This is a genomic window from Devosia sp. Root635, from assembly GCF_001427605.1.
Taxonomy (GTDB): domain Bacteria; phylum Pseudomonadota; class Alphaproteobacteria; order Rhizobiales; family Devosiaceae; genus Devosia.
Genome location: NZ_LMGZ01000001.1, coordinates 168,168 through 223,236, shown reverse-complemented (window position 1 = coordinate 223,236; position 55,069 = coordinate 168,168). Strand labels below are relative to the sequence as shown.

61 protein-coding genes (2 of these 61 only partly in view) are annotated in these 55,069 nt (G+C 64.4%); 37 read left to right on the top strand and 24 right to left on the bottom strand.

The genetic code is table 11. The features are described 5' to 3' along the window. The 4 genes in view from ASD80_RS01100 to ASD80_RS01085 are tightly spaced (at most 16 nt apart) and all read left to right on the top strand, a layout consistent with a single transcriptional unit that may run on beyond the window. On the top strand, positions 1–829 hold the 3' portion of the coding sequence (locus ASD80_RS01100; protein ID WP_056227724.1) for a sugar phosphate isomerase/epimerase family protein. 86 nt of this gene lie to the left of the window's left edge; only the last 829 of its 915 coding nucleotides appear in the window; its start codon lies beyond the left edge, outside the window; its stop codon occupies positions 827–829. A gap of 3 nt (positions 830–832) precedes the next feature. Beyond that, complete coding sequence (gene hyi / locus ASD80_RS01095; RefSeq protein ID WP_056227721.1) at positions 833–1,618, top strand: hydroxypyruvate isomerase; 786 nt, start codon at positions 833–835, stop codon at positions 1,616–1,618. Beyond that, entirely contained in the window at positions 1,615–2,472 is an 858-nt protein-coding gene (locus ASD80_RS01090) for a 2-hydroxy-3-oxopropionate reductase (protein WP_056227718.1), read from the top strand. The genes hyi and ASD80_RS01090 overlap by 4 nt, the downstream gene beginning before the upstream one ends. Before the next feature lie 16 nt (positions 2,473–2,488). Then, the gene (locus ASD80_RS01085) at positions 2,489–3,496 is read left to right on the top strand and encodes a Gfo/Idh/MocA family protein (RefSeq protein ID WP_056227715.1); all 1,008 of its coding nucleotides are present in this window, start codon (positions 2,489–2,491) and stop codon (positions 3,494–3,496) included. 10 nt (positions 3,497–3,506) lie between these two features. Here ASD80_RS01085 and ASD80_RS01080 read toward each other — a convergent pair whose 3' ends face one another. The 3 genes from ASD80_RS01080 to ASD80_RS01070 all read right to left on the bottom strand — a co-directional run bounded on the left by ASD80_RS01080 (position 3,507) and on the right by ASD80_RS01070 (position 5,893). Further along, the gene (locus tag ASD80_RS01080) at positions 3,507–3,701 is read right to left on the bottom strand and encodes a hypothetical protein (protein WP_056227712.1); all 195 of its coding nucleotides are present in this window, start codon (positions 3,699–3,701) and stop codon (positions 3,507–3,509) included. 69 nt (positions 3,702–3,770) lie between these two features. Further along, positions 3,771–4,472: a response regulator transcription factor gene (locus ASD80_RS01075; protein ID WP_244488898.1), complete on the bottom strand. Its 702-nt coding sequence runs from the start codon at positions 4,470–4,472 to the stop codon at positions 3,771–3,773. 8 nt (positions 4,473–4,480) lie between these two features. Then, positions 4,481–5,893 carry an ATP-binding protein gene (locus ASD80_RS01070; protein ID WP_162247292.1) on the bottom strand — a complete coding sequence of 471 codons (1,413 nt, stop codon included), beginning with the start codon at positions 5,891–5,893 and terminating at the stop codon, positions 4,481–4,483. A 202-nt stretch (positions 5,894–6,095) separates the two neighbouring features. Here ASD80_RS01070 and ASD80_RS01065 point away from each other — a divergent pair, with 202 nt between their 5' ends. Continuing rightward, on the top strand, positions 6,096–6,536 hold the full coding sequence (locus ASD80_RS01065) for a pseudoazurin (protein WP_056227702.1): 441 nt from the start codon (positions 6,096–6,098) through the stop codon (positions 6,534–6,536). Between the two features lie 56 nt (positions 6,537–6,592). Here ASD80_RS01065 and ASD80_RS01060 read toward each other — a convergent pair whose 3' ends face one another. From ASD80_RS01060 to ASD80_RS01045, 4 genes are read right to left on the bottom strand one after another with little or no spacing between them, the layout of a single operon-like run. After that, complete coding sequence (locus ASD80_RS01060) at positions 6,593–7,405, bottom strand: ABC transporter permease (protein ID WP_200950188.1); 813 nt, start codon at positions 7,403–7,405, stop codon at positions 6,593–6,595. Then, the gene (locus ASD80_RS01055) at positions 7,396–8,562 is read right to left on the bottom strand and encodes an amino acid ABC transporter substrate-binding protein (protein ID WP_156460263.1); all 1,167 of its coding nucleotides are present in this window, start codon (positions 8,560–8,562) and stop codon (positions 7,396–7,398) included. The genes ASD80_RS01060 and ASD80_RS01055 overlap by 10 nt, the downstream gene beginning before the upstream one ends. After that, a complete protein-coding gene (locus ASD80_RS01050) occupies positions 8,555–9,535 on the bottom strand; it encodes a PQQ-dependent catabolism-associated beta-propeller protein (RefSeq protein ID WP_056227698.1) in 981 nt (326 codons plus the stop codon). Before ASD80_RS01050 ends, ASD80_RS01055 begins: the two co-directional genes overlap by 8 nt. A gap of 2 nt (positions 9,536–9,537) precedes the next feature. After that, entirely contained in the window at positions 9,538–9,963 is a 426-nt protein-coding gene (locus tag ASD80_RS01045) for a hypothetical protein (RefSeq protein ID WP_056227696.1), read from the bottom strand. A 198-nt stretch (positions 9,964–10,161) separates the two neighbouring features. On the opposite strand from ASD80_RS01045, the gene ASD80_RS01040 reads away from it, so the two are divergent. From ASD80_RS01040 to ASD80_RS01025, 4 genes are all read left to right on the top strand, one after another. Continuing rightward, on the top strand, positions 10,162–11,118 hold the full coding sequence (locus ASD80_RS01040; protein WP_162247291.1) for an ABC transporter substrate-binding protein: 957 nt from the start codon (positions 10,162–10,164) through the stop codon (positions 11,116–11,118). A 65-nt stretch (positions 11,119–11,183) separates the two neighbouring features. Beyond that, complete coding sequence (locus ASD80_RS01035) at positions 11,184–11,912, top strand: ABC transporter permease (RefSeq protein ID WP_200950186.1); 729 nt, start codon at positions 11,184–11,186, stop codon at positions 11,910–11,912. Then, the gene (locus ASD80_RS01030) at positions 11,891–12,622 is read left to right on the top strand and encodes an ABC transporter ATP-binding protein (protein WP_056227686.1); all 732 of its coding nucleotides are present in this window, start codon (positions 11,891–11,893) and stop codon (positions 12,620–12,622) included. Before ASD80_RS01035 ends, ASD80_RS01030 begins: the two co-directional genes overlap by 22 nt. Before the next feature lies 1 nt (position 12,623). Continuing rightward, complete coding sequence (locus tag ASD80_RS01025; RefSeq protein WP_056227683.1) at positions 12,624–13,394, top strand: ABC transporter ATP-binding protein; 771 nt, start codon at positions 12,624–12,626, stop codon at positions 13,392–13,394. A gap of 42 nt (positions 13,395–13,436) precedes the next feature. On the opposite strand, the gene ASD80_RS01020 is transcribed toward ASD80_RS01025, so the two are convergent. Then, entirely contained in the window at positions 13,437–13,940 is a 504-nt protein-coding gene (locus ASD80_RS01020) for a thermonuclease family protein (RefSeq protein WP_082554955.1), read from the bottom strand. An 80-nt stretch (positions 13,941–14,020) separates the two neighbouring features. On the opposite strand from ASD80_RS01020, the gene ASD80_RS01015 reads away from it, so the two are divergent. Further along, positions 14,021–14,779, top strand: coding sequence for a pentapeptide repeat-containing protein (locus ASD80_RS01015; RefSeq protein ID WP_056227678.1), 759 nt, complete (start codon positions 14,021–14,023; stop codon positions 14,777–14,779). Position 14,780: 1 nt separating this feature from the next. Here the strand turns inward: ASD80_RS01015 and ASD80_RS01010 are convergent, their stop codons facing one another. The 4 genes from ASD80_RS01010 to ASD80_RS00995 form a co-directional block, all read right to left on the bottom strand. After that, complete coding sequence (locus tag ASD80_RS01010; protein ID WP_156460262.1) at positions 14,781–15,533, bottom strand: hypothetical protein; 753 nt, start codon at positions 15,531–15,533, stop codon at positions 14,781–14,783. A 4-nt stretch (positions 15,534–15,537) separates the two neighbouring features. Then, on the bottom strand, positions 15,538–16,128 hold the full coding sequence (locus tag ASD80_RS01005; protein WP_056227672.1) for a c-type cytochrome: 591 nt from the start codon (positions 16,126–16,128) through the stop codon (positions 15,538–15,540). Positions 16,129–16,196: 68 nt separating this feature from the next. Further along, entirely contained in the window at positions 16,197–17,939 is a 1,743-nt protein-coding gene (locus tag ASD80_RS01000) for a pyrroloquinoline quinone-dependent dehydrogenase (protein WP_056227669.1), read from the bottom strand. A gap of 121 nt (positions 17,940–18,060) precedes the next feature. Then, a complete protein-coding gene (locus tag ASD80_RS00995; protein WP_274532310.1) occupies positions 18,061–19,032 on the bottom strand; it encodes a LysR family transcriptional regulator in 972 nt (323 codons plus the stop codon). A 165-nt stretch (positions 19,033–19,197) separates the two neighbouring features. Between ASD80_RS00995 and ASD80_RS00990 the strand changes: the two genes are divergently transcribed. The 9 genes from ASD80_RS00990 to phnN all read left to right on the top strand — a co-directional run bounded on the left by ASD80_RS00990 (position 19,198) and on the right by phnN (position 27,304). After that, positions 19,198–19,983 (top strand): biopolymer transporter ExbB, encoded by a 786-nt coding sequence (locus tag ASD80_RS00990; protein ID WP_156460260.1) that lies wholly within the window; start codon positions 19,198–19,200, stop codon positions 19,981–19,983. Continuing rightward, positions 19,970–20,590 carry a hypothetical protein gene (locus ASD80_RS00985; protein WP_056227659.1) on the top strand — a complete coding sequence of 207 codons (621 nt, stop codon included), beginning with the start codon at positions 19,970–19,972 and terminating at the stop codon, positions 20,588–20,590. The genes ASD80_RS00990 and ASD80_RS00985 overlap by 14 nt, the downstream gene beginning before the upstream one ends. Then, positions 20,587–21,198, top strand: coding sequence for a hypothetical protein (locus ASD80_RS00980; protein WP_056227656.1), 612 nt, complete (start codon positions 20,587–20,589; stop codon positions 21,196–21,198). The genes ASD80_RS00985 and ASD80_RS00980 overlap by 4 nt, the downstream gene beginning before the upstream one ends. Positions 21,199–21,302: 104 nt before the next feature. Further along, entirely contained in the window at positions 21,303–22,571 is a 1,269-nt protein-coding gene (locus ASD80_RS00975; RefSeq protein WP_056227654.1) for a DUF3422 family protein, read from the top strand. Between the two features lie 72 nt (positions 22,572–22,643). Beyond that, complete coding sequence (locus ASD80_RS00970; RefSeq protein WP_056227651.1) at positions 22,644–23,390, top strand: SDR family NAD(P)-dependent oxidoreductase; 747 nt, start codon at positions 22,644–22,646, stop codon at positions 23,388–23,390. 66 nt (positions 23,391–23,456) lie between these two features. Further along, positions 23,457–23,768: a hypothetical protein gene (locus ASD80_RS00965; RefSeq protein WP_156460259.1), complete on the top strand. Its 312-nt coding sequence runs from the start codon at positions 23,457–23,459 to the stop codon at positions 23,766–23,768. Positions 23,769–23,800: 32 nt separating this feature from the next. Continuing rightward, a complete protein-coding gene (locus ASD80_RS00960; RefSeq protein WP_056227646.1) occupies positions 23,801–25,525 on the top strand; it encodes an ABC transporter ATP-binding protein in 1,725 nt (574 codons plus the stop codon). 76 nt (positions 25,526–25,601) lie between these two features. Then, on the top strand, positions 25,602–26,750 hold the full coding sequence (locus tag ASD80_RS00955) for an alpha-D-ribose 1-methylphosphonate 5-triphosphate diphosphatase (RefSeq protein WP_056227643.1): 1,149 nt from the start codon (positions 25,602–25,604) through the stop codon (positions 26,748–26,750). Next, entirely contained in the window at positions 26,747–27,304 is a 558-nt protein-coding gene (phnN, locus tag ASD80_RS00950) for a phosphonate metabolism protein/1,5-bisphosphokinase (PRPP-forming) PhnN (RefSeq protein WP_056228209.1), read from the top strand. Before ASD80_RS00955 ends, phnN begins: the two co-directional genes overlap by 4 nt. A 132-nt stretch (positions 27,305–27,436) precedes the next feature. Here the strand turns inward: phnN and phnF are convergent, their stop codons facing one another. Then, a complete protein-coding gene (gene phnF / locus ASD80_RS00945; protein ID WP_056227641.1) occupies positions 27,437–28,162 on the bottom strand; it encodes a phosphonate metabolism transcriptional regulator PhnF in 726 nt (241 codons plus the stop codon). A 76-nt stretch (positions 28,163–28,238) separates the two neighbouring features. On the opposite strand from phnF, the gene phnG reads away from it, so the two are divergent. The 12 genes from phnG to ASD80_RS00885 all read left to right on the top strand — a co-directional run bounded on the left by phnG (position 28,239) and on the right by ASD80_RS00885 (position 40,933). Beyond that, positions 28,239–28,694 carry a phosphonate C-P lyase system protein PhnG gene (phnG, locus tag ASD80_RS00940; protein WP_056227638.1) on the top strand — a complete coding sequence of 152 codons (456 nt, stop codon included), beginning with the start codon at positions 28,239–28,241 and terminating at the stop codon, positions 28,692–28,694. A 1-nt stretch (position 28,695) separates the two neighbouring features. Continuing rightward, on the top strand, positions 28,696–29,295 hold the full coding sequence (phnH, locus tag ASD80_RS00935; protein WP_056227634.1) for a phosphonate C-P lyase system protein PhnH: 600 nt from the start codon (positions 28,696–28,698) through the stop codon (positions 29,293–29,295). Between the two features lies 1 nt (position 29,296). Beyond that, complete coding sequence (locus ASD80_RS00930; RefSeq protein ID WP_056227631.1) at positions 29,297–30,382, top strand: carbon-phosphorus lyase complex subunit PhnI; 1,086 nt, start codon at positions 29,297–29,299, stop codon at positions 30,380–30,382. Between the two features lie 148 nt (positions 30,383–30,530). Then, positions 30,531–31,403: an alpha-D-ribose 1-methylphosphonate 5-phosphate C-P-lyase PhnJ gene (locus ASD80_RS00925; RefSeq protein ID WP_056227628.1), complete on the top strand. Its 873-nt coding sequence runs from the start codon at positions 30,531–30,533 to the stop codon at positions 31,401–31,403. 138 nt (positions 31,404–31,541) lie between these two features. Further along, positions 31,542–32,318 (top strand): phosphonate C-P lyase system protein PhnK, encoded by a 777-nt coding sequence (gene phnK, locus ASD80_RS00920; RefSeq protein WP_056227625.1) that lies wholly within the window; start codon positions 31,542–31,544, stop codon positions 32,316–32,318. Between the two features lie 184 nt (positions 32,319–32,502). Beyond that, positions 32,503–33,204 (top strand): phosphonate C-P lyase system protein PhnL, encoded by a 702-nt coding sequence (gene phnL, locus ASD80_RS00915; RefSeq protein WP_056227622.1) that lies wholly within the window; start codon positions 32,503–32,505, stop codon positions 33,202–33,204. After that, positions 33,201–33,815, top strand: coding sequence for a DapH/DapD/GlmU-related protein (locus ASD80_RS00910; protein ID WP_056227619.1), 615 nt, complete (start codon positions 33,201–33,203; stop codon positions 33,813–33,815). Before phnL ends, ASD80_RS00910 begins: the two co-directional genes overlap by 4 nt. A 292-nt stretch (positions 33,816–34,107) precedes the next feature. Further along, a complete protein-coding gene (phnC, locus tag ASD80_RS00905; RefSeq protein WP_056227616.1) occupies positions 34,108–34,941 on the top strand; it encodes a phosphonate ABC transporter ATP-binding protein in 834 nt (277 codons plus the stop codon). A gap of 65 nt (positions 34,942–35,006) precedes the next feature. Next, positions 35,007–35,915 carry a phosphonate ABC transporter substrate-binding protein gene (phnD, locus tag ASD80_RS00900; RefSeq protein WP_056227613.1) on the top strand — a complete coding sequence of 303 codons (909 nt, stop codon included), beginning with the start codon at positions 35,007–35,009 and terminating at the stop codon, positions 35,913–35,915. 164 nt (positions 35,916–36,079) lie between these two features. Continuing rightward, the gene (gene phnE / locus ASD80_RS00895) at positions 36,080–37,051 is read left to right on the top strand and encodes a phosphonate ABC transporter, permease protein PhnE (RefSeq protein WP_056227610.1); all 972 of its coding nucleotides are present in this window, start codon (positions 36,080–36,082) and stop codon (positions 37,049–37,051) included. Next, positions 37,051–38,367, top strand: a complete 1,317-nt coding sequence (phnE, locus tag ASD80_RS00890; RefSeq protein ID WP_056228206.1) for a phosphonate ABC transporter, permease protein PhnE — start codon at positions 37,051–37,053, stop codon at positions 38,365–38,367. Before phnE (ASD80_RS00895) ends, phnE (ASD80_RS00890) begins: the two co-directional genes overlap by 1 nt. A gap of 127 nt (positions 38,368–38,494) precedes the next feature. Beyond that, on the top strand, positions 38,495–40,933 hold the full coding sequence (locus tag ASD80_RS00885; RefSeq protein ID WP_082554954.1) for an EAL domain-containing protein: 2,439 nt from the start codon (positions 38,495–38,497) through the stop codon (positions 40,931–40,933). Between the two features lie 40 nt (positions 40,934–40,973). Here ASD80_RS00885 and ASD80_RS00880 read toward each other — a convergent pair whose 3' ends face one another. Further along, positions 40,974–41,747 (bottom strand): SDR family NAD(P)-dependent oxidoreductase, encoded by a 774-nt coding sequence (locus ASD80_RS00880; RefSeq protein ID WP_056227606.1) that lies wholly within the window; start codon positions 41,745–41,747, stop codon positions 40,974–40,976. 69 nt (positions 41,748–41,816) lie between these two features. Between ASD80_RS00880 and ASD80_RS00875 the strand changes: the two genes are divergently transcribed. Next, the gene (locus ASD80_RS00875) at positions 41,817–42,854 is read left to right on the top strand and encodes a LacI family DNA-binding transcriptional regulator (protein ID WP_056227603.1); all 1,038 of its coding nucleotides are present in this window, start codon (positions 41,817–41,819) and stop codon (positions 42,852–42,854) included. Positions 42,855–42,861: 7 nt separating this feature from the next. Here the strand turns inward: ASD80_RS00875 and cobM are convergent, their stop codons facing one another. From cobM to cobF, 7 genes are all read right to left on the bottom strand, one after another. Further along, positions 42,862–43,620: a precorrin-4 C(11)-methyltransferase gene (gene cobM / locus ASD80_RS00870; RefSeq protein WP_056227600.1), complete on the bottom strand. Its 759-nt coding sequence runs from the start codon at positions 43,618–43,620 to the stop codon at positions 42,862–42,864. Positions 43,621–43,671: 51 nt separating this feature from the next. Then, positions 43,672–44,871, bottom strand: a complete 1,200-nt coding sequence (locus ASD80_RS00865; protein WP_056227597.1) for a bifunctional cobalt-precorrin-7 (C(5))-methyltransferase/cobalt-precorrin-6B (C(15))-methyltransferase — start codon at positions 44,869–44,871, stop codon at positions 43,672–43,674. After that, a complete protein-coding gene (locus ASD80_RS00860) occupies positions 44,868–45,629 on the bottom strand; it encodes a precorrin-3B C(17)-methyltransferase (RefSeq protein ID WP_056227595.1) in 762 nt (253 codons plus the stop codon). Before ASD80_RS00860 ends, ASD80_RS00865 begins: the two co-directional genes overlap by 4 nt. Continuing rightward, positions 45,626–46,348 carry a precorrin-2 C(20)-methyltransferase gene (locus ASD80_RS00855; RefSeq protein WP_056227592.1) on the bottom strand — a complete coding sequence of 241 codons (723 nt, stop codon included), beginning with the start codon at positions 46,346–46,348 and terminating at the stop codon, positions 45,626–45,628. Before ASD80_RS00855 ends, ASD80_RS00860 begins: the two co-directional genes overlap by 4 nt. Next, the gene (locus tag ASD80_RS00850) at positions 46,345–46,977 is read right to left on the bottom strand and encodes a precorrin-8X methylmutase (protein WP_056227589.1); all 633 of its coding nucleotides are present in this window, start codon (positions 46,975–46,977) and stop codon (positions 46,345–46,347) included. Before ASD80_RS00850 ends, ASD80_RS00855 begins: the two co-directional genes overlap by 4 nt. 2 nt (positions 46,978–46,979) lie before the next feature. After that, entirely contained in the window at positions 46,980–48,134 is a 1,155-nt protein-coding gene (cobG, locus tag ASD80_RS00845; protein ID WP_056227586.1) for a precorrin-3B synthase, read from the bottom strand. Positions 48,135–48,390: 256 nt separating this feature from the next. Beyond that, a complete protein-coding gene (gene cobF, locus ASD80_RS00840; RefSeq protein WP_056227582.1) occupies positions 48,391–49,122 on the bottom strand; it encodes a precorrin-6A synthase (deacetylating) in 732 nt (243 codons plus the stop codon). Between the two features lie 93 nt (positions 49,123–49,215). On the opposite strand from cobF, the gene ASD80_RS00835 reads away from it, so the two are divergent. Then, positions 49,216–49,557 carry an ArsR/SmtB family transcription factor gene (locus ASD80_RS00835; RefSeq protein WP_056228204.1) on the top strand — a complete coding sequence of 114 codons (342 nt, stop codon included), beginning with the start codon at positions 49,216–49,218 and terminating at the stop codon, positions 49,555–49,557. A gap of 11 nt (positions 49,558–49,568) precedes the next feature. Then, positions 49,569–50,069: an SRPBCC domain-containing protein gene (locus tag ASD80_RS00830; protein WP_056227579.1), complete on the top strand. Its 501-nt coding sequence runs from the start codon at positions 49,569–49,571 to the stop codon at positions 50,067–50,069. 149 nt (positions 50,070–50,218) lie between these two features. Here the strand turns inward: ASD80_RS00830 and ASD80_RS00825 are convergent, their stop codons facing one another. Both ASD80_RS00825 and ASD80_RS00820 read right to left on the bottom strand, forming a co-directional pair. Further along, positions 50,219–50,695, bottom strand: a complete 477-nt coding sequence (locus ASD80_RS00825) for an SRPBCC family protein (RefSeq protein WP_056227577.1) — start codon at positions 50,693–50,695, stop codon at positions 50,219–50,221. After that, positions 50,692–51,039: an ArsR/SmtB family transcription factor gene (locus ASD80_RS00820; protein ID WP_056227574.1), complete on the bottom strand. Its 348-nt coding sequence runs from the start codon at positions 51,037–51,039 to the stop codon at positions 50,692–50,694. Before ASD80_RS00820 ends, ASD80_RS00825 begins: the two co-directional genes overlap by 4 nt. Before the next feature lie 95 nt (positions 51,040–51,134). Between ASD80_RS00820 and ASD80_RS00815 the strand changes: the two genes are divergently transcribed. After that, positions 51,135–51,485 (top strand): DUF305 domain-containing protein, encoded by a 351-nt coding sequence (locus ASD80_RS00815; protein ID WP_056227571.1) that lies wholly within the window; start codon positions 51,135–51,137, stop codon positions 51,483–51,485. A 135-nt stretch (positions 51,486–51,620) separates the two neighbouring features. Here the strand turns inward: ASD80_RS00815 and ASD80_RS00810 are convergent, their stop codons facing one another. Next, positions 51,621–52,664, bottom strand: a complete 1,044-nt coding sequence (locus ASD80_RS00810; RefSeq protein ID WP_244488897.1) for a LacI family DNA-binding transcriptional regulator — start codon at positions 52,662–52,664, stop codon at positions 51,621–51,623. A 204-nt stretch (positions 52,665–52,868) separates the two neighbouring features. Between ASD80_RS00810 and ASD80_RS00805 the strand changes: the two genes are divergently transcribed. Then, on the top strand, positions 52,869–54,410 hold the full coding sequence (locus ASD80_RS00805) for a sugar ABC transporter ATP-binding protein (protein ID WP_056227565.1): 1,542 nt from the start codon (positions 52,869–52,871) through the stop codon (positions 54,408–54,410). After that, positions 54,391–55,069: the 5' portion of an ABC transporter permease gene (locus tag ASD80_RS00800; RefSeq protein ID WP_056228202.1), read on the top strand. The gene runs 326 nt beyond the window's last position; only the first 679 of its 1,005 coding nucleotides appear in the window; the start codon lies at positions 54,391–54,393; the stop codon falls past the right edge of the window. The genes ASD80_RS00805 and ASD80_RS00800 overlap by 20 nt, the downstream gene beginning before the upstream one ends.

The following is a 55,069-nucleotide window of genomic DNA, read 5'->3' as shown; positions in this document are numbered from 1 at the left end:
GCCGCATGGCTTCGAGAGCATCGAGCCCTATTTCTGGCAGATCGTGAACAAGGACCTGCCCGAACTGGCCAAGCGGCTCAAGGATGTGATCGGGGACCGCGACGTCACCATGTCGACGCTGGGCATGTTCGGCAATCCGCTGGAAGAACAGCCCAAGGACATCGACACCCTGCGCGGCTGGGAAGCCCTGATCGACAATGCGCACCACTTCGGCGCCACCTGTGTCGCCGGCTTCACCGGCCGCATCCGCAATCGGCCCATCGAGGAAAGCCTGCCCCAGTTCCGGAAGGTGTGGTCCGAGCTGTCGAAGCGTGCTGCCGACAAGGGCGTCAGGATCGCCTTCGAGAACTGCTCCATGCGCGGCAATTGGGAAAGCGGCGACTGGAACATCGCCCACAATCCCGATGCGTGGGAGCTGATGTTCAACGAGGTGCCCGAGGACAATCTGGGCCTCGAATGGGAGCCGTGCCACCAGATGGTCTATCTGATCGACCCGCTGCCGCAGATCCGCAAATGGGCCCACAAATTCTTCCACGTGCATGGCAAGGACGCGACCATTCGCTGGGACGTCATCAAGTCGCAGGGCTATGGTGGCAAGGAAAAGGCCGTGTGGATGCGGACGCCCGGCTTCGGCGACACCAACTGGACCGATGTGATCTCCGAGCTGCGCCTGGCCGGCTGGTCGGGTTCCATCGATATCGAGGGCTGGCACGATCCGGTCTATCGCGAGGAACTGGAAATGGTCGGCCAGGTCCACGCGCTCAACTATCTCAAGGTGTGCCGGGGCGGCGATTTCACGCGCTATCCTGGCCCGCTCAAGGGAGCCTGAGCGATGCCGCGCTTTTCCGCCAATATCTCCATGCTCTATCCGGACCTGCCGTTTCTCGACCGTTTCGCGGCGGCGGCGAAAGATGGGTTCGGCGCGGTGGAATATGTCGGCGCCTATGACCAGGACCCGGCCCATCTCAAGGCCGTGCTGGCCGAGAACGGGCTGGCCCAGGCCTTGTTCAACCTGCCGGCCGGCGACTGGGCGGCGGGAGAGCGCGGCATTGCCTGCCACCCACATCGGGTCGAGGCGTTTCGCCAGGGGATAGACACAGCCATTGCCTATGCCGAGGCCACCGGTTGCCAGCAGGTCAACTGCCTCGCCGGCATCGCTCCGGCGGGTCATGATCGCGCCGCGCTCGAGGCGGTGCTGATCGACAATCTGCGCTATGCCGCGCCGCGCCTGGCATCCGTCGGCATCAAGCTGCTGCTGGAGCCGATCAATACCCGCGATATTCCGGGTTTCCTCGTCAATTCCACCGACGACTACGAGCGTATCGCCGCCGCCGTCGGCCATGACAACCTCTACCTGCAATATGATTTCTACCACATGCAGGTGGTGCAGGGTGACCTGCTGCCGACCTTCAGGCGGCTGCAAGCGCGCATCGCCCATGTGCAGATTGCCGACAATCCCGGCCGCAACGAGCCGGGGACCGGTGAGATCAACTACGCCAATATCTTCAAGGCGCTGGACGAAGCCGGTTACACCGGCTGGGTGGGCGCCGAATATAAGCCCCTGGCCGGCACCAGCGCCGGGCTGGGCTGGTTCAAGGATTGGAGCATACGCGCATGAAGATCGGTTTCATCGGCCTGGGCGTCATGGGGCGCCCCATGGCGGGCCACCTGATCGCCGCCGGACACGAGGTCTATCTCCACCGGGTCAAGGATGTATCCCACCATCTCGTCGAAGCGGGGGGCAGGGCGCTGGATAGTGCGCGGGCCGTTGCCGAGGCGACGGATATCGTCATCCTCATGGTGCCCGATACGCCGGATGTGGAGGCAGTGCTGTTCGGCGCCGATGGCGTTGCCCAAGGTCTTTCGGCCGGCAAGCTGGTGATCGACATGAGTTCGATTTCGCCCGTGGCCACCAAGGGCTTCGCCGCCCGTATCGCCGAACGCGGCGCCGGCTATGTCGATGCTCCCGTCTCGGGGGGCGAGGTCGGCGCCAAGGCGGCGTCGCTCACCATCATGGTTGGCGCGTCGGAAGCCGATTTCGACCGTGCCCGGCCGCTGCTGGACCTGATGGGCAAGAACATCACCCGCATCGGCGAGGTCGGGGCCGGGCAGACGGCCAAGGTGGTCAACCAGGTCATCGTCGGGCTCACCATCGAGGCGGTGGCCGAGGGCCTGTCGCTGGCCAAGGCGGCCGGGGCCGATCCGGCCAAGGTGCGCGAGGCCCTGATGGGGGGCTTTGCCGCGTCGCGCATTCTCGAAGTCCATGGCGACCGCATGGTCAAGGGCACCTTCGATCCCGGCTTCCGCATCCGCCTGCATCGCAAGGATATCGGCCTCGCCATGGAGGCCGCCAAGGCGCTCGACCTCTACCTGCCGCATTCGGCCAGCCTGCAGCAGTTGATGAACAAGGCTTTGGCCGAAGGGCTGGGCGACGAGGATCACTCGGCCCTGATCAAGACCCTCGCACCCTGAACGGACGGAGAGACGCATGTCCGGCAAGGTGCGCTGGGGTATTCTGTCGACCGCCAATATCGGTTTGACCAAAGTCATTCCCGCCATCCGGAAATCTCCGCATTCAGAGGTCGTCGCCATCGCCTCGCGCGACCTGGGCAGGTCACGCGCCGCCGCCCAGGCGCTGGGGATCGGCAAGGCCTACGGATCCTATGAGGCGCTGCTGGCCGATCCGGAAATCGACGCCATATACAACCCGCTGCCCAACCACCTGCATGTCGAGCTGACCCTGGCCGCCAATGCCGCCGGCAAGCATGTGCTGTGCGAAAAGCCCATCGCCATCACTGCCGACGAGGCCGGCAAGCTGCGCGGCGCCAGGGCGGACCGCCTGATCATGGAAGGCTTCATGGTGCGCTTCCACGGCCAATGGCTGCGCATGCGCGAGATCGTGCGCTCGGGCGAACTCGGCACGGTCCGCGGGATCAGCGCCACCTTCAACTACCACAATGTCAAACCCGACAATATCCGCAACCGGCCCGACACCGGGGGCGGGGCCCTGCTGGACATCGGTGGCTATGCCGTAACCAGCGGCCGCTTCTTCTTCGAGGCCGAACCGTTGCGCGTCGTGGCGCTGGTCGACCGCGATCCCACCTTCGGAACCGACAGGCAGGCCAGCATCATTGCCGATTTCGGGGATGGCCGTCAGATGGTCTTCATGGTGTCCACCCAGTTGAGCCGCAACCAGTCGATACACATACTCGGCACCAGGGCTCGTGCGGAGATTTGCGTGCCGTTCACCCCGCGCCAGGGCGAGGCGACGGCACTCACCATCGATTCCGGCCACAGTGTCGATGGCCACCTGTCGCGCCGCGAAATCATCCCGCCCAGCGATCAATATGCCGACATGGCCGAGGCCTTCGCCTTGGCGGTTTTGGGTCGCCAGGCCTTGCCCTACGATGTCGAGGACGCGATCCGGTCCATGAGCGTACTCGACGCGATCATCGAGAGCGAACGGAGCGGCGGCTGGGTCCGGGTAGGAAGCTGACGTCGGGCGTCTAGGCCTGTTCTTCTGCGAGCTCGGGCGAGCGGAGGCGGTCGAGCAGGGCTTCCATTTCGTCGGCGACCTCGGCCGAATAGAGGCCACGTCGGAACTTGGTCACGATCTCCGTGACCTGCTCGACGCGCCGGCGGTAGCTCTCCAGGCGTTCGCCATCGAAGCGGGGGCAGCGAACCGGGGGCCATTCGTCCATAGCGTCACTCCATCGCTGCAGGCGACGGGCCTGCCACTGGGGAGCGATGCTACGCGTACCAGGTTAGCCTCAATTGAGGCCCTGGTTAGAATTTGGAGAGAAAGCCTCGTCCGGCCGCGACATCATATAGCCGACGCCCCGCACGGTCTGGATCAGCGAGGGGCCGTTGGGAAGGTCGATCTTCCTGCGCAGGTAGCGGATATAGACATCGACGATCTTGGTGCCGGGATCGTAGCCATAGTCCCAGACACTGTTCAGCAGCCGCTGTCGGCTGACGACCTTGTCGGCATTGGCCATGAGATAGGCCAGCAGTTCGAATTCGCGCAGGGTCAGTTGCAACGGCTCGCCGGCTTTGGTGACGCGATGGGCGGCGGGATCAAGCACGAGATCGCCGACCCGGATTTGTCGGGAGTGATCGTGGCCGAGATTGCGCCGGCGCAGGGCGACGATGCGCGCCAGCAGTTCGTCGAAGGCGAATGGCTTGGTGAGGTAATCGTCCGCGCCGCCTTTGAGGCCCTCGATCTTGTCCTGCAGGCTGTCCTTTGCGGTCAGCATCAGTACCGTGACCGGCAATTGCTCCTCGCGGATGACGCGGCACACTTCGAGCCCATCCACATAGGGCAGCATGCGGTCGAGGATAACCAGATCGAACTGGTCCGCACGAACGCGTTCGAGCCCGTCCCGCCCGTCCCGCTCCACGCTGACATGGTAGCCCTCGGCCGACAGCCCTCGCTCAAGGAAGGCGGCAATGCGCCGGTCGTCTTCGATCACCAGTATCTTCACGGCAATGGCCCGGCATGGAGTGGCAACACGATGGTCAGTGTGGCCCCGCCTTCATCGTCATTGGTCAATGTGATTGTTCCAGAATGTTGATCGACAATGCCTTTGGCGATGGCAAGCCCGATGCCCAGACCCGTGCTGCCGCTGCCACGATAGAACCGGTCGAACACCCGCTCCTCATCTTCGGCGGAAATACCCGAACCCTGGTCCGATATCCGGATTTCCGCGCCCGCCTCGGTGGCTGCAAGCGACGCCTTGACCGTGCTGCCCGGTGGCGAATGGTTGATGGCATTGTCGATGCCGATGATCAGCGCCTGCTTCAGCCGCCGGGCCTCCGCCGAAACCCACACGCCTCGGGCGGTCATTGAAAGGTCCAGCACCACCTCGCGCGGTTCGGCAAGGGCCTCCGCATCATCCACGGCCGCGGCCAGCAAGTCGCCGAGCAGCACCGGCGCCAGGTGCAGGGGAAGGGCCTCGCCTTCGAAACGCGCAAAGGCGATCAGGTCATCCAGGAGCTGCCCTAGCTCTTCTGCCTGGTCCTGGATGCGTTCAAGCGACCGGCGTTGTTCCTCCGGCCCGGCCCTGGGCAACAGCGCAACGTCGGCCTCGCCCCGCAGGATGGTCAAGGGCGTGCGCAGTTCGTGGCTGACATCGGCGAGGAATTGCCCTCGCCGAGCGTCGGTTTCACGCAGCCGCCGATTGCTGTCCCGCAACTCCTCGGCGCGGGCCTCGTAGGCCTGCGCCAAAGTGTCGGCGGCGGGTGAGGGCCTGCGCCACAACATAAGAGCGGTCAGCCCGAGCAGGATCGCGCCGCTTGCCGCGGCAAGGCTCCAGGCGATCAGCGCCTGCTGGCGGGCCACGGCAGCGGTTCGTCCGGCGGCGTCGATCCGCGTCTGGCCGCCGGTACGGGCATCGTCGAGCAAAGCGGCAAACTCGGTGGACAGGCGAAAGTCCACCTCGCCCTCATAGACCGTCATGGCCTGCGCCGGCTGGTGATCCCGATCGAGCACAATGGCGCGTGCGGTGGCCTGGTCGATGGCATGGTAAAGCTCGAGCATGCGGCGCGCATTCTCGACGTCGCGCAAGGCGTCCTGGGTTTCGTCCGCGTCGATCGCTATCGCAACCTGGGTCCGGGCCGTCTGGGCGAACGTGACGAAGGCGCGCTCGATCGCCAATCTGGCACTGCGCAGATCGGCCTGCTGATCCCGGCCCAGGAGGAAGAACCGGGCAAGCTGGGCCGCATAATTGGCGATGGCGGCGTCGACATCCTGAATGCTGGACATTTCCGCTGCCAGGCCATTCATGCGGGTGGCACGGCGTGCATCGTTCGACAGGGTCCAGCCCGCCAGGCCAAGCACGGCCAGCAGCCACACCACATTTGCAAGGATCAGAACAAGCCTGCGCCGCCTCACCTCAATCCATCCCCCTGATCTCATGGAACGACCCACCGCCCTGTGCGTTTTGGCACAGTCTTGGCTTTGCCAATAAGCTAAATAAGCCCTCTTTCCCCGCGCCGCTTGTAGTTTGACGATACGCGGGCGCGCCGATTGCGAACGCCCATTCAAAATGGCTGTGTGAGAATCCCGGTCGGCGGATCACGTAGCAAGGAGACGTATGTTGAAGTCCATCTTTACCGTGGCGGCTGTCGCGGCCTTCAGTCTTTTCAGCTTTTCGGCCGGCGCCGCAGAGTTCGAAGTTCATATGCTCAACAAGGGCGAAGCGGGGAACATGGTTTTCGAACCGGCATTCCTGCAGATCGCGCCCGGCGATACCGTGAAATTTGTGCCCGTCGACAAGGGGCACAACGCCGAAACGATCAAGGACATGATCCCCGAAGGGGCCGAGCCGTTCAAGGGCAAGATCAACGAAGAGTTCAGCGTAACCTTCGATGTCGAGGGCGCCTATGCCTATAAGTGCCTGCCGCATTTCGCCATGGGCATGGTTGGCATGATCGTGGTGGGCGAGGCCCCGGCCAATCTCGACGCTCTCAAGGCCGCGCGGGTGCCGCCCAAGGTGGCCGACAAGTTTGAGGAATTCTACAGCCAGATCCAGTAGCGCCCGTCGCTCAGGTTTGAACCGGCAGTGCCTCGCACTGCCGGTTTTGTTTTGCCTTAGTCACGCTTGACCTGGCGAATGGCGCCGGCCTGGGGATTGTAGCCATGGGCCGCCAGCAGGAATGCGACGATTGCAAAGCCCGCCACCACGGCCAGGGAAACCCAGTTGACCTGCCCATAGGCGGCATAGCGCATCAGCTCGACCGCGTGGGTGAAGGGGTTGGCGAGGGACAGGTAGTAGATGGGCTCGGCCCCCGCCTCGCGCAGCTTCCATAGCGGATAGAGCGCCGAGGACAGGAAGAACATCGGAAAGACCACGAAGTTCATCATGCCGGCGAAATTCTCGATCTTGGGCGTGTAGACCGATACCAGCAGCCCGATGGCGCCAAGCATAAGGCCCGACAGTATGATGGCCGGCAGCACGGCAAGCTCGCCCCAGGGCGGAAAATGGTAGCCGAACAGGCGCGCCAGGATCAGGAAGGCATAGACCTGCAGCACCGACAGGATGGTGGCGCCCATGATCTTGGCAAACAGCAGGAAACCCCGCGGGAGCGGCGAAACCAGCATGACCCGCATGACGCCGGCTTCCCGATCATAGACCATGGACAGCGCCGACTGCATGCACTGGAACAGCACCACAATGCCTGCCAGGCCCGGCAGAATATACTCCTGATAGGGCGTGTAGGTCCGGTAGGGCTCGACGATAGACACCCCCAGCAGGTCGTGCAGCCCGGTCGCAAAGACCACTAGCCACAGCGCCGGACGCACCAGTGCGGAGAGCAGGCGCTCGGTCTGGTGCAGGAACTTGGCCACTTCGCGCCAGGCGATGGCGTAAAGGCCCAGCCACATATGGGAGAGCGTTATTGGCATTGATGCTCGGGCTGGTCTGTTCCCAGTGTGTCGAGGGTCGTCGTTTGATGCAGGAACCCTTCGAGCGGCGCCTCGGCAATGACGGCGTTGTGGGTGGCCAGCACGATGGGCATGCGCATCTGTCCGTCCCATTCGCGGAAATTGAGCTGCACGCCCTTGGCGCCATCCATGCGCAGGCGACTGCTGCGCAGATAGGCGGCGATGTCGGCCGGGTCATCCGAGCGGGCCTTGGCATAGGCGGTGACGATGGACTTGGCTGCCATCCAGGTCGCCCAATCCTGCCCCGTCATGCGGCGCCCATCGGTCAATTCCTCGAACCGCACCGTGACCTGGGTCGAGCCGTCCCGGTCCCACGACCATTGCCATTCGCTAGCGACGAGGCCGGTCGATCCCACCACCGGGCGCGCCAACTGGGTATCATAGGGCAGATAGCGGGCATATTCGCCTTCGCTGTCGGCGATGTAGATGATGTCGTAGTCGGCGCCACCGGTAATCAACTGGGTGTTGTTGGCCTCCCGGTTGGCCGGGTCGGTGGAGAGGGTGAACTGACGTTCGTCGACGATATCGAGCCGCAGCCTCTCGGCGGAGGCGCGGAAGGACGCCGCCATTTCGGCGTCGCGCTCGTGTGGGCCCACCAGCATGAGAATGCGGGTCCAGTTCCGGGTGCGCAGCAACTGGACCATGGCATCGGCATTCATGCGGTCCGAGGCGGCAGTGTGCAGCAGGTTGGGGTAGCAGCGGGTCCGCAGATAATCCTGGGGCGCCGTGGCGTTGACCAGGGTGACCGGCAGGTCCGCGGCAGCGGCCGCCACCTGGTCCACCAGGTCCGCCGGCAGGTCGAGGATGACGAAATGTTCGCCCTTGCCGACCATGTCCTTGAGCGTGGCGATCAGCGCGGGCGCATCGGCCGCCTCGACGTGATCGAGCGAGACGGTTTGCCCCACCGCATCGGAGACGACCGCCAAGTCTGACACGCCCATGGTCGCGCCGTCGATGGGATTGCCCCCCGGCGCGATCTCGATGCGCGTATAGACGATATCGGGGTGATAGCGGGCATCATCGGTGAGGCCGAGATAGCCGATGGTCACCTCCGCCGCCGCAACGCTGCTGCTCAGCAATCCCAGCGTCAGTGCCGCCGCACCCATGAGCCTAGTCATCGATCACCACCGAATGCGGCACGCGCCCGACGGGAATGGACTGGATGGCCGACATGCTGGCCATGTCGATCACCGTGATATCGTCGGACAGGCCATTGGCCACATAGGCCCGCGTTTCATCGCTTGAGAGGTCAACCGACCAGGCGCGCTTGCCCACGAGGACATATTGCAGCACATCATGCGTCGCCGCATCGATGATGGCGACGTGGTTGGCGCGTCCCAGGCTCAGCAGCACCTTGCTGCCATCCTTGGTGATCGCCATTCCGACCGGCGTGACATCTTCCTCGCGAAAGCCCGGCGGGACGAAGATGAGGCTGTCGCCCTTGATCTCGTTGGTCGCGGTATCGATGATGTATATCTCGCTCGACAGCTCGCAACTGACCCAGAGCTCGCTGCCATCGGGGGTCAGGATAAACCGCCTGGGGCGCGTACCGACCAGGATATTCTTGGTCACGGCTCCGCTTGCAACGTCCACGACGTGGACCATGTCGGCGACCTCGGAGGTGACATAGGCGGTCTTGCCGTCGGGCATCACCAGCACGCCCTCCGGCTCCGCCCCGGTGGGGATGTCCATCACCGAGATCCGGCTAGCCATGTCGATCACTTCGAGACGCGAGTCTTCCTCGTTGGAGACGAAGAGCTGCGTTTCATCCGGCGAGAAGGCAAACACCTCCGGGCTCGGCCCCGTGGGAATATTGTCCACCACTTCCAGCGTCGCGACATCGATCACGTCGATGACGTCATCGTCGCCACAAGCCACATAGAGCAGGGTCTTGTCGGCGTTGAAATGCATGTCGCGAGGCCGGCGCGATGTCTCGATCCGCTTGACGATGCTGTAGTCGGCATCGAGCACCACGACCTCGTGGCTTTTTTCGTTGGAGACGAAGATCAGGCCCGTGCCGGCGGCTGCGGCCACCGTGACGGACATGCACAAAGTGACCAGCGCCAGGGCGCCTGCGATGATGCGTTTCATGGTCATTTCACCACGAACGTTCCAGCAAGGCCGCGGTTTTCATAGCCATCGGCCCAGAACTTGTACTCACCGGGACGAATGGGCACGAACCAGATATCGATCGTGCCTTCATCGTCGAACTCGACGCTGTAGAGGCCATAGGGCGTGATTTCGAGGTCATTGATGATCACCTGGTTGATCCAGGAGTTGCGGAACAGCTCGGGCGCGACGACAGCGAGCTCCTCGCCACCATCATGCACGATGCGCAGCCGGTAGTATTTGCCGGTTTCGAGTTCGAAGTTGGTTTCCGAAAAGGTCAGGTTGGCACTGTCGATCATCAGGTCGGGCAGGCGCGTCGCATTCGCGGCCAGGTTGCCCTCGGCGAAGGAGGGCGTTGCCAACGCCGCCAAAATCAATACTCCCGCCCACACGCGCTTGAGACCCAACATGCAACCCTCCTTGTCCCGGTACTCCGGCTTACACCCAAAATAAACCTCGGCACTGTGTTGGCTCGCTCAACGCCCTGCAATCGTTGAGCCTCAATATCTTACATTGTGTTCGCCGATGAGCCGGGGTGCTAGCGGTACGAGTCAATCGGAATGGAGGGAGGGCAGATGCGCCTTTTTACAAAATTGTGTCTCGCGGCTATGGCGACACTTACGGCGGCGCCGGCCTGGGCCCAGCATGGCGGGGCAAATACACTTGTCGTCGGTGTGCAGGAATCGGGCACCGTGCAGTGGGAAATCGAGACCATCATGGCCAATGGCCTGGCGAGCAAGCATGGGCTCGAGCTGGAAATACGGCCCCTGGCCGATAGCCGTGCCGGCCAGATCGCCCTGCAGGCGGGCGAGGTGGACGTCATCCTCTCCGACTTTGTCTGGGTGACCATCCAGCGCAGCCAGGGCAACAAGGTGACCATGGTGCCGCACTCGCTCGCCGTTGGCGGCTTGATGGTCAATCCCGACAGCGGCATTACCAAGGTCGAAGACCTCAAGGGCAAGAGGATTGCCGTTGCAGGCGGCCCGGTGGACAAGAGCTGGGTGACCTTGCAGGCCTATTATAACAGCGTCACCGGCACCAAGCTGGTGGATGACGTTTCGGCCAATTATGGCGCCCCTCCGCTGGTCAACGAACTGCTGGCCAATGGCGGTACCGATGCGGCGCTGAACTTCTGGCAGTGGAACGCGCGGGCCAAGGTTGCCGGCGCCACCGAACTGCTGTCGGTGGCCGACATGCTGTCGGCGCTGGGCGTTTCCGAACAGCCGCCGCTGCTGGGCTGGACCTTCACCGATGAAACCGCCAAGGACAAGAAGGCAGCCATCGTGGCCTTCCTTGATGCCTCGTTCGACGCCAAGGACTTGCTGCTCAATGACGACAGCGCCTGGACGCCGCTTCAGACCCTGATGGGGGCCGACGGCGACGATGCGCTGTTTGCCCAGTTGCGTGACGACTATCGCGCCGGGATCGTCACGAGCTACAATCCCACCAAGATGGGCGCGGCCAAGGAGGCGTTCGCCCTGATGGCCGAATATGGTGGTTCCGAACTGGTTGGCGAAGACACCAAGCTGGATCCGGGCACCTTCTGGCGGGGATACCGCAAATAGCCTCGAATAACGGTTCAGAACATCGCATTTCAAGCGCGTGGCGGCCTCGTGCCGGCGCGCTTGAAGTGTTGTCCCTGCCTTTGCTGCTGGTCATCTGGCAGGTGCTGTCCATGATCATCGTCAATCGCCTGTTCCCGTCGCCGATCATGGTGGCGCAGGTGATGTGGGAGGCCGCCACCGAGGGGCGCCTGCTGGGCGACCTGGGCAAGACACTGTGGCGCGCCGCCATGTCCTTTGTCATCGCCATGGCCCTGGGCACCGCCATCGGCATCGCCTTCGGCCGGGTGCGCTGGGTCGATCGGCTGTTCTCGGGCTGGCTGCTGGTGGGGTTGAACCTGCCGGCCATCGTTATCGCCATCGTCCTCTATATCTGGCTGGGGCTGAACGAGCTGTCGCTCATCCTTGCCGTCATTATGAACAAGGTCCCGCTGGTCATTGCCACGGTGCGCGAAGGCGTCCGCAGCTTCTCCGACGATCTGGACGAGCTGGGCACGGTGTTCCGCATGTCGGCGCTGCGGCGTCTGCGGCTGATCTTCATACCACAACTGACCCCCTTCGTGCTGGCAGCAGCGCGCACCGGGCTCTCCCTCATCTGGAAGATCGTGCTGGTTTTCGAAGTGCTGGGCAGCGATGGCGGCATCGGCTACCGGATCAGCATCATGTTCCAGTTCTTCAACATTTCGGGCATCCTGGCCTATACGACGGCCTTCATCCTGGTCGTCCTGGCCTTTGAATACGGCGTCATGCGGCCGCTCGAGCGACGGATATTGAGATGGCGACCGGTCCGGAACTGAAGATCGACATCGCCGAGAAGCGTTTTCCGGCCGCGCCCGGCGCGCTGTTCGAGGGGCTGCAACTGGATATTGCGCCCTCGAGCGTGGTGGCGCTTGTCGGCCCATCGGGCATCGGTAAATCGACCTTGCTGCGCATGATTGCCGGCATCGACACAGAATTTTCGGGCGGTGTCGAGATTGGCGGCCAGCCGGCCAGAGCCGCGCCCACGCCCGGTTTCGTCTTCCAGGATCCCCGCCTGCTCCCCTGGCTGACGGCTATCGACAATATTCGCGCCGCCGACCCTGCCTGCACGCAGGACAAGGCAGCGGAGGTTCTGGAGCGGGTGGGGCTGGCCGGAGCCGGGACGCTTTATCCCTACCAATTGTCGGGTGGCATGCAGCGTCGCGTGGCGCTGGCGCGGGCGCTGGTGGTCAATGCAAGTCTGCTGTTGCTGGATGAACCCTTCGTATCGCTCGATCGGACGCTCGTGGGTGAAATCCACGCGCTCTTCGCGCGGCTGGTATCGGAAAGCCGACCCACCGTGGTTTTCGTTTCCCACCTCACCGAAGACGCCGCGGCGCTGGCGGATCGCGCCATCCTGCTCGGCCATCGCCCGGCCCGCATCGTGGGTGATGTGACGCTGCCCATTCCTGGCGCGAAACGTGACCAGGCCACCCTTGAGCACTACCGGGCCATGCTGGACGGCGCCCTGGAAAGCGATGGAGATTAGGATGCTGGCAACTAACCCCGTCATTTCGTTCGATGCCGTCAGCAAATCCTATGGCGCGCTGAAAGCGCTCGACGCCGTCAGCTTCTCGGTGGAGGAGGGCGCAATTGTCGGCCTGCTTGGCCCCAATGGCGCGGGCAAGTCGACGCTGTTCCAGGTGGCGGCAGGGCTGTTTGCCCCCGATGGCGGCTCGGTTGCGGTGCTGGGGAAAGACTACGGTGATGCGAGCTCCGATATCCTGCGGCAGCTCGGCGTGGTGTTTCAGGCCAGGTCGGTCGATCTCGACATGACCACGCGCGCCAATCTGAAATTTCACGGGCAGCTCTTCGGGCTATCGGGCAAGCTCCTGGCCGGGAGGATCGACGCGGTGGCACGCTTTCTCGATATCGGCGACCTGCTCGATCGGCTGGTTCGCACGCTCTCGGGCGGCAACCAGCGGCGGGTGGAAATCGCCCGGGCGCTGATCAACCAGCCAAAGCTGCTGCTGATGGACGAGCCGAGCGTGGGGCTGGACACCACGGCGCGCCTCGCTCTGGTGGAGCATTTGCGCCGCGAACGGGACGCGCACGGCACCTCGATCCTGTGGTCGACCCATCTGGTCGACGAGGTGGAGGCAGCTGACTGGATCGTGCTGCTCGCCAAGGGACGCGTGGTCCTGGCCGGCACGCCGGCCGAGGTCATCGCGTCGGCCGGAACCGAAACCTTGGCCGAAGCCTATGTCGCCCTGACGGGCGGCAGCCGCCCGCCGACGGAACCCGACGACAGCCGGCCCTAAAGCCAGAGCGCTTGGAGCGAATCTGAAAGATCGCGGCGCGCCTTAGCGGAAACCGCCCGGATTGCGCTTACGCCAGGCCCACGGATCATCCACCTTGGCGCCCGCCTGCCAGACGCCCAGCCCGGCTGCCTTGGCTTCTTCTTCGGCCGCAAGATAGGCGTCGGTCTGGTCGAGATAAGCCCGCGCCATGCCAGTGCTGACGAAAGCCTCTCCCACATCCATGCCATCGATGGTGCAGGTGCCGTGGCTGCGCCCGAAAGGGTCGGCAACGCCAGTCAGGACGCAGGTGGCGTCTCCCTGCGCCAGAATGCCGTCAAGCGCCTGCTTGGCCGCGTCCCAGCAGGCCCATTTCTGGCTCCCGACCGTACAAATCTGGTCGCGCTCGGGCGCATCCACGCCCCAGAGGATGACGCGCTGATTGTCGACCATGATGATATCGGCATCGATGGTCCGCCCCGGCCCGGTGACCGTATCGCCCTCCGCAGCCATTGCGGGGACGCAGCCAAGGGCGAGGGAGGCCAGGAGGGCCGCCAGGACAGGTCTCATCGAATTCTCCAATATTCTTGTTCGTTACACATGAGCGGCAGCCTCGGCTAGGATGCCGTACAACAGGAAGCAGGCAACCGATGAAGATGATTGCGTTTGCGGCATTGACAGCCATGGCGCTGGGCGCGGCGCCGGTAGTGGCAGGTCCGGTGGAAGACCTGCTGAGCGGCGCCCGAAAGGAATGCGTCGGCTGCGATCTCACCGACGCCCGCTTCAAATCGGCGGATCTCAGCGGCGTTGATTTCAGCGGCGCCAATCTGAGCGGCGCAACGTTCCACCGGGCCGTGCTCGCCGGCGCCATCTTCGACCATGCCGACGTCACCGGCACCAACTTCAACCTGGCCAACCTCACCAGCGCCAGCTTCGTGGGCGCCACGGCCACGGGGGCCTATTTCTACGAGGCGCAATTGTCCGGTGCCGACTTCACCGATGCCACCTTGTCCAACGCCCGGATGCAGCATGCGCGCATGACTGGCGCGACCTTGGTTGGCGCCAATCTCGATGGCGCCGTGATGAAGCAAGTGCGCCTCAACAATGCGGACCTCAGCGGCGCCTCGATGCTGCGCACCAATCTTAGTGATTCCAGCATCGGCCGATCGAACTTCACCGGGGTTCGCATCGACAATGGCAGCTTCACCAATGCCAAGATGGCGCGGGCCATCTTCGACGATGCGGTGATTACGCTGACCGATTTCTATGGCGCGGACATGGACGGCGTCAGCTTCGTGGACGCCACCGTCGCCGGCTCGCGTTTTACCCGCGCCCGCGTGTCCGACAGCGCCTTCGCAGAGACCGAGATGCTGCACAATTTCATGCAGGACGGGCATCGCCAGGACTAGCTCAACCTGGTGGCAGGCTCGGCTCGTAGGGTGTCTGGACCACCTCCAGCCGTGTCTGGCTTTGAAAATACCCAACATTGAGCTGCTGGGTGTCCGTATTGAAGGCATCCTGCCCCTTCTTGCGAAGGAAGCTCGATTCGAGCCGCATGCGCTCGGTCCCATCAGGGCTGTCCGCCGTGCAGATTTCATGGACGAACTGGTTGCCGACCGGGTTTTCGCCGGCGCGCGGCGGCAGGTCGTCGCATGTCTGCTGCCAACTGCCGTAGCGGCCCTTGAGATTGCGCGCCAGGGTCACCGCGATGCGGCGTTCGCGGGTGCTGGCCCTCTCATCGGTCACGATGCGAATGCCGCGCACGATGGAGCCGTCGTCGACGAGCACGGATACCATGACGGGATGGGCATAGATCGAGGTGCCGCCCTGCAGCACCTTGTATTCCGCCTCCTGAGCGCGCGCGAGATAGTCGATTTCGTCGTCGTTTTCGAAATAGACTTCGTGCAGCCCCGATGGTTCTGCCGGGCATTTGGCAAAGTCCGAAAATCCGGCGGCCAGCTTGATCGAGGGCGGCCCGCCATTGGTGCCGCAGGAAATCTCGACCACTTCCATGGCCGGTATCTGGGATACGGGCTGGCCCAGCGTGACGTTCCAGATCGAAAAGACAGGAACCAGCGCGGGATCGAATTGCGCATTGGCGGAGCTGGCCATGCCGGCCAGCCCCATGCAGAGAGCAATCGTCAACGGCCTCAAACGCGGCACCGGCCTACTCCAGACTGGCGCAGACCTTGCCGGCGCTGTCGCCATAATAGTCCTGGCATTGTGCCAGGGTCGTCTCGCCAGCACCCTGAACGTGGGTCTGGATATAGGCCACGAGGTTGATGATGTCGGCCGGACGGATCGATTTGCCCTTGCGCGGCATGTCGGCGGCTTCGAAGTCGGCGGCGGTCATGCCATAGCAGACGTCGCCATCCTTGTAGGCCTGGTTGTTGTGATAGGGCATCGGCGTGCCGGGGATGCCGCACGAAATAACGTCGATGAACCCCTGAGTATCGAGCAGGCTTTCGCGCAGCTTGGCGGCATCACCCTCGGACCGTGGATTCTTGCCCATGCCATCGCCGTTCCAGCCGTGGCAACTGAGGCAGATGCCGACGCGATTGTAGACATCGTGGCCCTTCTCGATATCGGCGCCTTCGAGCAGGCCCACATCCATATATTCGGTGACCGGGTAGCCCATGAAGTCGCCACCGCTCGCCGGGGTATCGGATTGAGCGTTGCTGGGCATGGCGGTGAGCGCCAGCGGAGCCACGATAACGAGTGCCGCTGCGGCAGTCAGAATGCGGGAAAACAAAGACATAGGATATCCATTCATCAAAATCGCCGCCGGGTCGCGTACGACCCGGCGGCTTCCAATTGCGGTTTAGCTTAGAGCTCGAATACGTACAGCATGTTGGCGGTCGCCTTGCTCTCAAGCTCGGGATAGCCGAAGGCGGCGATCGAGATGCCACCGCCAGCGATGGCGATGTATTCCTTGTCGCCGACGCTGAAGGCGATCGGCGGCGCCTGGAACGGCGTGCCCAGGTTCATGCTCCACTTCTGCTCCAGCGTCTTGCTGTCATAGGCGCCGAATGTTCCGTCGAGCTCGCCGGTCCAGACCAGGCCGGGGGTCAGCATGACACCGGCATAGTTCGGATACGGACGGTCGACCTTTGCACTCTGTTCGCCGGTGGCGACATTGTAGGAGAAGATGGAACCGGTCTGCAGGCCCGAGGCGGCGGCAGAACCGCCCGAGAAGCTCGAACCGGCGGCCACGTCTTCGGGTGCAACCGCGTCGACCGTGAGGTCGGAGCAGCCTTCGATACCCGCGCCAAAGGCCAGGCCCGTGGTCGGATCGTAGGCGGTCGGCCAGAAGTTCACGCCGCCCTGGATATTCGGGCAGGTCTCGACGCTTTCGCCACCACGACGGGAGGCACCGGCGGCATATTCCTGCAGCGATTTGCTGCTGTCATATTCCATCGGCATGCCGGTCTTGGGGTCGATACCAGCGGTCCAGTTGAGCTTGTTCACATAGGGGCTGGCATTGATGAACGACCCGTTGGAGCGGTCGAGCGTATAGAAAATGCCGTTGCGCCCGAAGTGAGCCAGGACCTTGCGGGCCTCGCCGTCGATTTCGGTGTCGAGCAGCAACTGCACACCCACCTCGTCATAGTCCATATAGTCGCCGGGCGTGTACTGGAAGTGCCACTTCAGCTCACCGGTATCGGCGTCGAGCGCCACCGAGGAGTTGGAATAGAGGTTGTCGCCGGGGCGATATTCCGGATCGTACATCGGCACCGGATTGCCCGTGCCCCAGTAAATCGTGTTGCTGGCTTCGTCATAGGAACCAGTCACCCAGGCAGCGGCGCCACCGGTTTTCCAGCAATCGGGATTGCCGGTTTCGTCGCACAGCCAGGTCTCGCTGCCCGGCTGCCCGGGCTCCGGAACCGTATAGAAGCGCCAGACTTCCTCGCCGGTCGCCGCATCGAGCGCCGCGATCCAGCCGCGCGTGGCCCAGTCGCCATAGCTCTGGCCGACAAGAATCTTGTCCTTGAGGGCGAGCGGGGCGTTGGTGAAGCCTTCGCCGGGCTCGGTGGCAATCTGTTCGTCCCAGACCACATCGCCGGTTTCGTCGTCGAAGGCCATGACGCGACCGTCATTGAGCGCCACGATCACGAGATTGTTCCACAGCGCGAGGCCGCGGCTGGCAAGCAGGATCGGACGGTTCGGGTCCTTGTCGACGCCGGTCTCGCCGATCCAGACGACATCGCCGCGTTCACCGGTGGAGACGTCGATCTTGTACGGGGTGCCCCACGGATCGACGATGTAGAGGAAGCCGTCCTTGGCCAAGGGGGTGGCCTCGAGGCCACCCTGGCCGAAGCCGGCAGGCTCGGTGCCGCCCAGCGGGACCGCATAGGCGAGCTTCAGCCCGGCGACGTTGTCGGTGGTGATTTCATCGAGCGGTGAAAAGCGGTTGGCGTCATAGGTCCGATGGACCATCAGCCAGTTCCCGGCCTCGGCTTCCGTGCCGGCGGCCGACAGGCGCTCCGGCGTGGCATCGTCGGCGAAGGCCGGCATGGCCGATATGAGTGTTGCGGCGGCGACGCCGATCAAAAATTTATTGCGGATCATGATTTTACCTCTCCCCCCGAACGCTTTGTTGCATCTTAGTGGGATGAGTAGGTTGACACTCTCGCGCGTCGAATTTTGCCTATCTAGAGTATTGGAAGAATCGAAGAGGACCCGCTTGGTGCTATGCGACCTGCATGAATTCCTGGTCGCTCGGGGTCATTTCCGCGGCATATTCGTTGCGGCAGAATTCGGCAATTCCATTGTAGGTCTGCGCATAGGAGCGCAGTGACAACAGATGCTTGGGCATCGCCAACACCACCTGCCGGCTCATGTCCTTGATCCGCAGCAGGTGGATTTTCTGCCGTACCGAATGCGGCAGATTCGGCAGCAGCGATATCGGGCAATGCGCCGTCGCCAGGCCAGCGGCGACGATATCGACCGCCAGGGGGTAGGTGCTAGCGGAATAGGTCGCCGCCGCATTCGGCAGGCTATGCCGGTACCATTCCAGCGACCGGTCGCGCAGGCTGAGCTGCGGGTCCATATCGACAAAATGCTGCAATGGCGCAGCCAGTTGCACGGATTTGTCGGTGCTCAGCGCCGCCCGGATTTCCGACGGCTGCACGCTGGCGGGCACGACCCAGGCAATGTGGTCCTCGAATAGCGGCGTGATGGCGAAGGCATTACGGTCATGCACGACCGCCTCGTCCGACACGATGGCGCAATTGAGCTGGTGCAGGCGCAGCATTTCCACGAGCTCGGAGGAGGTGACGGCGTATTTGACCTCGAACTTCACGAAGCCTTCCTGGTTCGAGGCAATCCTGGCCGCCTCGGAAACGAACCGCCCGCGCATGGTGGGAGTCAAACCCATGCGGACTGTCAGGTTGTTGCGGACAAAGCGCTGATCGTGCTCGGAAAACACCGTCTTGAGTCGGCCGAGCATTTCCGTGCTGGCGGCGAACCAGTAGTCGCCCGCCGGGGTCAGCACCACGGCGCCGGTACGATTGCGGACAATGAGCTGGCAGCCCAGGCGTTCTTCCAGCTTTGCCAGCTGCTGGGAAATAGAGGGTTGTGACAAATCGATACGCCGGGATGCCTTGGTGATCGAGCCGGCGATGACAACAGCGTTGAAAATCTCGAGTTGCTTAAGGGTGATGTCCTGCAGGGCGGCCTCCTGATGGCTAAGATAATGTATCTCATCAGGAAATCCACTGTCAGATCACGCTCTAGTGCGAAAGTCTGACGGCTCCGCTGCAATGTGCAGGCAGGTGGCGCGCGGGCTTTTGGACGAGCCCGGTTGGGTCAACTGTGCGGAGGAAATATGACAAGTGACGGGGGCGTTCTTATCGGGCCGCCGGAGGCGCGGGCCGACTATGGCCCGCTATTGCGCCTAGTATTGGTCAATGTCATCGCGGTGACCGGCCTGGTCATATTGTGGCGAATGGGCCTGCTCGACTTGGTGATCGAGACCGACCATACCAGAGTGTCGCTGATCATCTTCGCCATCCTGGTCGGTACGACGCTGCATTGCTTCTATCAGACCGTTGTCGTGTCGCGCGAGCTTGTCGCCGCCAGGCAGGCCCGAACCATCCTCGATGCCGAGCACGGCACCCGCCTCGCCCTCGGCCCGCAAGGCGTGATGACGACGGCTGGAACCATTCTCCCGCCGGGGGTGCTCGCCAGGCATATCGAGGGGCTGGTGCGCAAGGCTCAGTTGCAGGCCGGAGGGCCGGTGGACCAGAACCTGTTGCTGCGCCTGCTGGCCGACCGCCTGCGCGGCAGGGAAAGGCTGGGCCTGTTCGTCTCCGAAGCCTTGTTGCGGCTGGCGCTGCTGGGAACGGCCATCGGCTTCATTCTCATGCTCATCCCGATCTCGGCGCTGACCTCGTTCGAAGCCGATACCCTGCGGGGCGCCCTGGGCGGCATGACCAGCGGCATGGCCATCGCGCTGAACGTGACCGTTGCCGGCATTGCCGGGGCGCTGCTGCTCAAGCTGGAATATTACATGCTCGACGCGGCCATCGCCGATCTCTTCGACACCATCGTCGAAACCACCGAAATTTACGTCGTTTCGGCGCTGGAGTCCGGGCCGGATGCAAGAGCCTAGTCTGTTCTCCGGAGCGAGTGACGACGGTACCTTCGTGCCGTTCACCGACATCCTGTTCAACGCCCTGCTTGGCTTTGCGGTCATGCTGTTCATTGCCTTCGCGCTGATCCGGCCGGAAGCGAAAACCGGGGTCATCGACACCAAGGCGGAGATGATCATCACGGTCACCTGGCCGGATAATAACGAGGACGACATCGATACCTACGTCCAGGAGCCCAGCGGCAACGTGGTCTGGTACCACGCCATGCAGAAGGGCCTCGTCACGCTCGACCGCGACGACCGCGGCAATTATCTCGACGAGGTCACCGTCAACGGGCAGACGATCCAGTTTCCGCTCAACCAGGAGACGGTCACGGTTCGCGGCATCGTGCCGGGTGAGTATGTGGTCAATCTCTACCACTACCTCAATCCGAGCGAGGCGCCGGTTCCGGTGACCGTCAAGGTGGAGAAGATCAATCCCACGCTCAGCGTGGTCTACTACGATACCGTCGTGCTGAAGAAAAAAGGCGACGAGCAGACCGCCGTGCGCTTCACGCTCGATGCCGCCGGCAATGTCACTGACGTCAATACGCGGCAGCTCTCGCTGATCCAGGCGGTGCGCAAATGATCGAGGCCTCCATCGGCTTGACGGTGCTGTGCTATGCGGTTCTCGGGGTGCTCCTGCTGAGCCTGAACTTCGTTTCGCTTTGGCGGTGGTGGGTGAAGCTGGCGGCCATATTACTCACCGTGGCGGCCTGTATCGGCAGCTATTTCTCGATCTCCGGCCTCCTCGGCTGGGCCGCGCCAACCAGCCTGCCGGAGCGGTTCAGCCTGGTGGCCACGCGGATCGTCGAACCGGATATGCTGCGCGGCACGCCCGGTCACATCTATCTCTGGGTCGAGGAAATAGACGAAAACCAGGTGATCATATCGCCGCCGCGCGCCTTCGAAGTGCCCTATGAGGTCGATCTTTCCGTCCAGGTTGCGGAGGCCCAGAGCGAGATCAATGGCGGCAGCAACATCATGGGGCAGTTCGCCGCCACCGAGTCGGCGGGCGGGGAGCGCCAGGATGCGCCGCGCGAGGGGAGCGATACCGACGACTTCTCGCAGGGTTCCGATATCGGCTCTTCGAGTGGCGAAGGCGGGCGCTTCGACGATACGACCGCCATGAACAACCTGACTTTTTCCGACATGCCGCCGGTCAACCTGCCCAGCAAGCCCATCCTGTCGGACTGACATAGTGCAGGGGCCGCTACTTTACGCCAATGCCAAAGGTCGAATTGCCGAGCATGGCGTTGCATGAGCCTGATGTCGCAGCAGGGATTTGACGACGGTTGAACATGATTGCCGAACACCCGGATCGACAGGCGCTGATGGACGAAGTCCATGCGCGCCCCGTAGAGGTTATCGAAGCAAGCTGCCGGCTGCGCCGGCTGGTTTTTGTCATGCCCGCCCGACCGGGCGCCATGTCCGAAGCCTTCGAGCGCTTCATGCGGTTCTGCCAGGAACACGGCCACGCGATGCCGACGCCTGCTAGCCGGCAATACAGCTTCGCTTCGGCGCAACGACAGGTAACCTGGGAGTTCCACACCGAATTCGTAACGGTGACCTGGCGCGGGCCGCTTGACGATGTGGAGAGTTTTCCGGCCGAGCTTGGCCTCGACACGATCGGCGAAGGGCTGCTCATCGGCGCGACGCGGATCGACGTCATTGCCGACGAGACGGTGCCGGACCGGCTTCTTCCCGGTTTCAGGCTTCCCAGCCTGTGCCTCGCCGACATCGAAAACGGGCGGGGCCAGGTTGCGACCGACTTTGTGCCCGATGCCGACAGTTTCACGCGATTCGAGCTGGCGGCGGGCGGACTCACACCGCTGCGCCGCTCGATCATTGCCCGGCGGCTGCTGGAAATCGACACCTACCGCACCATGGCGTTGCTGGGCCTGCCGCTCGCCCGCAGCGCGGCGCCTGACCTGCGGGCGATCGAGCTTGAGCTGACCGGGCTGATGGCCGCTTTGTCCGACGCCGCCACCCCGGAAAGTCGGCAGGCGAGCCTCAACGCCCTGCAAGCCCTGTCGGTGCGCAATGGGCAGCTTTCGGAGCGCCTCGACTATCGCTTCGCGGCGGGCCGGGCCTATGGCGACATTCTGGGTGTCCGGCTCGCCGGCCTGCGCGAAAGATCGACGACGCGCGGATCGACCCTCACCCACTTTCTCGGCAATCGCGTCGATCCGGGGCTGGCCACCTGCGCCGCGGTGGAGAAGCGCCTGGCAAAGTCGTCGACCAAGATCGAACGAGCCATCGAGCTGCTCAATGTGCGCATCGGCGTCGACACCCAGCTGCAGAATGCGGCGCTGCTCGACAACATCGCCAGAACCGCCCGCAGCCAGTTTCTGCTGCAGCGCACGGTCGAAGGCCTGTCGGTGATCGCCATCAGCTACTACATGCTCGGCATTCTCAGCTATGTGATGGCGGGCCCCTTGGGCGAACTGCATTGGGACAAGGCCATGGCGCTGTCCCTGTCGGCCCCGTTCGTCGTCGGCGCCGTCTGGCTCATGGCCCGCCATATCCGCAAGCTGCACGATCAGTCGCCGCCGAAATCCGGAGCGTAGCGGCGGCCAAATGGACAAGCCGCGGGCGCCGCCGCTATGGTCGGTGATGTAAGCCCGAAAGAGTGCCAGGTGATGAACGATATCGATCTCAGGAACCAGATTGCGGTGATCACCGGTGGAGCGCAGGGCATCGGCTTTGCCATTGCCCGGCGGCTGATCGCCTCGGGCGCGCAGGTGAGCCTGTGGGACAGCAATGCCGAGGCGCTGGCATTGGCGCTGGACAATCTGGGTGCGGCTGCATCGCGCAAGCTGGTTGACATCACCGACCTCGATGGCCTGCGGCGGGTTCACGCCGAGGTGGAAGCCGAGCGTGGGCCGGTCTCGATCCTGGTCAATTCGGCCGGCGTGGCCGGGCAGAATGCAACGCTGGAAGACTATGACCCGGACGAGTGGCGGCGGGTGGTCGAGATCAATCTCAACGGCACCTTCTACGTCAACAAGGTGGTGATCCCCTCGATGAAGGCGGCCAATTACGGGCGCATCGTCAATATCTCGTCGGTGGCGGGCAAGGAGGGCAACCCGAACCTGTCCGCGTATTCGGCGGCCAAGGCCGGAGTCATCGGGCTGACCAAGTCGCTGGGCAAGGAACTGGCCAAATATGACATCGCGGTCAATGCCATAACGCCCGCCACCGCCAAGACACGCATCCTCGATACGCTGACCCCCGAATTCATCGACTATATGCTGGTGCGGATTCCGCGCGGGCGGTTCCTTGAAGTCGACGAGGCCGCGGCCATGGTGGCCTGGCTGGTGAGCCGCGACAACAGTTTTACCACCGCCAGCGTGTTCGACCTGTCAGGTGGTCGCACCACCTACTGACTATAATATGATTGAATTACTCCACTTAATGTGCGATTGGCCAGCATCGCCCCTGGGGAAGCCAGCATGTCTTCGATCCGTCACGATGCGGCCTTTGCCGCACTCCGCGCCGCGCTGATGGCCTCCTATGCCGGTACGCTGGCCTCGACCCGCATGTCGCCGCTGGAGGCGCTGGAAGCCATGGCCGCCGCCCTCGGCTCGATTTATCGCGAAGTTGCCGATTCCCACCTCGATCCCGAAGGCTGCCGTTGTGGCTGGCAGCCCCACGCCCTGCGCGACATTGTAGCGTTGGAGCAGGCCATGGGGATAAATGCCGCCGGCGATGAGCAGGAGAGTCTCTTCGACCTGCGTTCCATCATGCCGGCCGGCCACGGCTGACGGCCGACCCAATTCCTGTTAGTGCCCATTTCATGATCAAGCGTTTCTTTTCCTATTATGCCCCCTACAAGGGCCTGTTCGTGCTCGATTTCGGCTGTGCGGTCATTGCAGGGCTGCTGGAGCTCGTCTTTCCGCTGGCCGTCGCCTATTTCATCGACTCGCTGCTGCCCCGCTCCGAATTCGGCTTCATCCTGATCGCCGGCGGTGTGCTGCTGGCCATTTATGCGGTCAATGCCGTGCTGCATGCCGTGGTCAACTATTTCGGCCATGTGCTGGGCGTCTCCATCGAGACCGACATGCGGCGCCAGGTATTCGACCATCTGCAGAAGCTGAGCTTCCGCTTCTTCGACAACAACAAGACCGGGCACCTCATCACCCATGTCACCAAGGATCTGGAGGATGTGGGCGAGGTGGCTCATCACGGGCCGGAAGACATTTTCCTCGCGGTGATGACCTTTATCGGCGCCTTCATCCTGATGTTCGTGACCAACTGGAAGCTGGCGTCCATCACCGTGGTCATCGTACCCATCGTCACCTGGCTGGTGAGCAAATATGGCTCGCGCATGACGCTGAACTGGCAGGAGCTGTTCGGCCGAGTCGGCGAGTTCAACACCCGCATCGAGGATTCCATTGGTGGCATCCGCGTGGTCAAGGCCTTCGCCAATGAGGGCCACGAGGCGGCTTTGTTCGCCGGCAACAACAATGCCTATCGCTCCACCAAGCTGCGCGCCTATGCCATCATGACGGCGAGCATCACCATCACCTATCTCAGCACGCGGCTGGTGCAATTGATGGTCATGCTGGCTGGCTCCTGGCTCGTGGTGCAAGGCGAAATGAGCTATGGCGGCTTCGTCAGCTTCCTGCTGCTGGTGGAAGTGTTCCTGCGGCCCATCGACAAGATTACCGGCGTGCTGGAGAGCTACCCCAAGGGCATTGCCGGTTTCCGCCGTTTTACCAGGCTGATCGACACCGAACCCGACATTGCCGACCGCAAGGGCGCCGCCGTGGTGAGCGGGCTCAAGGGCGATATCGTGTTCCAGGATGCCGCCTTTTCCTATGAGCAGGGGCGCAAGGTGCTTGACGGGCTGAACCTGGTGGTCAGGGCCGGCGAGACGCTGGCCATTGTCGGGCCCTCGGGGGCGGGCAAGACGACGCTCTGCTCGCTGCTGCCGCGCTTTTATGAACTCGACAGCGGCTCGATCAGCATCGACGGCATGGATATCCGCGACATGACACAGACGTCGCTCCGCAGCCAGATCGGCATCGTGCAGCAGGATGTGTTCCTGTTCGGCGGCACCATCCGCGAGAACATCGCCTATGGTCAGCTCGGCGCCAACGACGAGGCCATCTGGGATGCCGCCAGGCGGGCGCGGTTCGACACCGTCATCAAGCGGCTGCCCGACGGGCTCGATACCATGGTGGGGGAACGCGGGGTGAAGCTCTCGGGCGGGCAGAAGCAACGCGTGGCCATTGCTCGCATCTTCCTCAAGAACCCGCCGATCCTGATCCTCGACGAAGCCACCTCTGCACTCGATACCGCGACCGAGGTCGCTATCCAGCGCTCGCTGGCCGAACTGTCCGAGGGGCGGACGACGCTGGTCATCGCCCATCGCCTAGCCACCATCCAGCATGCCGACCGCATCGTGGTGATCGACGAGACGGGCATCGTCGAGGAGGGAAGCCATGAGGCGCTGCTGGCCAGGGACGGCGCCTATGCGGTGCTGCACAAGGCGCAATTCGGCTATCTGGCGGGGTAGGGCTGCAACCGTCGTTGAATCGTCATAGAACTGGGCTAGCGGAGCAGCAGTCCCACCTATGCAAGATCGGCATGAAATGAACACCGTCGCCCTCGGAGAGCTCGTTCTTACCAATGCAAGAATCGTGCTGGCCAACGAGGTTCTGGAAGGGTCGGTGCGGGTTGATGGCGGTATCATCACCGATATCGGCGCGCCGAGCCGCAGCGGTGTCGATCTCGACGGGGACTATCTGATTCCGGGGCTGGTGGAGCTGCATACCGACCACCTCGAAACCCATTATGCGCCGCGCCCCAAGGTGCGCTGGAACCCGGTGGCGGCGGTGCAGGCCCATGACGCGCAGATCGCGGCATCGGGGATTACCACGGTGCTGGACGCCATCCGCATCGGGCTCGACGAGGACACCGATGTCAGCGCTGCCGAGATGCGCGTCATGGCCGGGGCGATCCGCGCCGGCATGGATGCGGGGCGGCTGCGCGCCGAGCACTATATCCACCTGCGCTGCGAGGTCTCGGCGCCCGATTGCCTCGATAGTTTCCTCGCCATCAAGGACGATAAGCTGGTGCGGCTGGCCTCGCTGATGGATCATGCGCCGGGCCAGCGCCAGTTCGCCAGCCTCGACGCCTACAAGGTCTATTATCAGGGCAAGACCAAGATGAGCGATGCCGAGCTTGATGCCTTCACGGCCCGGCGCAACGCCCAGTCGCTGGCCCATTCCGGCAAGCATCGGCGCCAGATTTCCCAGATGTGTCACGACCAGGGCATTGTGCTGGCCAGCCATGACGACGCCACCCGCGCCCATGTGGAAGAGGCAGTGGATCTGGGCCTGCATATCGCCGAATTCCCCACTACCCTGGAGGCCGCACGGGCCTCGCGCCAGGCGGGATTGTCCATTCTGATGGGCGGGCCGAATGTGGTGCGCGGTGGCTCCCATTCCGGCAATGTATCGGCGCGGGCGCTGGCCGAGGCCGATCTGCTCGATATCCTGTCATCGGACTATATCCCCTTCTCCATGCTGCAATCGGCCTTCTCGCTGGCCGACAATGTGGAGGCAATCAGCTTGTCCAAGGCGATCCAGCTGGTGACCAAACGGCCGGCCGAAGCCGCCGGATTCCATGATCGCGGCGAGATCGCCGTGGGCAAGCGGGCCGACTTCGTGCATCTGCGCGTCGAGGACGGTATTCCTGTGGTGCTGACCGTGTGGCGGCAGGGCCGGCGGGTGATATGAGCGGAACCTTCGTCGCCGTTGTCGGCCCCAGCGGGGTGGGCAAGGACAGCCTGATCGGCTTTGCCCGCGAACGGTTGGAGGCGGGTGGGCGCGTGAGTTTTGTGCGCCGTGTGGTGACGCGCGAGGCCGATGGCGGCAGTGAGGACCATGACAGCATGGATGAAGCGGCCTTTGCCAAGGCCGAGGCAGCGGGTGAATTTGCGCTGAGCTGGGGCGCGCATGGTTTGCGCTATGGTTTGCCGGTGGCGCTGGAAGTCGATCTCGAAGCGGGCAGGGTGGTGGTGGCCAATCTGTCGCGCGGGATGATTCCCGCATTGGTGGCGCGTTATCCTGATGCGCTGGTGGTGGCGGTGACGGCGGACCGGGCAGTGCTTGCGGAACGGCTGGCCGGCCGTGGGCGGGAGACGGCGGAATCCATAAGGCAGCGGCTGGATCGCAATGCGGGCGATGGCCTGCCGGCGAGCACGGTGCGGATCGACAATTCCGGGGCGCTTGAGGTGGCGGGGGTGGCGTTTACGCGGCTGCTGATGGATGCGGCGGGGGTGGAGGCTTAGGTGCCACGCCCTCGTGGTTCGAGGCTCGCGAAGGGTTCGCACCTCACCATGAGGGTTATTGGAACACCGAACCAAGAGTAGCGCTCATGGTGAGGTGCGCCTCCTGGCGCCTCGAACCACGAGGGCGTGGCACTAAACCACCAATTCCATCCGCTCGGCCGGAAAGCGGCTTAGCGCGTAGGATATTGGAATTGCTTCCGAATCCACATCGACGGCCTCTGACACCAGCAGGATGGCGCCCGGTGCCAGGCCCAGCAGCTTGGTTTCCTCGACGTCGGCGTGGCGGGCCGAGATGCGGGTCGAGGCGCGGGCATAGTCCGCAATGCCGTAGCTGGCGAAGACGGCGGTCGTCGATTGCAGGCGGGCGATGCGCTCGGCGAAATCGGGAAACAGGCGATAGGGCAGCCAGGTGGTGGAGCGCGAAATCGGCCGTCCGTCGGCGATGGACAGGCTTTCGGTGCGCACCACCTTGGCGCCGGGCTTGAGGCCCAGAGCAGCGGCCACGGCGGCGGTGGCATTCTCGATGCGGTGGCTGAGGCCTTGCGAGACGAGGCTCGCGGCCTGGCCCTTGAGCCCCTCGCGAAACCGGGTGCGCCGGCCGATGGGATAGGAGAGGCGGCGGGCGCTGCGGACGAAGGTGCCGCGCCCCTGTTCGGCGCCCACCACACCTTCTTCGGCGAGCACGGCGAGGGCGCGGCGCACCGTGTGCCGATTGGCGGAAAATCGTTCGGCCAGAAAGGCTTCGGTGGGCAGGCGGTCGCCGCTGGCGAGCTTGCCGCCGACAATGTCGAGGCGAATGGCATCGGCAATGCGCCGCCACAAAGCCACCCCGCCGGAAACGTCTTTGGAAACTGTCATTGCATTTTCACACGAGAAGCGTAGGACCGGAATAAGGACATTAGTTGTCTAGTGTATTAGACAAATCGAGGCAAGCATGCAGACGCAACCCTCCATCGATAATAGCGCGCGCAAGGCGGCGCTGGATGTGCTGGCCGCCGCCCCGGCGCGGGCCTTGGCCGAGTTGTGGGAAAGCTGGCCCGCCAAGCCCGTGCATAAGTTCGTGCGCGGGCCCGAAGTCGGGCTGGTCATGGTGCGCGGCCGCGCCGGCGGCGGCGGGGCGCCGTTCAACCTGGGCGAAGCCAGCGTGAGCCGCGCCAGCGTGCGTATTGTAAGCGGGGAAGTGGGGCACGGGTATTGCCTGGGCCGGGACCTCGCAAAGGCCGAGGTGATCGCGGTTATTGACGCGCTATGGCAGCGCGATGCTGGGGCGGTGGAAGCCGAAATTATCGAGCCGCTGCGGGCGCTTGCGGCGGAAGCCGACGGCAAGAGGCGCGACGAGGCGGCGGCGACGCGGGTCGACTTCTTCACCATGGTTCGCGGGGATATCTGAGATGGATATCGGTCTCGATGGCGGTTTTTCCGAGCCGGTGCTGCAGGCACAGAGCAGTTTCCGCGCCATTATGGATGCGCTGGCCAACCCCGGAACCATCCGGAAATTCGCTGATTTGGCGTCCGCACACGGTCCCCTCACGGCCGAGTTGGTTAGCACATTGTTAACGTTGAGCGACCAGGACGCGCCAATCTGGTTGAGCGAGAAATTGCGCCAGACGCCCGGCGTGGAAGGCTTCGTGGCGTTTCACACCGGCGCCCCCATTGTCAGCGTAACCGGGCATGCGGTGTTCGCTTTTGCCGAGGCTACGGACGAGCTGCCGGCGCTGGATAAGTTCAATCTGGGCACGCAGGAATATCCCGATCGGTCGACGACCATCGTGCTCGGCGTGAGTGCTTTTGCGGGTGGCGACGAGCTGGTCATTCGCGGGCCGGGGATCAAGGACCAGCTCAAGATTAGCCCCGTCGGCCTGCCCACGGATTTCGTCGCGCAATGGGCAGCCAATCGCGCGCTGTTTCCGCGTGGCGTGGACCTGCTGCTGGTCGGCGACGGCGCAGTGATGGGCCTGCCGCGCTCGACCCGGATTGCGGAAGGACATTGAGATGTATGTAGCCGTCAAGGGCGGGGAGGCCGCCATCGCCAATGCCCATGCCTTGCTGGCGGATCGCCGGCGCGGCGACCGTGCGGTGCCGGCTCTGCGGCTCGACCAGATCATGGAGCAGTTGGGGCTCGCGGTGGACCGGGCCATGGGCGAGGGCTCGCTTTATGACCGGGAACTGGCGGCTTTGGCGCTGGTGCAAGCGCGGGGCGACCTGATCGAGGCGATCTTCCTGGTGCGGGCCTACCGCACGACGCTGCCGCGGTTTGGCTATTCGCTTCCGGTCGATACCGGGGCGATGCTGATCGAGCGGCGGATTTCGGCGACCTTCAAGGACCTGCCCGGCGGGCAGATGCTGGGGCCGACCTTCGACTATACCCATCGGCTGCTCGACCCGGCGATTGTCACCGGCGACGTGCCCGCGCCGGTGACGCGGGAGGCCGAAGCGGCGCAGGCGCCGCGGGTGACCGACTTGCTCGGACGGCAGGGGCTGATGGAGCCCGATGGCGACACCGACCCTGAGCGCGAAGTGGGCGACCTGACGCGCGAGCCGCTGGATTTCCCGCTGGATCGCGATTTGCGGCTGCAGGCTTTGGCGCGCGGCGATGAGGGGTTTTTGCTGGCGCTCGGCTATTCGACGCAGCGCGGCTATGGGCGCAGCCACCCCTTCGTGGGCGAAATCCGCATTGGCGAGGTCGATGTGGAATTCGACGTGCCGGAACTGGGCTTTGCGGTGAGCCTGGGGCGCATTCGCGTGACCGAGTGCCAGATGGTCAACCAGTTCAAGGGTTCGGCGAAAGTGCCGCCGCAATTCACGCGGGGCTATGGGCTGGTCTTCGGGCAGGCCGAGCGCAAGGCCATGGCCATGTCGCTGGTGGATCGGGCTTTGCGCGCCAAGGAGTTCGGCGAGGACGTGGTGGCGCCCGCACAGGACGAGGAATTCGTCATCTCGCACTCGGACAATGTGCAGGCGACGGGGTTCGTCGAGCATCTCAAGCTGCCGCATTACGTGGATTTCCAGGCCGAGCTGGACCTGATCCGGCGCATGCGGGCCGAGCATGAAGCAGCGGTGCGGGAGGCGGCGGAATGAGGGGCGGGCACATCAGTCGTCCTTCCCTCCCCCTTGAGGGGAGGGATCGAGGGAGGGGGTCGTCGAGTGGTCCACTGACGGACCCCCACCCCCAGCCCCTCCCCTCAAGGGGGAGGGGAGCCGGGCATCGAGCCTTGGAGCACACACCATGACCACCACCGCGCAATACAACTTCGCTTATCTCGACGAGCAGACCAAACGGATGATCCGCCGGGCCATTCTCAAGGCCATCGCCATTCCGGGCTATCAGGTGCCGTTCTCCAGCCGCGAAATGCCCATGCCCTATGGCTGGGGCACCGGCGGGGTGCAGGTGACGGCGTCCATTATCGGGCCGGATGACGTGCTCAAGGTCATCGACCAGGGGGCGGACGATACGACCAATGCGGTGTCCATCAGGGCTTTCTTCGCCAAGGTGGCGCAGGTGGCGACGACGACGCATACGGGTGAGGCCACCATCATCCAGACGCGGCATCGTATTCCCGAGCGCGCGCTGGGGCAGGGGCAAATCCTGGTCTATCAGGTGCCGATCCCCGAGCCCCTGCGCTTCCTCGAACCGCGCGAGACCGAGACGCGGAAAATGCACGCGCTGGAAGAATACGGGCTGATGCATGTCAAGCTCTACGAGGATATCGCCCGGCATGGGCGGATCGCTACCACCTATGCCTATCCGGTCAAGGTCGAGGGGCGTTACGTGATGGACCCGTCGCCGACGCCGAAATTCGACAATCCCAAGATGCATATGAGCGAAGCGCTGCAACTGTTCGGGGCCGGGCGCGAGCACCGGATTTATGCGGTGCCGCCGCATACCGAAGTGGTGAGCCTCGATTTCGAGGATCATCCCTTTGCTATCCAGCATTTCGAGGAGCCGTGTGCGCTGTGTGGCGCGGAACAGGTCTATCTCGACGAGGTGATTTTGGATGATCGCGGCGGGCATATGTATGTCTGCTCGGACACCGACAATTGCGAGGAACGGCGCGCGGCAGGGCATGTCGGGGCGCAGGGTGTGGAGGGGGCGGAATGAGTGCCGGCGGTCCAGTCGTCCTTCCCTCCCCCTTGAGGGGAGGGATCGAGGGTGGGGGTGGCGCAATGGATCGCAGATGGACCCCCACCCCCAGCCCCTCCCCTCAAGGGGGAGGGGAGCGCAACATCGAGATACGCCATGACTGACCAGCCCCTTCTCCGCGTCGAGAACCTGACCAAATATTACGGCAGCCGCCTTGGCTGTGCCGATGTGAGTTTCGAGCTGTGGCCGGGCGAAGTGCTGGCCATTGTGGGGGAGTCCGGGTCGGGCAAGACGACTTTGCTCAATTCCCTGTCGGCGACGCTGGAGCCGAGTGCGGGGCGCACGCTCTATCGCATGCGCGACGGGGAATGGCGCAATATCTACGAATTGAGCGAGGCCGAGCGGCGGTTCCTGGTGCGGACGGACTGGGGCTTCGTGCACCAGAACCCGGCCGACGGGCTGCGCATGACGGTATCGGCCGGGGCCAATGTCGGCGAGCGGCTGATGGCGGTGGGTGACCGGCATTATGGGCATATCCGCGAGACAGCGCTCGATTGGCTGGGGCGGGTGGAGATTGCCGCGGATCGCATCGACGACCAGCCACGGGCCTTTTCGGGCGGCATGCGGCAGCGGCTGCAGATTGCGCGCAACCTGGTGACGGGGCCGCGGCTGGTGTTCATGGACGAGCCGACGGGCGGGCTGGATGTGTCGGTGCAGGCGCGGCTGCTGGATTTGCTGCGCGGGCTGGTGGGTGAATTGGGGCTGGCGGCTGTTGTTGTGACCCATGACCTCGCCGTGGCGCGGCTGCTGAGCCATCGCATGATGGTGATGAAGGACGGGCATGTGATCGAGGCGGGACTGACCGACCGCGTGCTGGACGATCCGCGCGAGCCTTATACGCAGTTGCTGGTGTCTTCGATTTTGCAGGTGTGATCGTGCTGACTGAAACATCGCAGACCCCTCACCCGATTTTTCCGGCTGAACGCCGCAAAAATCACCCTCTCCCGCAAGGGGCGAGGGGTGGCACCGAGTTCGCCTTTCCACCAAGCCCCCCTTCTCCCCTTGCGGGAGAAGCTGCCCGAAGGGCGGACGAGGGGTATTTTGCAGGAGCCATCCAATGACCGCCCTTAGTGTCCGCAACCTCGCCAAGACCTTCACCATGCATCTGCGCGATGGGGTGATCCTGCCGGTGGTGGAGAATGTGAATTTCGAGGTCCAGCCGGGCGAATGCGTGGTGCTGGGCGGGCCGTCGGGGGCGGGCAAGTCTTCGATCCTCAAGATGGTCTATGGCAATTACGGCGTCGATGCCGGGGCGATCGTCATCCAGCATCACGGCGAGGCGGTGGACCTGGCGACGGCCGATCCGCGCACAGTGCTGACGCTGCGGCGGGACTCTATCGGCTATGTCAGCCAGTTCCTGCGCACCGTGCCACGCGTATCGGCGCTCGACGTGGTGGCCGAGCCGCTGGTGATCCGCGGTGTCGACAAGGCCGAGGCGCAGGCGCGGGCAAAAGAGCTGCTGGCGCGGCTCAACCTGCCGGAGCGGCTGTGGAGCCTGCCGCCGGCGACTTTTTCGGGCGGCGAGCAGCAGCGGGTGAATATCGCGCGCGGCTTTATCACCGACCATCCCGTGCTGCTGCTGGACGAGCCGACGGCGTCGCTCGATGCGACCAACCGGTCGGTGGTGGTGGCGATGATCGCGGAGAAGAAGGCCGATGGCGTGGCCCTGCTGGGGATTTTCCATGATGAGGATGTGCGGGTGCAGGTGGCCGACCGCATTGTCGATGTGACGGAATTTGCGCCCAAGGTGGCGGCATGACCCGGCTCAGCGAAGCGCCCTCTATCCATCCGACGGCGCAGGTAAGCAACTCCACGCTGGGGCGCTATACCGAGGTGGGAGCGGGCAGCCATGTGTCGCGTTCGACGCTCGGCGACTATTCCTACTGCGTCGAGAATACGCAGGTCGCCTATGCCGAGATCGGCAAGTTCGCCAATATCGCGAGCCATGTGCGCATCTATGCCTCGATGCACCCGATGGAGCGGGCCTCGCTGCACCATTTCACCTATCGCTCCAGCTGGTATTTCGAGGGCGAAGCGGACGACCAGGACTTCTTCGACTGGCGGGCCGGGCAGGGGATTTCCATCGGCCACGATACCTGGATCGGGCATGGCGCGGTGGTGATGCCGGGCGTGCGCATCGGCAATGGGGCGATCATCGGGTCGAACGCTGTGGTGACCAAGGATGTGGCGGATTTCGCCATTGCCGTAGGGGTGCCCGCGCGGGTGATCAGGCAGCGGTTCAGCGACGATGTGGCGGGGCGGCTGGATGCGATGAAGTGGTGGGACTGGAGCCACGAGAAGCTGCATGCGGCGCTGCCGGATTTTCGCAAGCTCGGGGTGGAGGGGTTTCTGGAGAAGTATGCGGGGTAGGTGGCTTTGGGCAGCCCTGGATTCTCCCACACACAATCGCCTCCCCCGGACTTGATCCGGGGGTCTTTCCCCGCTTTTGCCGTGTGGAGAGTGACCCGCGGATCAAGTCCGCGGGAGGCGCCGGTGGGTGGGCTGAGACTGTGCCACGCCTCATGGTGAGGTGCACGAGGGCGTGGCCGCGACACCCCGCCACATCTGCCCTGTGCATGGTCATTCAACCGTCATTCAACCGTTATCCCAGCTTCACGTCCCCGCCCTAGGTCTGCCGCAGTTCAACGGCGGGGCGACCCTGATGCTGAAGATTTCCAATGTATCGCGGCGGTTCGGCGACAAACTCGCCGTCAGCGGCGTGAGTCTCGAAATCCCCCAGGGGCAGATGGTCGGCGTGATTGGCCGCTCGGGCGCCGGCAAGTCGACCCTGCTGCGCATGATCAACCGGCTGGCCGATGTGTCCTCGGGCACGATCAGCTATGGCGATGTGCCGGTATCGACGCTGCGCGGGCAGGCGCTGCGGAACTGGCAGCGCGACTGCGCCATGATCTTCCAGCAGTTCAACCTGGTGCCGCGGCTCGACGTGATCACCAATGTCATGCTGGGGCGGCTCAATGGCCGCAATCCGGTGCTGAACCTGCTGCAGGTGTTTTCGCCTTCCGAGCAGCTTGAAGCGCTCAAGGCCCTGGAGCGGCTCGATATCGCCGCGACGGCGCTGCAATGGGCGCAGACCCTGTCGGGCGGCCAACAGCAGCGCGTGGCCATTGCCCGGGCGCTGATGCAGGGGCCGAAAATGATCCTGGCGGACGAGCCCATCGCCAGCCTCGATCCGCGCAACGCGCAGATCGTCATGGACAGCCTGCGCGACATCAATGCCGAGGGCATCACCGTCATCACCAATCTGCACACGCTCGATACGGCGCGCGCCTATTGCGAGCGCATCATCGGCATGGCCGCGGGCAAGGTGGTGTTCGACGGCGCGCCGGACGCGCTGACCACCGATGTCGCCCGCACCATCTACGGCGCCGACGGGCTCAAGGAAGCCTTTTCGGAGGCGATGACCTCCACGTCCATCGCGCCTGTCGCGCCCCTTCGCCTGCCACGCACGCCGACCAACGCGCAGCAGGCGCCCTGATTACCCGAAGTTCCGCGGCCCGTTCCGGGCCTGCCGACAAACCGCGTCACCAAAGGAAGATATCCATGACCGCGATCCGCACGATCCTGCTGGCCTCCGTGGCCCTGACCATGTCCACCGCAGCCTTCGCCCAGGACGTCAATGTCCTGCGCATCGGCCTCGATGGCGGCGAGAACGAGAGCGACCAGCTCCGCCGTTCCGAATGCGTCGTCGACAGCCTCAAGGCCGCCACCGGCGTTGCCGAAGTGCAGTTCTTCCCCTCGCCGGACTACAACGGCGTCATCCAGGGCCTGCTCGGCGGCACCATCGACATCGCCATCATGGGCGCCTCGTCCTATGCCTCGATCTATCTTTCCGACCCCGAAGCGGTGGACCCGATCCTGACCACCAAGCAGCAGGATGGCTCCACCGGCTATGTGTCGATCATGGTCGCCCGTGCCGATAGCGGCATCACTGACCTGGCCTCGACCAAGGGCAAGAAGCTCGGCTTCGCCGACCCGGATTCGACCTCGGGCTTCCTGGTTCCCAACGTCTCGCTGCCGACCGACCTGGGTATGCCGATTGCCGATTTCTACAGCGAAACCGGCTTTGGCGGCGGCCATGAAAACCTGGTTCTCGGCGTGCTCGACGGCACCTGGGATGTTGGCACCACTTTCGGCTCGGGCCAGGGCGAATGGAGCGAAGGCTACACCACCGGCAACCTGCGCATCATGGTCGACAAGGGCCTGCTCGACATGGACGACCTGGTGGAAGTCTGGCAGTCGCCGATCATCCCGAACGGCCCGCTGATGGTGTCGAACAACCTTTCCGACGAAATGAAGGAAAAGGTGAAGGCTTACTTCGTGGGCCTGCCGGCAGCCGATTTCGACTGCTTCGACAGCTTCACCGGCGGCGGCTATGTCGACTTCGCTCCGGCCGACCAGCAGTTCTACCAGACCATCATCGACGCCCGTAAGTCGGTGATCGGGGGCTGAGGCCTGCACGACCCGCATCCACTGAACGGCACCTCCCCCTCGACGGGGGAGGTTGGGAGGGGGTGTTGGGAGCCACGATGTGCATCGTGGCCAACCGTCCCCCACCCTTGATCCCTCCCCGCAAGGGGGAGGGTGTCGACTGAGGCTTTGGAGACCCATAGGCAATGGCCGACATCGCACATATCCCGCCGCTTTCCCCGGCCAGTGAAACCCTGTTGCGGCACTATCGCAGCCAGGTGCTGACGCGGCGGGTCTATTCGGTGATTGGCGTGGCACTGGTGGTTGTCGCGCTGCTGGCGGCGATGAACTATGCCAATGCGGCGAATTCGGGAAAGTTCTTCGACCGCATCCCGTATCTGTTTGATTTCCTGAAAAATTTCGTGCCGAACGATCCGCTCGAAATCTTCCGGGCCATGTTCGATATCGAGTCGCCCTATTACGACGGGTCGCTGAAATTCGACTACACCTCGGATCGGCACTACCTGACCGAGAGCCTCTATATTCCCAATTTCGTCTACCAGCTCATCATCACGGTCAATATCGCCGTGGTCTCGACCATTATCGGCGGCTCGCTGGCCTTCTGCCTGTGCTTTTTCGCCGCCACCAACCTGGTCGGCGCGGGCGTGGTACGCTGGGTGGTGCGGCGCATCATGGAAGTTTTGCGCGCCTTTCCCGAAATCGTCATTGCGGGGCTTTTGACGGCGGTGCTGTCCATCGGACCGATCGCGGCCATCGCGGCGGTGTCGCTGCATACGATCGGCGCGCTGGGCAAGCTGTTCTTCGAAGTGGTCGAGAATGCCGACATGAAGCCCGAGGAAGGGCTGCGCTCGGTGGGGGCGACCCGGCTGGAGCGGGTGCGCTTCGCCATCCTGCCGCAGGTCCTGCCCAATTTCGTCAGCTACACCTTGCTGCGTACCGAAATCAATGTGCGCGCCTCGACCATTATCGGCGCGGTGGGCGGCGGCGGCATCGGCGAAGTATTCCGCCTGTCGATCGGCCGCGACCATGCCGCCAAGACCTATGCCATCGTCATCCTCCTGCTGGTGACCATCGTCTGTATCGATCAGTTTTCGGGCTGGCTGCGGCGCCGGCTGGTGGGCAACCAATCGTTCGAACTGGGCCGGGGAGCAGCATGATGACCGCGATCAGCGCCGCCGAACGCAACCGGCTCGAAAGCAAATATCCCGCCGTGTTCCGCCAGGGCTTTTTCCGCCGCTGGGGTTTGTTGCTCGGCGTCGGGCTGACGGTGGCTTATCTGGTGTTCTGCTGGTTTTTCTTCAGCGTCGGCCCGGCCTTGCAGAACGGCAAATGGGACCGCGCGGGCATCTACATCCAGGACTGGTATAGCTGGCGGGCCCAGCCGCGCCTGCGCTTCGAGGATGGCGCGGTGGTGCCGCAATGGTCGAGCCGCGGCCAATATGCCGAGGGCGCCGAAATCGACTGGCTGACCCCGCATGACGACGGCAGCATGACCGCCACCTTCGGCAGCGCGGATGACCGGCTGGAGATTTCCACAACGCAGGTCGATGTCTACGTGGATGGCGTGGCCTGGCCGGTCATGATCACAGACAATGGCGTGCTTGCACCGAGAAATCCGCCGGCAAACATCGAGCAGGACGGCAGCAAAGTGCTCGTTTCTTACGGCTTTGCCGGGCAGGCGGAAATCCGCGACAACCAGGTGGCGGTGCAGCGGCGGTTCCTGGGCTGGGCCAATTTCCTCTACGATCCGCGCTCGCCGCTCTGGGGCAATGACCTGTTCGATACGGTGGGGCTGGTGTTCAGCGGCCATGGCCAGCAGGTGTTGAGCGAATGGCTGGGCAACCGGGCCTGGCAGCATGCCGATATTCTCGCCAAGCTGATGCAGACTTTGGTCATGGCCTTTGTCGGCACGCTGTTTGCGACGCTGGTGGCCTTCCCGCTGGCCTTTGTCGCGGCGCGGACCATTACGCCGAACCGGGCGGCCAACTGGCTGATGAAGCGCGGCTTCGATTTCCTGCGCTCCATCGACATGCTCATCTGGGCTCTGTTCTTCACCCGCGGCTTCGGGCCGGGGCCCATTCCCGGCATTGCGGCGATTTTCTTCACCGATACCGGCGCGCTGGGCAAGGTCTATGCCGAGGCGCTGGAAAATGTGGACGACAAGCAGCGCGAGGGCGTCAAATCGGTCGGCGCGAGCCCGGCCTCGGTCAACCGCTTCGGCGTGGTGCCGCAGGTGCTGCCGGTGTTCATTTCCCAGTCGCTGTATTTCTGGGAGAGCAATACCCGCTCGGCCACGATCATTGGCGCGGTGGGGGCAGGGGGCATCGGGCTCAAGCTGCTCGAGGCCATGGGCACCAATTCGGACTGGGACAAGGTGGCCTATATGGTGCTGCTGATCCTGGGCGTGGTGTTCCTGTTCGACAATGTGTCCAACGCCATCCGCTCGCGGCTGATCGGGCCGGCGGCACACTGAATCTCACCTCTCCCTTCGGGGCAGAGCAATCGCGATCGAGGACGGTGAAAAGGCGCATTCCCTTCGTAACTGCTGCTTAAGTGGAAACGCTTATCCTGAGGACGCTACCTCCTCGGATCCTACCCTGTTGTCAGTCATAGATTTTTTCCTGCGTGGTCACGACCTCGGCCTGGTCGTCCTGGCGGCCGTCGTGTGCCTGGTGTCTTCCTATGCCTGCGTCGGGCTGCTGCGGCACGCCCATCGTGCCCAGGGGCGGGTGCGGCTGACCTGGACCGTGGTGGCTGCGCTGGCAGTGGGCTTCGGCATCTGGGCTACCCATTTCGTCGCCGTGCTGGCGTTCCGGCCCGGCTTCACGCTGAGCTATGATGTCGGCCTGACGACAACCTCGCTGCTTATCGCCATTCTCGTCTGCGGCGCCGGCATCGCCATGGCCATCCGCGGCAGCAGCGCGGCCGATCATTTTCTCGGCGGCGCCGTGGTGGGTGTCGCCATTTCCAGCATGCATTATGCTGGTATCGCCGCGCTGGTGATGGGCGGCGACCTCGGCTGGAACCCGGCGATGATCACCACCTCCATCCTGGCCGGCATCGTGCTGGGCGGGCTGGCCTTCGTCAGCGCCATGGGCACCGGCACTCGCCGGCTGCTCGGCGGGGCGGGGCTGCTGACGCTGGCCATCTGCGCCATGCACTTCACCGCCATGGGCGCCGCCGATTTCTCCCGCTGCTTCCCGCTCGTCGCCAATGGCAGCATCCACAATGGCTGGCTGGCCGTGGCCTTGGCCTTCATTTCGGTGCTGATCCTGGGGGCGGCGCTCGGCAGCGTATTGCTCGACGAGGCCGACCGCCGCCGCACGGCGCGCGAGCGCGAGCGGCAATTGCGCGACGCCGAGCGTATCAACGAGGCGACCAGCCGGCTCGAACTGGCCATGACCCATATGGCGCAGGGGCTGAGCCTCTACGACGGCGAGGGTCATTTGCGGCTCTACAATGCTCGCCTGCCGCAATTGCTCGGCATCGATCCGGAGCGCGACCTGGCGGGGCTGTCATTCCGCGACATCTGCCAGTTGACCATTGTCGGGCGCGGCGAGGCCCCGGACAATCTCGACGAGCTCACCGAACGGGTGCTGGAACAGCATATGCCGCTGATCCGGGGCAAGGGCGGCGAGATCGTCCACACGTTCTCCGATGAACGCACCCTGCGCATCAATCACAGCCCGGTCGGCGACGGCTCCTGGGTGTCGACGGTGGACGACATCACCGAGCGGCAGCGCAGCGCCGCGGCGATTGCCCATCTGGCGCGGCATGACGGCCTGACCGGCCTGCCCAACCGCGCCATGTTCAACGAACACTTCGACGCGGCCCTGGCCAATGCCGAGGAGAGCGACAACAACCTGGCGGTGATCGCCATCGACCTCGACCGCTTCAAGGAGGTCAATGACAGCTATGGCCACGCCGCCGGCGACGTGGTGCTCAAGACCCTGGCCGCACGGCTGAGCGAGGGTCTCAAGGACGGCGAACTGGTGGCGCGGCTGGGCGGCGACGAATTCGCGGCGCTCAAGAGCTTCACGTCGATGGATGCGGTGCGCGAATTCCTGGCGCGGCTTGAGGCGGCTCTGTTTACCCGGCTGGTGATCGACGGCTCGGCGATCAATACCGGCGGCAGCATCGGGGTGGCGATCTATCCCGAGGACGGGGCGGATCGCTCGAAGCTGCTCAACAATGCCGACCTCGCCATGTATCGCGCCAAGGCCGAATTCGACCGTCGCGTCGCCTATTACGAAAGCGAGATGGACGAGCATGCCCGCCAGCGCCGCGACATGGCGCGCGACATCTGGGCGGCGCTGGAACAGAACGCTTTCTACCTGGCCTACCAGGTGCAGAAATCGGTCGCGACCGGGGACATTACCGGCTACGAAGTGCTGCTGCGCTGGGAGCGTCCGGGGCATGGCAATGTCTCGCCGGCCGACTTCATTCCGGTGGCCGAGGAATGCGGCGCCATTGGCGCCATCGGCAACTGGGTGCTGAAAATGGCCTGCCTTGAGGCCGCGTCATGGCCCGAGCCCTACAAGATCGCGGTCAACATTTCGGGCCTGCAACTGGCCCAGGTGGAACTGATCGACACCGTGCGCAGCGTGCTCATCCTGTCCGGGCTGTCGCCGGAGCGGCTGGAGCTGGAGGTGACGGAAACCTCGATCATCGCCGACAAGCAGCGCGCTTTGCACATCCTGCGGCAGATCAAGGCCATGGGCGTCTCCATCGCCATCGACGATTTCGGCACCGGTTATTCCTCGCTCGATACGCTGCGCAGCTTCCCCTTCGACAAGATCAAGCTCGATCGTTCGTTCATGGACGAAGTCGAGGACAACGAGCAGTCCAAGGCCATCGTCCGCGCCATCCTGGCATTGGGACGCAGCCTGCATGTGCCGGTTCTGGCCGAAGGCGTCGAGACGCGGGCCCAGCTCGAAGTGCTGAAGCTGGAAGGCTGCAACGAGGCACAGGGATTTTTGCTCGGCCGGCCGGGGGCCATCGACTGGGACGATGCGCTGGAAGCGGGGTTGCTGGCGTGAAGGTCTCTTCACCTCTCCCTTGGRGGGAGAGATGGAGATGTTACGGCATCAACTGGCCGCCATTGACCTCGATGACCTGGCCGATGATGTAGCCGGAGAGGCTTTCCGCGGCGAGGAACAGGTAGGCGCCGACGCATTCTTCGGCGGTGCCCATGCGGGCCTGGGGGATGGTGGCGATATTGGCCTTGAGCTGGGCCTGGGTGGAATAGCGCTCGTGGAAGGGCGTATCGATGACGCCCGGCGCCACCGCATTGACGCGGATGCCGAAGCCGATCAGTTCCTTGGCCATGCCGCGGGTGATGTTGGAGACCAGGGCCTTGGAGGAGCCGTAGAGCCCGGCGCCATTGCTCGCGCCGTTGCGCGCCGCGATGGAGCTGGTGTTGATGATGAAGCCGCCCTGACGCTTGAGATGGGGGATGGCGGCGCGGCTGGCCGCTATTACCGAACGGCCATTGAGATCCATGACGCTGTCATAATAGGCGTCATCCATATCGGCATAATTCATGCGGCCGACCATGCCGCCGGCATTGTTGACCAACCCATCGAGCCGGCCGAAGGCGCTGGCAGTATCGTCCACCGCGCGGGCAATATCGGCGGAGCTGGAAGCATCGGCGCGCACCAGGAATGCCTTGCCACCGGCATCCTTGACGGCAGTGGCAACGGTCTCGGCGGCATCCTTGCTCGCATTGTAGTGGATGCCCACCATGGCGCCCTGCGCCCCCAATGCCCTGGCGAGCGCCGCGCCGATGCCGGTGGAGGCGCCGGTGACCAGGATGGCCTTGCCGGCGAGATCGGGTATGGAAAGCTGGGTCATGCCGGCCTCGACTTGGTAATGGGAAACCGAAGTGATAGGAGGCTGTTAGCGCTAATACAAGGGACCGGCATGGGCAGACCGATCACTCGCCTTAAGGACATCGCCGACAGCACCGGCTTCTCGGTGAATACCGTGTCGCTGGCCCTGCGCGACAGCCCGCGCATCCCCGAGGAAACCCGGCTGACCATCCGGCAGGCGGCCGAGGCCCTGAACTATCTGCCCAACCATATCGCCAAGTCGCTGGTGAGCCGCGAGACCAAGACCGTGGGGCTGGTGCTGACCTCGATCACCAATCCGGTGCTGACGCGTGTGGCCCAGGCCATCGAATTGCGGCTGGCAGAGCGGGGCTACTCGACGCTGTTCGCGACCTCGAATGGTGATCCCGAGGCGCAGAAGACGGTGATCGAGATGTTCCGCTCGCGCCAGGTGGACGGCATGCTGATCTATCCGTGCAGTCACCGCGATCTCGACCATGTGCGGCGCGTGCGGCAGGCGGGCCACCCGGTCGTGCTGCTGGTGGGCGACCCCGATGCCGGTGTCGACGTGGTCAGCATGGATACGCGGCGGGGTGGCTACAAGGCGGTGCGCCATTTGCTCGAACTCGGCCATCGCCGCATCGGCCTTGTCGATGGCGGGCATGAACGGGGGAACCTGGAAAAGGCCGATGGCTATCGGCAGGCTTTGGCCGAGGCGGGCCTGGCCGCCGATGAGCGATTGCAGGCCACGCCGCGGGTCCATTCGGTGGCCGCCGGTTACGCGGCCATGGCCGACCTGATGGCGCGCGGCACCGGCATGACGGCTTTGCTGGCGGCCACCGATTCCCTGGCGCTGGGCGCGCTGCGCTGGAGCCAGGAAAACGGCCTGCGCGTGCCCCAGGACATGGCCATTGTCGGCTTCGACAATATCGAATTCGCCGAATATGCCGCCACGCCGATCAGCAGCGTCGACTATGCGGTGGATGCCGTGACGGAACTGGCGGTGGACCGGCTGATCGGGCTGATCGGAGCGGATGCGCTGCCCGAGCCGGAGGTGACGCTGATCGAGCCGGAACTGGTGCTGCGGGCGAGCAGCGGCGGGTCTTCACCTCTCCCCCGAAGGGAGAGGTAAGGGGTGCCTATTCCCGGCCCCTGAATCGCCGCTGATAATCCGGGTCGTAGAGCGCGCTTTCGCGGAAATCGCTTTTGCCCAGGCCCTTGCCGACGAAGATGATGGCCGTGCGCTCCACCGGGTCGGCGGCGAAGCGCGCCTCGATGTCGGCCAGCGTGCCGCGAATGATCTTTTCGTCGGGCCAGGACGCGTGGAAGACCACGGCGACGGGGCAATCCTTGCCATAGAGCGGCGTCAGTTCGGCGACGACGCGGTCGAGCGCGTGAATGGCGAGATGGATCGCCAAAGTCGCGCCGGTGGCGCCGAAGGCGGCGAGCGTTTCGCCATTGGGCATGGGCGAGGCGCGGCCGGAAATGCGCGTGAGGACCAGGCTCTGCGCTGCGGCGGGGATGGTGAGTTCACGACCGAGCGCGGCGGCTGCGGCGGCGAAGGCGGGGACGCCGGGGGTGAGCGTATAGGGGATGCCGAGGCGGTCGAGCCGGCGCATCTGCTCGGCCACCGCGCTCCACACGGACAGATCGCCGGAATGGAGGCGGGCGATATCCTGCCCCACTGCTTGGGCGCTGATATATTCGGCCTCGATCTCGTCGAGGGAGAGGGGGGCAGTGTCGACCAGGCGGGTGCCAGGCCCGCACCAGGCCAGCATGTCCGGCGGCACGATGGAGCCGGCATAGAGGCAGACGGGGCAGGTGCGCAGGAGGTTCATGCCGCGCACGGTGATGAGATCGGCCGCGCCGGGGCCGGCGCCGATGAAGTGGATGGTCATGGCTGCTCCTTACCTCTCCCCCAAAGGGAGAGGTTAAGAAAGCTCGGTGCATCATTCCTTCACCCATACCCATTGCGTTATCGGCCGGGCCGGTTTCCAGCCCGTCTTGCTGCCGATGGACTCCGCGCGGTCGACTGAGAGGCGGGTGAGGGTGCCGCCGCGTTCGGCGTGCTGGGCCAGGAGGATCGCTTCCATTTCCAGCGTGACCGCATTGGCGACGAGGCGCCCGCCGGGGCGGAGGGCGGTGATGGCGGCGTCGAGCAGGCCGGGAGCAGAGCCGCCGCCGCCGATGAAGATGGCGTGGGGTGGTTCGAGGCCGGCCAGGGCATTGGGGGCGGTGCCGATGACCAGCTTGAGGCCGGGGGTGCCGAAGGCGCTGGCATTGCGGGAAATGCGGGCGGCGCGGGTGGGATCGGCTTCCACGGCGATGGCGGCAAGGCTCGGGTCGGCCAGCATCCATTCGATGGCCACGGAGCCCGAGCCGGCGCCGATATCCCACAGCAGTTCGCCGCGTCTTGGCGCGAGGGCGGATAGGGTGAGGGCGCGGATTTCGCGCTTGGTGATCTGGCCGTCATGCTCGAACAGAGCGTCGTCGCGGCCCGGTGTCAGCGGCAGGATGCGCGCGCCGGGCAGGGCGACGACGCTGATGGCGCAGATATTGAGCTTGTTGATGTCGGTGAGGGCGAAGCTCATGGCGACATTGGTGCGCACGGTTTCGCTGGGGCCGCCGAGGGCTTCGAGCACGGTGACGATGGAAATGCCGAAACCGGCTTCGGTGAGCAGCTTGGCTAGGGCGGCGGGGCCGTGTTCGTCCGAGGTCAAGGCGAGAATGCGGGCGCCGGGATGGAGATGGGGGCGGATGAGATCGAGCGGGCGGCCATGCAGCGACAGGGTCAGCACATCCTGCAGCGGCCAACCGAGGCGGGCGGCGGCGAGGCTGAAGGATGAGGGTTGCGGGAAAACCTGCATCTGGCTGGCGTCGATATGGCGGGCAAGGGTGGCGCCGACGCCGTGATGGAACGGATCGCCGGAGGCGAGGACGCAGACCTTGCGGTTGCGCAGGGCCAGGATGGGCTCGATCGAAAAGGGCGTGGGCCAGGGATGCGCTTCGCCCGATATGGCTGACGCGGCCAGGTCGAGATGGCGGGTGCCGCCGAAGACGTGTTCGGCATTGGCGATGGCGGTGCGGGCGGCGGTGCCGAGGCCGGGGAGGCCGTCTTCGCCGATGCCGACGATGGAGAGCCAGGTCATGACCCGCCCCCGATGGAGCGTGGGGAATAGACCAGCGAGGGCAGGCCCGGCCGTTCGATGATGCGCGTTTCGGGGGAGCCGATGATGACGCAGGTGGCCATGTCGGCGCGGGTCGGATCGGCTTCGGCCAGGGTCATCACGGTGATAGCCTCGTCGGGCCGGCCGGCGGCGCGGCCGAAGATGACCGGCGTGGTCCAGGGCAGGACTTCGCGCAGGATGGCGAAGGCGGTGCCGAGCTGCCATGGGCGGGCCTTGGAAATGGGGTTGTAGAGCGCGATGACGAGGCCTGCAGAAGCGACGGCGCGCAGGCGAGCCTCGATGACGGTCCAGGGCTTGAGATTGTCGGAGAGGGAAATGGCGCAGAAATCGTGGCCCAAAGGGGCGCCGGCACGGGCGGCGACGGCCAGCATGGCGGTAACGCCGGGGACGATGGCGAGATCGACTTCGCGCCAGGCGGGAGGCCCGGCTTCGATGGCTTCGCAAATGGCAGCGGCCATGGCGAAGACGCCGGGATCGCCGCCGGAGACGACGCAGACCTGCTCGCCCGAAGCGGCGGTGTGCAGCGCATCCTTGGCGCGGGCCAGTTCCTCGCGGTTGTCGGAGGCGACGCGGCGCTGGTCGGGGCGTAGGGTGAGACGGTCGAGATAGGGGCCGTAGCCGAAGAACACGTGAGATGCCGCGATGGCGGCTGTGGCCTCGGGCGTGGTCTGATCGGGATTGCCGGGGCCGGTGCCGACGATTGTGAGCTTGCCGGTCATGGCCTGCCGCTCCAGCCGGGGACGAGGACGATGGCGAAATACGGGGCGACATCGTCTGGCTTGTCGGCCAGGCGGATGGCGTGGCCATGGGCCATGGTGCCGCGCTCGACATAGACGGCGGTATCGAGCCGTCCGGCGGCTTCGATGGCACGACGGATCTTGGGCAGGTTGCGGCCGACCTTCATGATGACGGCGCCATCACTATTGTTGAGGCGGGTGCTGAGATCGACTTCGTCCAGCGTGCCGGGGAGGACGGACAAAATGTCGTCGCCCTGCACCAGCGGCAGGCCGGCCTGCGACCAGCAGCCGGACATGGCGGTAATGCCTGGAATGACTTCGGTGTCGTAACGATGGGCCAGGCGCACGTGGAGATGCATGTAGCTGCCATAGAAGAGCGGGTCGCCCTCGCTGAGCACGCCGACAGTGCGGCCGGCATCGAGATGGGCGGCGATGCGGGCGGCGGCTTCTTCGTAGAAGGCCGTGGTGGCGGATTTGTAGTCGTCGTGGCGGCGGTCGATCTCTGTTGTGATCGGATAGCCTAGCTGTTCCTCGATCTGGGTGGTGATGCGGTCGGCCACGATGGCGCGGGCATTGCTGGCATTGCCCTGCTTGGCGAACCAGGCGATTACGTCGGCGCTTTCAATAGCGCGCACGGCCTTTAGGGTGAGCAGGTCCGGATCGCCCGGCCCGGTGCCGACGCCGATGAGTTTGCCCCTCATATGCCCGGCCTCGCCAGGGCATTGAGCGCGGCCGCCGTCATCGCAGAGCCGCCGAGGCGGCCGTGGACGATTGCATAGGGGGCGCCATAGGAGTCTTCGGCGAGCGCGGCCTTGGATTCAGCGGCGCCGACAAAGCCGACCGGCATGCCGATGATAGCTGCGGGTTTCGGGGCGCCATCGCGCAGGAGTTCGAGCAGGAAGAACAGGGCGGTGGGCGCATTGCCGATGGCGACGATCGACCCGGCGAGGCGCGGCAGCCAGAGGCGCAGGGCGGCGGCGGAGCGGGTATTGCCGATCTCGGCGGCGATGGTGGCCGTCTGCGGATCGCGCAGGGTACAGATGACTTCGTTTTTGGCCGGCAGGCGGGCGGCGGTGACGCCGCGGGCGACCATTTCGGCATCGCAGAAAATGGGGGCACCAGCGGACAGCGCCGCGCGGGCGGCGGTGACGAAGCCGGGGCCGAATTCAAAATGCCGGGCGGCCTCGACCGAGCCGGCGGCGTGGATCATGCGGATGGCGAGTTCGGCCTCATCGGGCGAAAAGGCGGAAAGATCGGCCTCTTCGCGGATGATGGCGAAGGACTGGCGGTAAATCGCGTCGCCATCCTTGATGTAGTCATAGTGGTGCATCGTCATCCCTGGCGGTGCGCGACGGCGGACTCAAGCTGGTCTGCATGCAACAGCGCCTGTGGCGTATCGCCCGCCATGCCCGCGATGACAAGGCCATAGCCGTCCGGTTGGCCCACCAGCGTCACATCGGCGGGGCGTGGATGGGCGCAACCCTTGGCGCAGCCGGAGACGTGGAGCGTGGTGTCGGGGGCGAGATGGGGCGCGAGACGCGCGGCGACGGTGCGGGCCGGGACGTGGCCGGAGGCGCAGCCGTCGCTGCCGATACAGGCGCTGATGCGGGTGCGGGGGTCGGCGGGGGCGGTGACGAAGCCGAGGACTTCGGCCGCGGCGGCAAAGGCGGGCGGCGCGCCTGTCGCGAGCAAAGCGTGATGCGGGGCTAGGCGGAATTCAGTGATGCCGTGGCGCATGGCGGCTTCGGCCAGGGCGGCGAGCGCGGCGTGGTCGCTGCTGCCGAAGGGCAGGGCGATGCCGGTGGCGGTCTGGTCGCGCAGGGCGAGGGTGCCGATGGGCGAGATGGACTGGGCGCGGTGGGGCCTGGCGGCGGCACCCGGCAGGTCGGTGGCGCGAGCGGCGAGGCCCAGATCGGCAATCTGGCGCAGGTGGCGCAAGGTGATCATCAGCGCGTCATTGCGCAGGATCACATCGCTCCGTCCGCCAACCGAACAGGCCCATTGGCCCGAGCCGATGGCCGTGAGGCGAATATCGGCCTTGAGCGAGGAGAGGTTCAGCTTGCCATTGCCGTCGACGATGACGGTGACCTTGGGGCCGAGCCGGGCTGAGAGTAGGGTGGCTGCGGCGCGGATCGAGCCGGCGAGGGGGCGCGGATCGTCGATCTCCGTGGGGTCGTCGCCGGCCAGTGGCGGAGTCTCGACCACGAGGCCGCGTTCGATGGTGGCGAGGGCCCCGATGGCGCGGGCGAAGGGGGCTGCGGAGGCGGGGGTGAGGCCGCGGACCTGGAGATTGCCGCGGGCGGAGATTTCGACCAGGCCGTTGCCGTGTTCGCCGGCGAGGGCGGCAATGCGGGAAAGCTGCGTGGGTGTCAGGCGGCCGCCTTTGATGCGCAGGCGGGCCAGCAGGCCATCGCCGGTCTGCATCGGCGCGTCGAGCGACGGACAGGCGCCGCGGCGGCTTGCTGCGATGGGGAGGATGAGGGCCATGGGGAGGTTCTAGCGGATTGGGGGCAGGGGGGAAATGGGGAGTCACCGATCTCACCGTCCCCCTTGAGGGGAGGGGTAGCGACGCCTGGCCCGCAAGGCCTTGGCAGAGCTAGGGAGGGGGTGTCGGCGGGCGCCGCAAACACGGCGTTCGTGGAGAGTTCGCCACCCCCACCCTGCTCGATTCAACGGACTTAGCTGAAGCTAAGTCCTATCTCGCTTCCCTCCCCTCAAGGGGGAGGGTGGGCTCCACTCCTGGTCAGGAACCCCGCTTGCGGAGCAGGTAGGTGTCCATGATCCAGCCGTGCTGTTGCCGTGCGGCTTTGCGGGTGGTGACGATCTTGTCGCGCACATCGCCCAGGCGGCCGGCAATGGTGATTTCGTCGGGCGTGCCGAGATAGGCGCCCCAGAAGATGTCGAGGTCGGGGTCGGCATTGAGGAAGGCGGTTTGGCCGTCGAGCATGACGATTGTATCGTCCTCCACCGCGCCCAGCTTGCGGCCGGTGGTGATGTGGACGGGTTCGCCGATGCGGTTCAGTGCGATGCCGTGGGCGGCGGTGAGGGCCTGGATGGCTGAAATGCCGGGGATGATTTCGATGGCGTGATCGGCGCGCAGGCGCTCGACGATACGGATGGTGGAATCGTAGAGGCCCGGATCGCCCCAGACCAGGAAGGCGCCGGCGCCGTTGTGGGGGACTTGGGCGAGCAGGGCGCGGAAAATTTCGGCCAGGGCGGCGTGCCAGGCATCGACGCCGGCGCCGTAGTCGGGATTGGCGGCGTCGCGGCGGGGTACTGCATATCCCACCGTTCGGCTGGCCGGATTGGTGACATAGCGGGCGACGATATCGCGGCGCAATTCGGCCAGGTCAGCCTTGCCAGCGCCCTTGTCGGGAATGAACAGTATATCGGCGCGGTTGAGCGCGTTGATGGCCTGCACCGTCAGGTGCTCGGGATTGCCGCTGCCGATGCCCACGATGAGGATGGTTTTCATAGCCGCTTCCTTGCCCTGCGGCAGGGGGTGTTGACAAGCAGGTCGATCGGCAGTATTCAACCAATTAGTATTATACAAAACGGTTGAATGAAAATGGCCGATCCGCTGAGTACCACGCTCGCTGCCCTTGCCGACCCGACCCGACGCGCCATTCTGGCCCGGCTGGCGCTGGGGGAGGCAAGCGTCAACGAGCTGGCTGAACCTTTCGACATGACGCTGGCTGCCGTCTCCAAGCATATCAAGGTGCTGGAAGGGGCGGGGCTGGTCAGCCGTGGCAGGCAGGCGCAGTGGCGCCCCTGCAAACTGGAGGCGGCGCCGATGCGCGATGTCGCCGGCCTGGTCGAGTTCTATCGCAAATTCTGGGAGCAGAACCTCGATCAGCTCGATGCCTATCTCACGAAATTGCAGACCCCCGAAACCGACAGCAAGAACTGAGGAGACTTCTCATGAACGCCCAGAGCTTCCCCAACCCGTTCAAGACCGAACTGCCCGCCGACCAGCCGCTCATCATCATGTCGCGTACCTTCGATGCGCCGCTGGCGCTGGTCTGGAAGGTGTGGACCGAAAAGGAGCATGTGGCCTATTGGTTCGGGCCGCGCGAGGACAATGCGGTTGTCGAATATGACGTGCGGACCGGCGGCAAGTGGCGGGTGATCTCGACCATGAGCGACGGCTCGGAAATCGTGTTTTACGGCACCTATCTGGCTGTCGAACCGAAGACGCTGATCCGCAACACCTTCGTCGTGGAGGGCCAGTTCGAGGAGGACTCGCAATTCTATGAGGAGCACCACTTCGAGGAGCGCGACGGCAAGACCTGGTACCGCTCCGTCAGCAATGTGGACTCCATCGCGTCGCGCGACGCCATCGTGGCGACAGGCATGGAATGGGGCGCCAATGCGAGCATGGTGAAGTTCGACGAGATATTGGCGCGGCTGAAGGCGAAGTAGCTAACTCTCCCCATCCGCCGGGCGGCACCTCCCCGTGACGGGGGAGGTTGGGAGGGGGTGGCGGCTGGCCCGGATATCGGGGCCAAACACCCCCCACCCTTGATCCCTCCCCGCAAGGGGGAGGGTGTCGACTGCGAGATTGGCGTGAATCAGTTCATGCCTTCGCGCTCGAGATAGAGGCCCAGCTTGTTGAGCAATTCCCCGGTGCCCTCGCGGCGCAGGTCGTTGCCATCGGCGGCGAAGCCGTCGAGATAGGCGCCGTGCTCGTTCATGACGAGAATGGTGTGGTCGCCATCCGGCCTGATCTCGAAACTGGACAGCGAGACCGAGATACGCGTGTCGTCCAGGTGCATGTCGTAGGAATAGATGATGCGCTCGTTGGGCACGATGTCCTGATAGATGGCGCGGAACTTGTGGACCGGGCCGCCAATGGGGCCACCCACGCTGGTCTCGATGCCGCCCACGCGGAAATCCAGCTTGTGCTCGTCCTTGCCCCAGGTCTCGGGCGGGGTGAACCATTTCTGCTTGCTGGCCTCGTCGCTCAGCGCCTTGTAGACGCGGGCTGGCGTGGCCTTGTAGCGGCGCTCAAGGGTGAAGCTGCCATGGGTGATGGTGCGGGGCGTCACGTTTCGATCTCCGGTTCGTCCGCCGTTTCGGCAAGGAAGTCGCCAAGGCGGTCCAGACGCCGCGACCAGGCGGTGCGGCGGTCGTTGATCCATTGTTCGGCCAGGCTCAGCGTATCGGGCTGGATCTGCACGGTGCGCACGCGGCCGACCTTCTGGGAGGTCACCAGGCCCGAATGTTCCAGCGCCTGCAGGTGCTGCACCACGGCGGGCAGCGACATGGCGAAGGGCTTGGCCAGTTCGCTGACCGAGGCGGGGCCGCGGCTGAGGCGGTCGATCATGGCGCGGCGCGTCGGATCGGCCAGCGCCTGGAACATGAGGTCGAGATTGGATTGTTGGTTAAGCATATAGTTAAGTAACAATTCGGGCGGGCGCTGTCAATGCGCTTGACCTTCCCATCGGGCAATCCGGCAGGACGGATCATCAACCCAAGGAGACTTCGATGAAAGCCCTGATGATCGCGTCCATCCTGCTGGCCGGCCTCGCCGTGCCGGCCCTGGCGCAGGACCATTCCGGCCACGGCGCCATGGCCGCCGACAGCGCGGCGACCACCGGCTACAAGCAGGCCAATGCCCGTATGCACGCGGATATGGATATCGACTATACCGGCGACGCCGACTTGGACTTCATCCTCGGCATGATCCCGCACCACCAGGGGGCGGTGGACATGGCGCGCGTGGTGCTGGAACATGGCATGGATCCGGAGGTGAAGGCATTGGCCGAAGCCGTTATCGCCGCGCAGGAGGAGGAGATTGCGTGGATGAAGGCGTGGCTGGCGAAGAAGGGGTATTAGAGCCACGGGCTCCGGGTTTGCGGAACCATACCCCCACCCTGCTCGATCACGGACTTAGCTGACGCTAAGTCCTATCTCGCTTCCCTCCCCTCGAGGGGAGGGTGGGTTCCGTGGATGTTGCAGCATTGCCCGCCGCTAATCCCTTCCCACCCGGCTCACCGAGTTCCGCACGATCAGCTCGGCGCGCAAAAGCACGTCCTTTTTCCGCGGTGGTTTGCCTTCGAGCAAGGCCAGCAACAGGTCCATGGCTTCCTCGCCGATCTTGAGGCGGGGCTGTTTCATGGTGGTCAGCGAGGGGGTGACGAAGCTGGCGAAGGAAATGTCGTCGAAGCCCATCACCGAGAACTGGCGGGGCAGGTCGTATTTGCGGGCATTGAGGGAGATGATGACGCCCAGGGCGGTGGCGTCGTTGACGCAGAAGAAGGCGGTGGGCAGCACGTCGCGAACGAACATGTGCTCGGTGGCCTGGCGGCCGGATTCGGTGGTGCCGTCGCCCTGCAGGATCAGCCGCGGATCGATGGCGAGGCCGGCCCCGGCCAGGGCGGCGCGATAACCCTCTTCGCGCAACTGGTTCACCGCCTTGCTGGTCGACTTGCCGATAAAGGCGATGCGCTTGTGCCCCTGGGAAATCAGGTGCTCGGTGGCGACACGGGCCCCCTCGAAATTGTCCACCCCGACAAAAGGCACGTCGCTGTCGGAAACCGGCTCGTTGACCGCGACCATGGGCGGCAGCCGGGACTCGCCGCTGTCGCTGCCAAAGCCATAGGGCAGGTGGCCGGTGAACAGGATCAGCCCATCGGCCTGGTTGGAACTGATGAAACGCAGATAGTCGGTCTCGCGCGTGGCGTCGTTCTGGGTATTGCCGATCAGCACGCCATAGCCGCGCTTGCTGGCCTCGGTTTCGAGGCCGACCAGGATATTGGAGAAGTTCGGGTCGCCCACGTCGGGCGCCAGAATCAGGATCATGTTGGAGCGGCGCATGCGCAGCGAGCGCGCCATGGCATTGGTGGTGTAGCCGGTGCGGGCGATGGCCTCGTTGACGCGGCGACGGGTCTCGTCGGCCACCTTGGTCGGTTCGTTGATGGCGCGGCTCACCGTGGCGATGGATACGCCGGCAATCGCCGCGACATCCTCAATGGTAGCCAGTTTCTGGTGCAGCACTTTTGGTTGACTGTCCACTTACGCCATGCCGCCCCGCGCACCCTTTGGCGCCCGCGTTTGCTGCCTGTAGCAGATGCCGCGACGCGCGCCAGACCCTCCCGATACGGATATACCGTTTTCCGTTTGTGTAAACCTTTACATCATTCATGAAAACCTTTACATCACTGGCCAAGGACGAAGAGACGGATGGAAATCCGCTGCGTCCGGGGAGGGGACTTCACCATGACCAGCGCCGAGGGCACGCCCGCGCCTGCTATCCTGTCAGCCAACAGGATATCCAAGTCGTTCGGCGAGATCCCGGTGCTGTTCAGCGTCGACTTCGACATTCGCCCCGGCGAAGTTCATGCCGTGATCGGCGAGAACGGCGCGGGCAAATCCACCCTCATCAAGATTCTCAGCGGCATTGAGCAGCCGACTTCGGGCGCCATCAAGTATGACGGCCAGACCGTGGTGCTGCCGCCCAATGGCGCGGCCGAGGCCCTGGGCATCGTGCTCATCCACCAGGAACTGAACCTGGCCGAGGACCTCACGGTGTCCGAGTCGATCTTCCTTGGCCGTGAGATCAAGCGCTTTGGCTTCCTCGACCTGCGCGAGATGCGCAGGCGCGCCCAAGCCGTGATGGAAATGCTGCATGTGCATGTCGATCCCGACGCGCGCATCAATACGCTGTCGGTCGCCGACAAGCAGATGGTGGAAATCGCCAAGGCCATCAGCCGCGACGCGCGGGTGCTGATCATGGACGAGCCGACAGCGGTGCTGTCGGTGGCTGAGACGCAGACGCTGTTCGAGCAGATAAGGCGACTGACGGCGCGTGGCGTCGCGGTGATCTTCATTTCCCACAAGCTCGACGAGATCATGGAACTGGCCGACCGGGTGACGGTGCTGCGCGACGGGCAGCTGATCGCCACCATCGGCACCGAAGCGCTGACGCCCGATTCCATCGCCCAGATGATGGTGGGCCGCGAACTCTCCAATCTCTATCCGCCCAAGCACGAACCCGATGTCGATGCCCCGGTGGTGCTCGGTGTGCGCAACCTGGTGGCGGCGGGCGTCAAGACCATCTCCTTCGACCTGCGCAAGGGTGAAATCCTGGGCTTTGCCGGGCTGATCGGCTCGGGCCGGACGGCGGTAGCCGAGGCTGTGGTGGGCCTGGTCCATCGCAGCGAAGGCGAGATCGCGCTCGACGGCAAGCCGGTCAACTTCACGCGGGTCGCTCAGTCGGTCGATGCGGGCCTCGCCTACATGACCAAGGATCGCAAAGGCAAGGGATTGCTGCTCAATATGGGCCTGCGGCCCAACCTGACGCTGCTGACGCTCAAGCGCCACCTGCGGCTGGGTTTCCTCGACGGCTCCTCCGAGGAGCGGGCGCTGGAGCGGGCGACGCGGCGTTTCGACATCCGGGCGCGCGACGCCTCGGTGGCGGTGGGTCGGCTGTCGGGCGGCAACCAGCAGAAGCTGATGCTGGGCAAGACCATGGAAAGCGAGCCCGACATCATCATCATGGACGAGCCGACCCGCGGCATCGATGTCGGCACCAAGCAGCAGATCTACCACATCATCGCGGCGCTGGCGGCCGAAGGGAAATCCATCATCCTCATCTCCTCGGAGATGCAGGAGGTGATCGGCCTCAGCCACCGCGTGGTGGTCATGCGCGAAGGACGCCTCGCCGGCGTGCTGGAAGGCGCCGAGATCACCGAAGCAGAAATCATGCGGTACGCCGCCGGCATTAAGCAGAGTGGACACGATGAGCGCATCAGCGCCTGATATTTCGGCAAAACCCAAGCGGGCATTCCGCCTCGATCTCAAGACGGTCGGGCCCTTGCTGGCGCTTGCCCTGCTGGTGCTGCTCGGCATCTCGCTCAACGAGAATTTCCTGAGCTACAATAACCTGACCAACGTGCTGGCGCGGTCGAGCTTCATCGGCATCATCGCCATCGGCGCCACCTTCGTCATCACCGCCGGGGGGCTCGACCTGTCGGTCGGTTCGATGGCCGCGGTGATTGCCGGCGTGATGATCATGGTGATGAACTGGCTGATCCCCAGCCTCGGCATCGGCTGGAGCGTGGTGATTGCCGGCATGCTGTCGGGGCTGCTGCTCGGTGGGGTGGCGGGCGTCTTCAACGGGTTGATGATCACGCGAGGCCGCATCGAGGCGTTCATCGTCACGCTGGGCACGATGGGCATCTTCCGCTCGCTGGTGACCTTCCTCGCCAACGGGGGCACGCTGTCGCTCAACTTCAACGTCGCCGACGTCTATCGCCCGGTCTATTACGATGGGCTGCTCGGCGTGCCCTATCCGATCATCGTCTTTGCCCTGGTGGCAATCGGCGGCGAAATCGCCATGCGCTATACCGCCTTCGGCCGCTACTGCGCTGCTATCGGCTCCAACGAGCAGGTGGCCCGCTATTCGTCGATCAACGTCG

Coding starts and splice junctions, on each gene's coding strand:
- hyi (WP_056227721.1), top strand. CDS start 833: ATGCCGCGCTTTTCCGCCAATATCTCCATGCTCTATCCGGACCTGCCG.
- ASD80_RS01090 (WP_056227718.1), top strand. CDS start 1,615: ATGAAGATCGGTTTCATCGGCCTGGGCGTCATGGGGCGCCCCATGGCG.
- ASD80_RS01085 (WP_056227715.1), top strand. CDS start 2,489: ATGTCCGGCAAGGTGCGCTGGGGTATTCTGTCGACCGCCAATATCGGT.
- ASD80_RS01080 (WP_056227712.1), bottom strand. CDS start 3,701: ATGGACGAATGGCCCCCGGTTCGCTGCCCCCGCTTCGATGGCGAACGC.
- ASD80_RS01065 (WP_056227702.1), top strand. CDS start 6,096: ATGTTGAAGTCCATCTTTACCGTGGCGGCTGTCGCGGCCTTCAGTCTT.
- ASD80_RS01060 (WP_200950188.1), bottom strand. CDS start 7,405: ATGCCAATAACGCTCTCCCATATGTGGCTGGGCCTTTACGCCATCGCC.
- ASD80_RS01055 (WP_156460263.1), bottom strand. CDS start 8,562: ATGACTAGGCTCATGGGTGCGGCGGCACTGACGCTGGGATTGCTGAGC.
- ASD80_RS01050 (WP_056227698.1), bottom strand. CDS start 9,535: ATGAAACGCATCATCGCAGGCGCCCTGGCGCTGGTCACTTTGTGCATG.
- ASD80_RS01045 (WP_056227696.1), bottom strand. CDS start 9,963: ATGTTGGGTCTCAAGCGCGTGTGGGCGGGAGTATTGATTTTGGCGGCG.
- ASD80_RS01040 (WP_162247291.1), top strand. CDS start 10,162: ATGGCGACACTTACGGCGGCGCCGGCCTGGGCCCAGCATGGCGGGGCA.
- ASD80_RS01030 (WP_056227686.1), top strand. CDS start 11,891: ATGGCGACCGGTCCGGAACTGAAGATCGACATCGCCGAGAAGCGTTTT.
- ASD80_RS01025 (WP_056227683.1), top strand. CDS start 12,624: ATGCTGGCAACTAACCCCGTCATTTCGTTCGATGCCGTCAGCAAATCC.
- ASD80_RS01020 (WP_082554955.1), bottom strand. CDS start 13,940: ATGAGACCTGTCCTGGCGGCCCTCCTGGCCTCCCTCGCCCTTGGCTGC.
- ASD80_RS01015 (WP_056227678.1), top strand. CDS start 14,021: ATGAAGATGATTGCGTTTGCGGCATTGACAGCCATGGCGCTGGGCGCG.
- ASD80_RS01005 (WP_056227672.1), bottom strand. CDS start 16,128: ATGTCTTTGTTTTCCCGCATTCTGACTGCCGCAGCGGCACTCGTTATC.
- ASD80_RS01000 (WP_056227669.1), bottom strand. CDS start 17,939: ATGATCCGCAATAAATTTTTGATCGGCGTCGCCGCCGCAACACTCATA.
- ASD80_RS00990 (WP_156460260.1), top strand. CDS start 19,198: ATGACAAGTGACGGGGGCGTTCTTATCGGGCCGCCGGAGGCGCGGGCC.
- ASD80_RS00985 (WP_056227659.1), top strand. CDS start 19,970: ATGCAAGAGCCTAGTCTGTTCTCCGGAGCGAGTGACGACGGTACCTTC.
- ASD80_RS00980 (WP_056227656.1), top strand. CDS start 20,587: ATGATCGAGGCCTCCATCGGCTTGACGGTGCTGTGCTATGCGGTTCTC.
- ASD80_RS00975 (WP_056227654.1), top strand. CDS start 21,303: ATGATTGCCGAACACCCGGATCGACAGGCGCTGATGGACGAAGTCCAT.
- ASD80_RS00970 (WP_056227651.1), top strand. CDS start 22,644: ATGAACGATATCGATCTCAGGAACCAGATTGCGGTGATCACCGGTGGA.
- ASD80_RS00965 (WP_156460259.1), top strand. CDS start 23,457: ATGTCTTCGATCCGTCACGATGCGGCCTTTGCCGCACTCCGCGCCGCG.
- ASD80_RS00960 (WP_056227646.1), top strand. CDS start 23,801: ATGATCAAGCGTTTCTTTTCCTATTATGCCCCCTACAAGGGCCTGTTC.
- ASD80_RS00955 (WP_056227643.1), top strand. CDS start 25,602: ATGAACACCGTCGCCCTCGGAGAGCTCGTTCTTACCAATGCAAGAATC.
- phnN (WP_056228209.1), top strand. CDS start 26,747: ATGAGCGGAACCTTCGTCGCCGTTGTCGGCCCCAGCGGGGTGGGCAAG.
- phnF (WP_056227641.1), bottom strand. CDS start 28,162: ATGACAGTTTCCAAAGACGTTTCCGGCGGGGTGGCTTTGTGGCGGCGC.
- phnG (WP_056227638.1), top strand. CDS start 28,239: ATGCAGACGCAACCCTCCATCGATAATAGCGCGCGCAAGGCGGCGCTG.
- phnH (WP_056227634.1), top strand. CDS start 28,696: ATGGATATCGGTCTCGATGGCGGTTTTTCCGAGCCGGTGCTGCAGGCA.
- ASD80_RS00930 (WP_056227631.1), top strand. CDS start 29,297: ATGTATGTAGCCGTCAAGGGCGGGGAGGCCGCCATCGCCAATGCCCAT.
- ASD80_RS00925 (WP_056227628.1), top strand. CDS start 30,531: ATGACCACCACCGCGCAATACAACTTCGCTTATCTCGACGAGCAGACC.
- phnK (WP_056227625.1), top strand. CDS start 31,542: ATGACTGACCAGCCCCTTCTCCGCGTCGAGAACCTGACCAAATATTAC.
- phnL (WP_056227622.1), top strand. CDS start 32,503: ATGACCGCCCTTAGTGTCCGCAACCTCGCCAAGACCTTCACCATGCAT.
- ASD80_RS00910 (WP_056227619.1), top strand. CDS start 33,201: ATGACCCGGCTCAGCGAAGCGCCCTCTATCCATCCGACGGCGCAGGTA.
- phnC (WP_056227616.1), top strand. CDS start 34,108: ATGCTGAAGATTTCCAATGTATCGCGGCGGTTCGGCGACAAACTCGCC.
- phnD (WP_056227613.1), top strand. CDS start 35,007: ATGACCGCGATCCGCACGATCCTGCTGGCCTCCGTGGCCCTGACCATG.
- phnE (WP_056227610.1), top strand. CDS start 36,080: ATGGCCGACATCGCACATATCCCGCCGCTTTCCCCGGCCAGTGAAACC.
- phnE (WP_056228206.1), top strand. CDS start 37,051: ATGACCGCGATCAGCGCCGCCGAACGCAACCGGCTCGAAAGCAAATAT.
- ASD80_RS00880 (WP_056227606.1), bottom strand. CDS start 41,747: ATGACCCAGCTTTCCATACCCGATCTCGCCGGCAAGGCCATCCTGGTC.
- ASD80_RS00875 (WP_056227603.1), top strand. CDS start 41,817: ATGGGCAGACCGATCACTCGCCTTAAGGACATCGCCGACAGCACCGGC.
- cobM (WP_056227600.1), bottom strand. CDS start 43,620: ATGACCATCCACTTCATCGGCGCCGGCCCCGGCGCGGCCGATCTCATC.
- ASD80_RS00865 (WP_056227597.1), bottom strand. CDS start 44,871: ATGACCTGGCTCTCCATCGTCGGCATCGGCGAAGACGGCCTCCCCGGC.
- ASD80_RS00860 (WP_056227595.1), bottom strand. CDS start 45,629: ATGACCGGCAAGCTCACAATCGTCGGCACCGGCCCCGGCAATCCCGAT.
- ASD80_RS00855 (WP_056227592.1), bottom strand. CDS start 46,348: ATGAGGGGCAAACTCATCGGCGTCGGCACCGGGCCGGGCGATCCGGAC.
- ASD80_RS00850 (WP_056227589.1), bottom strand. CDS start 46,977: ATGCACCACTATGACTACATCAAGGATGGCGACGCGATTTACCGCCAG.
- cobG (WP_056227586.1), bottom strand. CDS start 48,134: ATGGCCCTCATCCTCCCCATCGCAGCAAGCCGCCGCGGCGCCTGTCCG.
- cobF (WP_056227582.1), bottom strand. CDS start 49,122: ATGAAAACCATCCTCATCGTGGGCATCGGCAGCGGCAATCCCGAGCAC.
- ASD80_RS00835 (WP_056228204.1), top strand. CDS start 49,216: ATGGCCGATCCGCTGAGTACCACGCTCGCTGCCCTTGCCGACCCGACC.
- ASD80_RS00830 (WP_056227579.1), top strand. CDS start 49,569: ATGAACGCCCAGAGCTTCCCCAACCCGTTCAAGACCGAACTGCCCGCC.
- ASD80_RS00820 (WP_056227574.1), bottom strand. CDS start 51,039: ATGCTTAACCAACAATCCAATCTCGACCTCATGTTCCAGGCGCTGGCC.
- ASD80_RS00815 (WP_056227571.1), top strand. CDS start 51,135: ATGAAAGCCCTGATGATCGCGTCCATCCTGCTGGCCGGCCTCGCCGTG.
- ASD80_RS00805 (WP_056227565.1), top strand. CDS start 52,869: ATGACCAGCGCCGAGGGCACGCCCGCGCCTGCTATCCTGTCAGCCAAC.